This is a genomic window from Flavobacterium sp. 22659 (assembly GCF_052044235.1).
In the GTDB taxonomy this organism is placed as follows: Bacteria; Bacteroidota; Bacteroidia; order Flavobacteriales; family Flavobacteriaceae; genus Flavobacterium; species Flavobacterium johnsoniae.
Genome location: NZ_JBQEMU010000014.1, coordinates 115,344 through 157,658, shown reverse-complemented (window position 1 = coordinate 157,658; position 42,315 = coordinate 115,344). Strand labels below are relative to the sequence as shown.

General features: G+C 32.9%; 27 protein-coding genes and 1 tRNA gene (1 of these 28 cut by a window edge). 20 read left to right on the top strand and 8 right to left on the bottom strand.

The window, feature by feature from the left end; genetic code table 11:
- The 3 genes from ACTJIW_RS14990 to ACTJIW_RS14980 all read right to left on the bottom strand — a co-directional run.
- Positions 1-2,757: DUF6443 domain-containing protein (locus tag ACTJIW_RS14990; protein WP_440718443.1), on the bottom strand; the 2,757-nt coding region annotated here is incomplete at its 3' end.
- Between the two features lie 12 nt (positions 2,758-2,769).
- A complete protein-coding gene (locus ACTJIW_RS14985; protein ID WP_440718458.1) occupies positions 2,770-3,801 on the bottom strand; it encodes an RHS repeat domain-containing protein in 1,032 nt (343 codons plus the stop codon).
- A 21-nt stretch (positions 3,802-3,822) separates the two neighbouring features.
- A complete protein-coding gene (locus ACTJIW_RS14980; RefSeq protein ID WP_440714776.1) occupies positions 3,823-4,422 on the bottom strand; it encodes a hypothetical protein in 600 nt (199 codons plus the stop codon).
- A 218-nt stretch (positions 4,423-4,640) separates the two neighbouring features.
- On the opposite strand from ACTJIW_RS14980, the gene ACTJIW_RS14975 reads away from it, so the two are divergent.
- From ACTJIW_RS14975 to ACTJIW_RS14945, 7 genes are all read left to right on the top strand, one after another.
- Positions 4,641-5,051 (top strand): prepilin-type N-terminal cleavage/methylation domain-containing protein, encoded by a 411-nt coding sequence (locus ACTJIW_RS14975; RefSeq protein WP_274252658.1) that lies wholly within the window; start codon positions 4,641-4,643, stop codon positions 5,049-5,051.
- Positions 5,051-5,527 (top strand): hypothetical protein, encoded by a 477-nt coding sequence (locus ACTJIW_RS14970; RefSeq protein WP_440714777.1) that lies wholly within the window; start codon positions 5,051-5,053, stop codon positions 5,525-5,527. Before ACTJIW_RS14975 ends, ACTJIW_RS14970 begins: the two co-directional genes overlap by 1 nt.
- Positions 5,528-6,928 (top strand): GspE/PulE family protein, encoded by a 1,401-nt coding sequence (locus ACTJIW_RS14965; RefSeq protein WP_440714778.1) that lies wholly within the window; start codon positions 5,528-5,530, stop codon positions 6,926-6,928. It begins immediately after the preceding gene.
- Between the two features lie 32 nt (positions 6,929-6,960).
- Positions 6,961-9,162 (top strand): type II secretion system protein GspD, encoded by a 2,202-nt coding sequence (locus ACTJIW_RS14960; protein WP_440714779.1) that lies wholly within the window; start codon positions 6,961-6,963, stop codon positions 9,160-9,162.
- Positions 9,162-10,355, top strand: coding sequence for a hypothetical protein (locus tag ACTJIW_RS14955; protein ID WP_440714780.1), 1,194 nt, complete (start codon positions 9,162-9,164; stop codon positions 10,353-10,355). The genes ACTJIW_RS14960 and ACTJIW_RS14955 overlap by 1 nt, the downstream gene beginning before the upstream one ends.
- Positions 10,356-10,877 (top strand): hypothetical protein, encoded by a 522-nt coding sequence (locus tag ACTJIW_RS14950; RefSeq protein ID WP_440714781.1) that lies wholly within the window; start codon positions 10,356-10,358, stop codon positions 10,875-10,877.
- A gap of 263 nt (positions 10,878-11,140) precedes the next feature.
- Positions 11,141-12,193, top strand: coding sequence for a hypothetical protein (locus ACTJIW_RS14945; protein WP_440714782.1), 1,053 nt, complete (start codon positions 11,141-11,143; stop codon positions 12,191-12,193).
- A 40-nt stretch (positions 12,194-12,233) separates the two neighbouring features.
- Here ACTJIW_RS14945 and ACTJIW_RS14940 read toward each other — a convergent pair whose 3' ends face one another.
- From ACTJIW_RS14940 to ACTJIW_RS14930, 3 genes are all read right to left on the bottom strand, one after another.
- A complete protein-coding gene (locus ACTJIW_RS14940) occupies positions 12,234-12,473 on the bottom strand; it encodes a hypothetical protein (protein WP_440714783.1) in 240 nt (79 codons plus the stop codon).
- A gap of 71 nt (positions 12,474-12,544) precedes the next feature.
- Positions 12,545-14,896, bottom strand: coding sequence for a mechanosensitive ion channel family protein (locus tag ACTJIW_RS14935; protein ID WP_440714784.1), 2,352 nt, complete (start codon positions 14,894-14,896; stop codon positions 12,545-12,547).
- A 171-nt stretch (positions 14,897-15,067) separates the two neighbouring features.
- Positions 15,068-15,364, bottom strand: a complete 297-nt coding sequence (locus ACTJIW_RS14930; RefSeq protein WP_274252675.1) for a hypothetical protein — start codon at positions 15,362-15,364, stop codon at positions 15,068-15,070.
- A gap of 256 nt (positions 15,365-15,620) precedes the next feature.
- Here ACTJIW_RS14930 and ACTJIW_RS14925 point away from each other — a divergent pair, with 256 nt between their 5' ends.
- The 8 genes from ACTJIW_RS14925 (at position 15,621) to ACTJIW_RS14890 (ending at position 31,387) form a co-directional block, all read left to right on the top strand.
- The gene (locus ACTJIW_RS14925) at positions 15,621-16,304 is read left to right on the top strand and encodes a S24 family peptidase (RefSeq protein WP_262410513.1); all 684 of its coding nucleotides are present in this window, start codon (positions 15,621-15,623) and stop codon (positions 16,302-16,304) included.
- Between the two features lie 280 nt (positions 16,305-16,584).
- Positions 16,585-20,706, top strand: coding sequence for a hybrid sensor histidine kinase/response regulator transcription factor (locus ACTJIW_RS14920; RefSeq protein WP_440714785.1), 4,122 nt, complete (start codon positions 16,585-16,587; stop codon positions 20,704-20,706).
- A 313-nt stretch (positions 20,707-21,019) separates the two neighbouring features.
- Positions 21,020-24,046 carry a SusC/RagA family TonB-linked outer membrane protein gene (locus ACTJIW_RS14915; RefSeq protein WP_440714786.1) on the top strand — a complete coding sequence of 1,009 codons (3,027 nt, stop codon included), beginning with the start codon at positions 21,020-21,022 and terminating at the stop codon, positions 24,044-24,046.
- A gap of 43 nt (positions 24,047-24,089) precedes the next feature.
- Positions 24,090-25,682, top strand: coding sequence for a RagB/SusD family nutrient uptake outer membrane protein (locus ACTJIW_RS14910; RefSeq protein ID WP_440714787.1), 1,593 nt, complete (start codon positions 24,090-24,092; stop codon positions 25,680-25,682).
- Positions 25,683-25,756: 74 nt separating this feature from the next.
- Positions 25,757-26,851 (top strand): endo-1,4-beta-xylanase, encoded by a 1,095-nt coding sequence (locus tag ACTJIW_RS14905; RefSeq protein ID WP_440714788.1) that lies wholly within the window; start codon positions 25,757-25,759, stop codon positions 26,849-26,851.
- Positions 26,852-26,993: 142 nt separating this feature from the next.
- A complete protein-coding gene (locus ACTJIW_RS14900) occupies positions 26,994-27,893 on the top strand; it encodes a PKD domain-containing protein (protein ID WP_440714789.1) in 900 nt (299 codons plus the stop codon).
- Between the two features lie 74 nt (positions 27,894-27,967).
- Positions 27,968-29,383, top strand: a complete 1,416-nt coding sequence (locus ACTJIW_RS14895; protein WP_440714790.1) for a hypothetical protein — start codon at positions 27,968-27,970, stop codon at positions 29,381-29,383.
- Positions 29,384-29,584: 201 nt separating this feature from the next.
- Positions 29,585-31,387: a glycoside hydrolase family 2 protein gene (locus ACTJIW_RS14890; protein ID WP_440714791.1), complete on the top strand. Its 1,803-nt coding sequence runs from the start codon at positions 29,585-29,587 to the stop codon at positions 31,385-31,387.
- A 228-nt stretch (positions 31,388-31,615) separates the two neighbouring features.
- On the opposite strand, the gene ACTJIW_RS14885 is transcribed toward ACTJIW_RS14890, so the two are convergent.
- Both ACTJIW_RS14885 and ACTJIW_RS14880 read right to left on the bottom strand, forming a co-directional pair.
- Positions 31,616-31,700 (bottom strand) — tRNA-Ser (locus tag ACTJIW_RS14885).
- A 441-nt stretch (positions 31,701-32,141) separates the two neighbouring features.
- Positions 32,142-32,810 carry a response regulator gene (locus ACTJIW_RS14880; RefSeq protein WP_012024153.1) on the bottom strand — a complete coding sequence of 223 codons (669 nt, stop codon included), beginning with the start codon at positions 32,808-32,810 and terminating at the stop codon, positions 32,142-32,144.
- Between the two features lie 125 nt (positions 32,811-32,935).
- Between ACTJIW_RS14880 and ACTJIW_RS14875 the strand changes: the two genes are divergently transcribed.
- The 5 genes from ACTJIW_RS14875 to ACTJIW_RS14855 form a co-directional block, all read left to right on the top strand.
- Positions 32,936-33,172 (top strand): hypothetical protein, encoded by a 237-nt coding sequence (locus ACTJIW_RS14875; protein ID WP_149208216.1) that lies wholly within the window; start codon positions 32,936-32,938, stop codon positions 33,170-33,172.
- Between the two features lie 119 nt (positions 33,173-33,291).
- Positions 33,292-35,277 (top strand): tetratricopeptide repeat-containing sensor histidine kinase, encoded by a 1,986-nt coding sequence (locus ACTJIW_RS14870; RefSeq protein WP_123875692.1) that lies wholly within the window; start codon positions 33,292-33,294, stop codon positions 35,275-35,277.
- Between the two features lie 477 nt (positions 35,278-35,754).
- Complete coding sequence (locus ACTJIW_RS14865) at positions 35,755-36,387, top strand: 4'-phosphopantetheinyl transferase family protein (RefSeq protein WP_012024156.1); 633 nt, start codon at positions 35,755-35,757, stop codon at positions 36,385-36,387.
- A gap of 39 nt (positions 36,388-36,426) precedes the next feature.
- Entirely contained in the window at positions 36,427-37,395 is a 969-nt protein-coding gene (locus ACTJIW_RS14860; protein ID WP_149208214.1) for an NAD-dependent epimerase/dehydratase family protein, read from the top strand.
- A gap of 304 nt (positions 37,396-37,699) precedes the next feature.
- Positions 37,700-42,315: the 5' portion of an amino acid adenylation domain-containing protein gene (locus ACTJIW_RS14855; protein WP_440714792.1), read on the top strand. 4,069 nt of this gene lie beyond the right edge of the window; only the first 4,616 of its 8,685 coding nucleotides appear in the window; it begins with the start codon at positions 37,700-37,702; its stop codon lies off the right edge, out of view.

The window sequence follows — 42,315 nt, the reverse complement described above, 5'->3', positions numbered from 1 at the left end:
GTACTTATACTTTAAAGCAGTATTAGTTGAGTTAATCCCGCTGTTATATCCTATATGTTTTAAACCAAACGGATAATAATTGTTTTCTTCCTGAATGACAAGGTTTTTGTCATAACTTAAACGGATATTACCCAGATGATCCTTATACTGGTACACGTATTTATAAGAACCTGCAGAAGGCTCGATATAACCTTCGGCTGTTGGGAAAAACTTCAGTACGCCGTTTTCATACTGGTACCCTCCAAGATAATCAGTAGTGATAACCGTTTTTCCTGCCTCGCTTACAATCTTCTTTAATTTTTGTCCCTGCGCATTGTAAATATAAACAATATTTCCTGCAGAGGCAAAGGTTACTTTTGCGGGAAGATTAAGATGGTTGTAAGTAATAGAGGTGATGTTTTTATTGGCATCAGATACCATGTTTCCGTTAAGATCATAACTGTAATCATCTCCTGTATTGGCTCCATCAGTAAAACCAAGTGCCTTGTTACTGCTGTCTGTTACTTTAGCCAGCTGGTTGCTGTTATCAGCATTGGCATAAGTGTAGATTAAATTGTCGATCTGCTGGGCACTCTCACTGTTTCCGTTACGGATAAGACCGGTAATATTTCCGTTTTTATCGTACCATAAATTTTCATTGTAAGCATTGTTTACTGAGCCTGCTTTAGCAGAAATACTTTCTTTTAAACGGTTCAGGTTATCGTATTTATAGCCGTAAGATCTTACAATACCATTATCTGAGTTTGTGGCCCACTGGGTCTCAGATATGTTTCCGTTATAGAGTCCGTTTACCCCGCTGAAAGAAGAAGGGGCATTATAATTGATCTTAAAGGCAAACAAGTCTTTGGGTCCGTCCGTCTGTGCGAGAGAAGATACATTATTAATACCTGTGAGCCATCCGCGGATGTTGTAGGTATAATTGATATTCTGGGCGTTGTTTCCAACCTTTTTAGAGATAAGCTGTCCCAGCTCGTCATAGGTGTTATCGGCAATAAGCTCAACAGGTCCGTTGTTTATCTGATGGGTCTGGGTCATTAATCGGTCCTGTGCCGAGTAGGTAAAAGCATCCTTGACAGTGAATTCAGCATCTGCTGCTGTTCTTTTATGTCTGGTGATACTGTACTGTGTTTTTCCTGAAAAATCGAGTTTGGTATCGGTATAGGTATAACCTCCTAAATGATTCTGCAGATATGCCCTGACAGGTCTTGCCTTGTCGTCATAAAGAGTAACAGCAGTTTCACCTTGCGTTTCAGTGCTCAAATTCAGTGCCCTTGTCCATGAACCCGAGGCAAGTCCTTTGACCTGCGTGCTGTTTAATATATCCTGTCCTTCTATGGATGCCGGTACAGCAGGGGCGCCCGGGAAGACATAATTATCATAATAATTAACCGAGAGAAGCTTAAAATCAGAAGGAGACACCGTATTGCTGTAATAAGCCGGTATTCCGTCCAAGGTTCCAGAAGCCGCTCTGGTTTCGTTAATTACAGAGGCATTGTTCTGAGCATTCTGCATGGAGGCCCTCTGTGCAGAATTTACTATTGCAGAGGCCGTCCATCCGGTATAAACCGGGCGGTTAAAAACATCGTATTTGGTAATGATCCATCCTGCAGAGCTTAAATCAGAAAACGGGGAATAGGCAGGTCCTGAGGCCGTAACACGATCAAGTTTATCATAGACAATAAACTCCCATTGTTTTCCCGGCAGTTTTTTCTCAGCCAGACGATTGCGGTAATCATATTTATACTGATAGCATAAATTATTTAAAACAGCCTGAGCGCCGTTGTTAATCACAGCCGAAAAAGTACTTCCTGCCTGAGCATGAAAACCATCTGTTAATCTAATAGAGTTTGAAGCCGTTAAATGCAGGGAAGTTTCCCGAGTTACAGTAATATTTGAGGTTAGATCTGCCTGCAGGCCTGCTGAGCCTTCTATTAAATCAACCGCTTTAGGCGGAATAACATAGGTGAGATTTCCGTAAATATCATAAACATAATAAGTGTCGTGCTTTACCTGGACATCATAAGTCCTTTTTAATACCACCTGTCCTTCTTTGTTTTTAAATTCAACCGTTGAACCGTCTGTTTCAAGTGGAACAGAAGCTGTGTTTTCATCATAGGTAACGGTTTTATAAAGCTCCCCGGCAGTATAATGGCCGTTAAGAGAAAGGGTAATATCATATAATCCTGATGCCGCATTCCACTGTGTATTGGCAGAGAAGAGTTTTACCTCTGCAGAGGCATTAGTCTGATAGTCCATTTTTATTTCATGTCCTGATCCAGAGTACCATGCATTTCCTGGAGCGGCCTGTTTGAGCACCCTGTTCAAAGGAGAGGCTTCAAGCTCTTTTCTGCTGAAAGGATAAGAGGTGGCTTCAAGGGCTGGGTTTCCGTTAAGAGCCGGGTTAGGATTTCCGTAATAAGACATCACTTTTGCTCTGGCCGAAGGGTCAAAAGTCATATTGGAGGTTTCTGCTTTAAAAGGCAGGTATTCTTCAGCCTGTCTTCCAAAACCGTCGTATTCGATATGAGTGATGATATCCATGCCGGATTTGGACTGCTGTGAGGCAGTCTGCTGAACGGGTCTGCCCAGTCCGTCAAAATAGGTGATGTCCTGCGAAGCCTGAGAAATGGAAGGTGATGTTATAGGTGTGGTGCTGGGCACTTTGTATTTTACAGCTTTAATGTAATTCTCGCTTTGTGTCTGGCTTTTTACCAATAAAGGAAACAAAACCAAAAGAAGTTTTAAGAAGTTTTTCATGATGCTTTTGGTTTAGTGTTTGTAATTGTACTGGTTCTCAGAAAGGATATTCCCTTTGTTGTCTTTTACAAATTCAAGTCTTCCAAAACTGTCGTAGGTATAGGTTGTGGTCTGTCCTTTCGGATCAGTTATGGTGCTTACCCCTACAAGCGGAATGTAGGTATAGGTAGTAACCATGGCATTGGGCAGATTAGCGCGTAAAGTGTTTATCGCTGCCAAATTAGTTTCGTTCAGATTGTTTATACTTGAAATACTTAGATCAGATGCTATTTGAGCATTTGTTGCATTTTCGATCTTAGCAATTGGAAGTGTTTGGTTATAACCCCATATGATAGAAACAGGATTTCCATTTTCTATTGAATATTGAGTAAGATTACCAAAGGTATCATAGGTTTGATAACTTACTTTTTTCTCTAATTGATCAGGTACAATATTTCCTTTTTTAGTATAAATATATTGAGGTAATATATTTGGCTGATTAACAACTGGAGATTGAAAACTGCCGTATTGAGTTCTTTTTTCTGATAATTTATTTGCACCCTTAAATGATTCCTGTTTTAATGGGATTCCAATCATATTTTTTGCAAGTAACTCATTTCTGAAGGGTTCATTTGCCATTTCAGCATCTTGCACATAGTAATATTTAGTTTCTATTGTTTCTCCTTTTGAGTTAACATTTGTTTGCGATGATAACTGTATGCTTGTTGGAGTTGAATTATAAAAATAATTTTCTGTTTGAGAAATACTATTATCTCCAAAATAATCTATAGTAGTCTTGCTTTTTATTTTATCAAAACCTGTGTAAATTTTGAAATAAGGGATTTTAAAACTAGCTGGAGCGCCTGGAATGCCAAAAGTACTGCTATTTTCAATAGAGTATTTATTAGCAGCATATATATGGTCAAATATTGTAGGATAACCTTTTGAAAAAAGTGAAGGATGTACTACATTGCTTGGAAATATATGTTTAGAAACCCCTGATTGTGGTCTGCAAAATTCACTGTTGTCCAATAATTGATAATTTATCTCATCAACAAATCCCATATTTTGTTCAATCTGTTCACCCTAATAAGTATATTTCTCTTCTTTAACAATAGAATTATTGTTGTAAAATATCTTGTTTAATAATTTTCCTCGGTGCCAATCTTTTGGCTCATATTCTCTTGAATCTTCAAAAGGCCATATTTCTGAAAACAAGGGGTTTTGAAAGCTAAAATAATTGTCTTCTTTAATTTCAGTTTTCTTAATATTATCATAATCTATTTGAGTGACTTTGGAATATCCAACATTTGAGCTTGATGTTTTGTAAAGTGATAATGTTGAAGATGATGATAGTCTTACTCCTAGTTGTAGTTCAGGAGAGGGAGCTTGACCTTCCATAGGTACATCAGGTACAAAAATGGAAATATACTCTGCATAAGAAGGTATATTCATCATCTTTCCACTAGTAATATTATAATCATTTAAATATTTGAAATTTGTAGTGTATTTTGGACCAATTAGATTATCATTTGTATAAGTATTTATATTTTTTATCCTTAGCCCACCTACAAAAACCTCGTCTTTAGTTTTTTCTCTATATTTAACTCTAAAACTAGTATAATGATAGAAATTATAGTCATTAGGATTTGAAAAATAATAATTTTGCGTTACAATAAATTTCATTCGATAAGTTCCTTTTCCGCCTACATCAAAATAGCTGTTTATAAATGTATGATTATAAGTTTTTTAATTTAATAGTTGCTACATTTTAATTGGTTAACAATAATAACAAAATATTTTTTATAAAAACAATGTGTTTCTAACAATTTATTTCTCATTTTGTACCTCTTTATTTTCCCAATAAAAAAGATATATTTGTAAAAATTAATTTATATTTTGTTTTGAAGAAAAATCTACTTAAAAAACTGCCGTCTTTCAATCTTCAGGAAATGTTGATTGTTCTTGCCATCATCGGAATATTGCTTTTAATTGCTTTGCCAAACCTAATGCCGTTAATTACAAAAGCCAAAAGTGTAGAGGCTCAAGTACAGCTAAAGGCGATTTATAATGCTGAAAAACAGTATTATTTTATGTACTCTAAATACAGCCCTAATTTTACCGAAATAGATTTTGAAGCACCGAAAACGACAAAAGAAAACGGAAGCGCCAACTATGTGTATGAAATTGTACACTCAAGCAATAATGAGTTTAAAGTAAAGGCAACAGCCATTACTGATTTTAATGGAAATGGTGTTTTTAATGTTTGGGAAATAGATCAAAATGGCGTTCCAAAACAAATTACAAATGATTAATGTGGTATTTAAAATTAATATTAGTAATTGTATTTGCTTTTGTATTGTACCAAGACTTTAAAAGTCGTTTGGTTTATTGGTTTCTATACCCAATCATTGGTGTTTTAGCGTTTGCAATTCAATTACAAAATCTTCCAGTTTCAATTGCCCTGACTAACTTAGGATTTAATTTATTATTTGTAGTTTTAATTTTATTGGTCAGCACACTTTACATTAAATTCAGAAATTTAGATTTTAATAACACAATTGGAATAGGAGATATTCTATTTTTTCTTTTTATAGCCGGCACTTTTTCTATAGTTTCCTTTCTTGTTTTATTTGTTTTTTCGCTTGTATTTTCTTTGATTTTGCATATAGTTTTAAATAATAAAAAAGAGCAGGCAACAGTCCCTTTAGCAGGTTATATGTCACTTTTTTTTGGTGTTGTTTATGCAGTTTCTTTTTGCTTTAACAATGCTTTTTTATATGCTTATTAGATGGAGAATTTTGATATTCCAATAGAATTTCAGCAGCTTGTAAAGTCAGAACAAGCCTATTATTATAGGATAATTCCGGTTGGAAAAGATCAGAACACTGTGATCTTAAAAACTGACGCATCTGATGTTGTGAGCCTGCAGAATGAATTAAGCATTTTACTTAGTTTTCAGGTTCAACTAGAAACCGATTCTACGGAAAATATAAACCGTTTTTTAAGTACCAATTATAGAAAAACTTCTAATAACGTTTCGGAGATTCATTACACTTCAGATTTTTTAGAAAAGATCGTTTTGAATGCCAAAGAAATAGGAAGCAGTGATATTCATTTTGAACCTTATGAAAAAAATGCAAGAGTTCGTTTTCGTTTAGACGGTAAGTTAAAAGAACAGTTTCATATTTCGGTAGAAGAATATCCAATTATAGTAAATAAAATTAAGATTCGCGCACAACTTGATATTTCTGAAAAAAGATTACCTCAGGATGGACGTATTACGATGGTAACAGATTATCAGGATTTTGATGTTCGTGTTTCTGTTTTACCAACTTTGCATGGCGAAAAAGTCGTACTGCGTATTTTAAGTAAAGATACGAGTCATATTGATATTAACTCTCTTGGTTTTACAGATAAAGAATTAGCAGCATATCTTGAAAATATAAAGCGTCCAAATGGAATCGTGCTTATTTCTGGGCCAACTGGTTCTGGAAAAACGACCACTTTGTACGCTACTTTAAAAAGGTTAAATGTCCCTAATACTAATATTTTAACTGTAGAAGATCCAATAGAATATACACTAGAAGGAATTAATCAGGTTCAGTTAAAAGAAAATATCGGACTTGATTTTGCAGCTACTCTAAGAACCTTTTTAAGACAAGACCCTGATATTATAATGGTAGGGGAGATCCGTGATGTTAATACAGCAAATATGGCAATTCGTGCGGCCTTAACCGGGCATCTTGTTCTGTCTACAATACATACAAATTCGGCTTGGGCAACAGTTTCAAGATTAATTGATATGGGCATACCATCATTCTTAATTGCTAGTACGCTAAACATTAGTGTTGCGCAAAGACTGGTTCGTAAGCTTTGTAATTCTTGTAAGACAGAAGAAACAATTAATCCGGAAATTTTTCCAAGTGGATTCGAAATTCCAAATGACTTAACTTTGCATCATACGGCTGTAGGATGTGAGCATTGTTATCATACAGGCTATTCCGGAAGAAAAGCCATTTATGAGATTCTGCCTATAGGTTCAGAGTTGTCTAATTTGATAAAAAACAATCAATTAGATATTAATGATTACTTAGAAGAGAAAGACATTTTTACACTAAAACGTAACGCATTGTTATTAATAAAAGAAGGAATTACTTCGGTTGACGAAGTTTTTTCATTACTATTGTAAAACAAATAAAATCCTACAACTGATATAATTTCATGAGAAAAATAATTACGCTGTTTTTTATACTAATTTTTCAATTTTCATTTTCGCAAGAAAATCGGATTCAACAGCTAAAAAATAATATTGAGTCCATTTCTGCCGATGCTCCTGGATTAAATGAAAAAGTAAATGTTAATATAAAAGAAGCTTCTCTTTCAAGTTTTTTATTGGCCGTTTCGCAAATTCATAAATTAAATTTTAGCGTTGCGGGAAACTTAAGCCAAATCAACATTGTAAATAATTTTTCGGATGTAACGGTAGGCGATCTTCTTATATTTTTATGTAAAGAATATAATCTTACGATTGATTTTACAGGAAATATTCTGGCTATTAAATCGTATGTAAAACCAACAGAGATTCCTGCTTTAAAAGCTATTGATGTCTCATACGATCTGGCAAATAATTTACTTTCACTGAATTTGAAAGATGATAAATTGTATGACGTTTTCAGAAAAATTATGGACGAAAGCGGTAAGAATCTTGTTTTTGCTCCAGGTTTGGAAAATCAATTGCTTACCGCATACATTAAAAGCATGCCTTTTGATGCTGCTTTGAATAAACTAGCATTTGCAAATAATTTAAGTGTAACCAAATCACGAGATAACTTCTACATTTTTGATAAAGTAGAAGGGAATTTTGTCAGCGAAGGAACATCAGATCCTAATGGAGCAATACGTCAGAATAAACCTCAAAGACCACGAAAATCTAATTTTTTCTTTACGGTTGTTGATGCCGATAAAAAACTGCTAAATGTTGATTTTGAGAATACTCCAATTTCAAGTATCGTTTATGATATAGGAAATGAACTTGACATAGATATGTTTATATCAAGTCCGTTGGAAAGTGCTGGAAATGGAACTGTTAAAGCAAAAAATATCACTTTTGATGAACTTTTAGTAAAACTATTTGAAACTAAATCTGATGGTGGTGCTTCACAAGGAAATAATTCACAGCAGTTTAGTAATAATAATTCAGGTGCGCCAATGCAATCTTCTGGCGGAGGCGGCTATACATTCAAAAGAAGCGGCTCTGTTTATTATTTTGGAACAAAAGATCAATTAGTGGTACGAAATATTAAATCGATTCCGCTAATGCATCGTTCTATTGAACTTCTAAGTGATCCTTCAAAAGAGGGCAGAAGTGCCGGTAGATTAAATAACACGAATAGCTATTCTAATTATAATTCTTTCGATAACAATAGTAATAGATCTAACTCTAATTCTAATTACTCTAACCAAAACAGTAATTTTAATAGTGGAGGCAGCAGTAATTATTCATCTTCAAGCGGCAGCAGCAGCAGTAATCCATCAGAATCTATTCTGACAATTATTCCTGATGAAATAAAGAAAGATTTAGACATAAAAATTGATAAAGAACTCAATAGCTTTTTAGTAAATGGCCCTGCGGCTAACATTGAAAGATTTGAATCTTTTATACACTATATAGACAAAGCTGTTCCGGTAATTTTAATTGAAGTGATGCTTTTAGAAGTTAACCGCAGTGCTACTGTAGAAACCGGGATTCAAGCCGGAATTGGTGATAAACCTGTAACTACAAAAGGAACTGTTTTTCCTAATGCCGACATTAATTTAGGGGCCTCTACAATCAATAAAATTATAGACGGTTTCAGCGGATTTGGATCTTTAAACATTGGTCAGGTTGTTCCTAATTTTTATTTGAGTTTAAAAGCTATGGAAACAAACGGAAATCTAAAAATACGTTCTTCCCCTAGGTTATCAACTTTAAATGGACATAAAGCCTATTTATCTATTGGAGAAACTACGTATTATGTTGTGACCAATCAAAATTATTATGGATCGCAAATTCCGCAAGCTTCAGAAGTAAAAAATTACCAGCCTATTGATGCTGAATTATCAGTAACTATTATGCCTTTGGTTTCTGGTAACGGACAGATCACTATGGATATTAAAGTGATTCAGTCTAGTTTTAACGGCCAAAAAGTAGATAAAGATGCACCTCCTGGAATTAATTCCAGAGAGTTTACTTCAATTATTAGAGTTAAAGATCAGGACTTAATTGTACTGGGCGGACTAGAAGAATCTGTAAAAAATGATTCAGGAACGGGTGTACCATTGCTATCAAGAATCCCTATTATTAAATGGATTTTTAGTTCCAGAAAAAGAGAAGATTCAAAGAAAAAGTTGAGTGTGTTAATTAAACCTACAGTTATTTACTAATGCCCATATTATCCTTAAATACCTTTTTGCTTGGAAAACAATACATTGGTGTTGAGCACTTCACTATAAATAACGAAGATAAAGTTGCCTTACTTTTAGTTGAAAAGAAAAAAGAAGGATTAGTAATTACCAAAAAAGACAGGGTTAGTTATAACGGAAAAATAGCTGAAAAGTGGGATACTAAACTGCCTTTCTTTTTAGTTATAAATTCGAATCAGGTTATACAAAAAGAAGTTTTAGGTGTTGAACCATCTGATGAAAAACTGCTTCATAAATCTTTCCCTAATACCAACTGGGATGAGTTTTATTATGAAATTTGGAGGTTAAAAACAAAATCGGTAATTGCGATTGCAAGAAAATCGTATGTAAGTACCTTGCTGGAAGATTACGAAAATCAAAAAATATCGATTGCCGGAATCAGCCTTGGAGTATGCTCCATAGCTGATATTATTGGTTATACAGATGAAAGTGAACTGTATACAAATTATCAGAGTGTTTCGAAAGAAGAGACGCAGATAATTTCAGCAAGTGTTTTAGAATCGGCAATAACCTATACCATAAACGATCTTCAAATTGAGAATAGGCAATTGTTGGCTTTTTCCGGAATTTTAAGATTAATACTCAATAATACACTGAATACAGGTTCTATAATTTCGTTTAGTGACCAATTATGTAATGATTACAATCAGAAAACTTTTTTTAATAAAGGAATTAAAATAATGGTTGGAGTTATTTTGGGAATTTTACTTCTGAATTTCGTTTTTTTTACACACTATTATAAGCTAGCTCAGGAATCATCTGAAATTTTGCTGGTTAATAAATCTTCAATTGAAGATGTTAGTAAAATAAAACAAAGAATTATTGTAAAAGAAGAAAAAGTTAAAGGTATAGATGGAAGAATGACTTCAAGAAGTTCCTTAATTATTAATGAAATTACAAGCAAAGTCCCGTCTTCTATTTTGTTGACCGAACTTACTTTTAATCCCTTGGAAAAGAAAATCAAGGCCGAAGAACAAATACTAACAAAAGATAAAGTAATCGCAATTTCAGGAACTACAATTGCTAATGCTTCTTTTACTAAATGGGTAGAAGATATTGAAAAGCTAAATTGGGTTGATAAAGTTTTAATTACGCATTTTGGAAAAGATGAAAATAATGAAACAACATTTTCTATAAACTTAACTCTGAAGTAAATGAACCTAAATAAAAAAAACAAACTGCTTGTAATTGGTTTTTTTGTAGTGCTCTACGTTTGTTATTCTTTTGCGATATCAAATACCATAAATTATTATAAAGAATATCAGAATAAACAACGGGAGATAGCCGAGGATAGTGGTATGCCAAAACTTGTAGCGCAACTGGTTCAAAAAGAAAAACAACTGGACCAGATTTTATCTACTTATGATGTAATTATATCAGATTCATTTCAGAATGATTTATTAAAACAGTTAACTTCTTACAGCGATAGTTATCATTTAAAAATTGTTGATTTTAAAGAACCCCATATCATTTCTCAAAAAGGATTTACCACAACCAGTTATACCTTTTCTTTGGAGGGATCATTTAATGGATGTTTGGCCCTGCTTAATAAAGTAGAAAACAATCCGATGCTGGGGAATATTAAGCACTTAAATTTTGTAAAAAAAAGAAATTATAAAACCAATACAGACCAATTGTTTGTAGAGGTTATCATGCAAAAGAATAAAGGAGTTTAGCTAAGATTCATCATCAGAACCAAAACATAAAATAAATTATGAAAAAGACTTTTTTACTATTTGTGGCATTTGCCGCACAGGTTAGTCATGCTCTTCGGTAAAAGTATTCGAACAAAACAGAATTCATTTAGCCGAAATGAATATGGCACTTTTAAAGAAAGTTGAAGAAATTTACTTAGTATGTTATTGAGCAGAATAAAAAAATAGCTCATTTGGAACAGGAAAATAAAAAGATTTCAAAAACTTGAAAAAACATTAAAATAATGAATAAAAGAATTATTTACTCAGCAATATTATTTGGAATATTCACATTTGGATCCAAGGCTCAGAGCTTAAGTCCCATTTCTCATATTTCAGAGGCGGGTTCAGCAGATGCCTTCAAAGCAGGCTATACTTTTGCATATGCAACATCTGGAACTCCGTGGAACGGATCTTTAATTAGTTATGGGGGATTTCCAATAAATAATTATGACACACAGATAAGTTCAGATTATGGGCCTGGAGGAGGCACTCATATTAGTTTTAGAACTAAAAACGGAGATATCAATGCTTGGAATCCGTGGATTGAATTAGCCAGTAAAGGAGAAAATGATTTTATGGGAAAGCAAAGTATATCGGGTAATTTAGGTCTTGGTATAAGTAGTCCTTTGCATAAATTACATGTATATGGAAATCATTCGGATTCCAGAATTTTGCTTCATTCTGTAGGTGGAGGTGATGAAGTTCGTCAAGCCGATTTAATGCTTTGGGCAAGTGAACCGGGGCTAACTTACACAGGGGTAGGGATTGGTAATAATATTCATAACTATAAAACTACAAATGGCGGATTAAAACTGATTAGTACAGCTAGAGGAGGTTCCTATATAAGATTGTTAGATTGTGCGATGCAGTTTAATATTGTAAATTCGGGAGAAAATGATACACAGGCGATGACTATAAATACGTCAGGAAATATAGGAATTGGTGTTGTTTCTCCTTTATATAAATTGGATGTGAATGGAGCAATCCATTCAAGTGAAGTAAAAGTTGATTTAAACTTCCCTGCACCAGATTATGTTTTTGCTAACGATTACAAATTAAGAGATTTGAAAGAAGTTGAAAATTATATAAAAGAAAACAGCCATTTACCAGAAATTCCATCCGCAAAAGAATTTGAGAAAAACGGAGTCAATGTTTCTGAGATGAATATGGCACTTTTGAAAAAAGTTGAAGAGTTGACCTTGTATGCTATTGAACAGCAAAAGAAGACCGAGAAATTAGTGGAAATTATTGAAGAGCAGAATAGTAGGTTGAAAACACTGGAAAACAAAAAGTAATTAATTAAGCAAGATTTGGTTGAGTGATATGGATTAAGCATTATGTTGTAAAAATTACCAATATAAATATGATAGAACCCAAAATAATGACACCTATCATATGATTCAATTCACTATTACTGTTTTTTTTATTGGAATTTCCTCTTGGAGACCATATTTCTGAAAACAAAATAAAATCATTATCTTTAAATAAAATTGCAGCATTTAAGTAAATAAATCTTGTAAATGCGTCCAAAAGTTCAAGTAAATATCTCCCAGCTATTATTTCTAGAAAATCCATTTTTAATAAATTTACAATAAATAAAAAATGGTTTGAGAAGATAATTCTCAAACCATTTTCTTTTCTAATTTTTATGTTGAAAAAGTTAATCCTTTCGCTTTAAAATTGTTAAACAATACCTGTTTTGCTGTACTTATAGTTTCTTCGGTTCTATAGATACTGCACCAAAATTTGATTTGTATTTTAAATTTTCCATCAGAAATTGAATTGTAATAAATCTGAGATGGTTTAGTGTTATTTACCAAAGGAAGACTTTCAAGTGATGCTGAAATTGTTGCATTTATATCTTCTGGAGTTGCATCTCCGCTGATTTCAATAGAAATATCTACCAGTTTAAAATTATCTGTATACGTCCAGTTGGTAATGTTTTGAGATAATAAATTACCATTCGGGATGATGATTTCGGCACCATTTGGCGCGTTGATTTTTGTTGTTCTTAATCCCATCGATTTTACTCTTCCAGATTCAGAACTAATATCAATAACATCACCAATTTGAATTGGTTTATCAAAAATTAAAATAATTCCCGATACAAAGTTGTTTACAACATTTTGAAGCCCAAGTCCAACACCGACACCCAACGCTCCCAGAAGAATACTCAATTTGTCTAACGGCATTCCCGATGCAGCAACAGCCAAAAGATAACCCACAATCAAAACAACAAGTCTTGTAATAAGTAATTTAGAATGCTGTCTTTTATTGATGTTTTCTTCGTTTTCGTCTTCAATTTCTCCAAAAAAGTACGCAACATAGTTTTGCAATAAATGTGCGGCCCAGACAATTATAAAAAATAAAACAATATTTCCTAAAGTAAAAGTGATGCTTCCGATTGTGTTAGGGCGACTCAATAAAGTGCCAAGAGAAGAACGTAATGATTCCCAAATATTTAAATTAGAAGCAATTACAACCAGCCACATATAGCTGATTACGATTATGAATGGTTTTTTGAGTGTGTTTGATAAATTCTCATAATCAAAAATCTTTTCAATACCTCGTTTTACTCGGGTTGTATAAATCTGTAAAAGAATTATTTCCAGAATTATTTTTAAAAGTACACTCAATGCAACAATCTGAGTAAGAGAAATAAAGGCAGTTAAACTGAGCATGTTTGAAAGAGATACTCTTCCGAAAAGATTGTAAAGTATCGATAAAACATTTAATCCGATAAAAATGATGCTGGCCCATTTAAAGAATCCTTTAATGTATAACTGATCTTTTAAACTTTTAATTTGAACCAATCCATATCGAATTCCTAAAATATTAATAATGATAAAAGAGCATCGCTGAAATAAGCCTACTTCAATAAAAAGATCCAGAAAACAAAGTGCAAAAAACAATCCGAAAAGCAATAACCAGTTTCGCATTGATTTTCCAGACCAGTCATTTTTAAACAAGATAGTCAGAACACCCAATGAGCCAAGCTGAAGTAATTCTAAAAACAGGGCAGGGGCATACAAATTTGTTACCACGGCAATGTTTAGGGTAATGACAACTATTGGCAGAATTACGCCTCTGTTTAAATATTTAAAATTAAAAAGAGTAAGATTTTCGTCGTGACCATTTGATTTTAAATATTTCAAATTGCGTGAAATATACCAAGCCAAAAGTCCCATAAAGAAACACAGAGTAATTAATGCTCCGGCTTTATAACTTAAATAATAAGCGGCCACATTTTCTTCAATTATAATTTTTGCTTTGATGTTATGTGACACCACTTTTTTTGCTGTGGTATCAGTGCTCCATAACGAAGGATATTCTTTATTTAGAATACTTATTCCTGATTTCTCGAGTTTAGTTTCTACAGTTGCAAGAGCGTTAGAAACATCAATTTTATGCTCTACAGTCAGTCTTTTTTTATGGTTTAAAGTCTCCTGATTTTTAGTCATCAGACTGTCAGTTCTAAGATACCTTTTTTTAAGGTTCGCTAATTCAGTTTTGAATTGTTTTCTGCGAATAGTATCTTTTATGAGAGTAAATAAAATTTTGTCTTTACGAAGATCAATAATCCTGGTTTTAATTTTTTCAAGATTTTGATTACGAATGTTTATTGCATTATTTTGATCGTTTAATTCTTGTTCGATTTCTTTTAGAACAATACGATACATCTGCTGATTTCGGACATTTGGATTAGCTCCTTTTAAACTTGCTAATATTAAATCAAGTTTACTTTCGGTTCTTTTAATGTCTCCAAACAAGTGGAAAGTACTTCCTTCAAATTCGGCATCATTTGCTGCAGATTCTAGTACATCTCCGGCTTTTTCGATAGCCATCAAATAATCACTGTCGGTTGTGGTTTCTTCAAATAACTTAGACTTGTTTTCAGCTTTAGGAGCAGTACTTGAAGTCTGAGAATAAGAAAATGATGCAAAAAACAGCATCATTAATAAGGCTGGTAAATAGAACGAATTTCTTTTTGAATTCATAATTAATTTGATGATTTAAGGTCTCCAAATTTAATTGTTTTTTAGATAGAATTGTTTTGAGATTTAAAATTTCATAAGAAATAAATAAAAGCGAAAAAATGAAATGTCTCTGTGTTTTTATTAAAATAAACAGAGACATTATTTTCTTTTAATTTACTTCAAATAAAAAAATCAGGCAGTGTTATGATGTTTTTCTTTTAAAAGTTTAAGTTTATGTAATTCGTCAGTAAGCTGCTTATTAATGTGTGATAATTCATTGTTTTGAACTTCCATTTTTTTGATATTTTCAGTTGCAGCGGTAAGACGTGTGGTTATGTCATCTAGAAGATCACGATAATATTTTACAGCGCTGACTGCATTATCAAGTTCAGCAGCACGGTCTTGAGCCAATGTTTTTCTCCATGAGAAAAACCATGTTATAAAAGCACCAAAAAATGCTGTTAAAGTAGGGTATAAAAAATGTTCCATAAAGATATATTTATAAAGTATTTGAGTTAAAAATGTTTTAAGTAGCGTATTATTTTACATTTGTTTTTTTAATGTGTTTTATGTGTTAAATAGCTGTTTTTGTTTTGTTTTATTGGTTTTTTAATAGAAATGTGATTTTGTAAAACGTTTATTTTACGTGAAATTTATTGTTTTTCAGTTTGTTTTTTCTTTACTTTGCAAATATAGTGTAAAATAATACATCAAAACAAAACTTTAACACAAAATATATATTGATATGGGATCAACTGAAAGAATGCGAGAATATCTTGATTATAAAGGGATTACTAAATATAAGTTCTGTAATGATTTAGGCTTTTCTAATAAATTTTTAGACAATAGCAGTAATATGGGAACAGATAAGGCATGTAAAATTTTACACTATTATCCGGAAATTAATTCCGAGTGGCTTTTAACCGGAAATGGACCTATGATAAAAGAAGATAATACCAATATTGTAATTATGAATAACGACCGAAGAACGATCGATACACTGCATGTGAGCCAGGAAATACCATTATATGATCTAGAAGCTGTGGCGGGTTTACGAGAATTGTTCAACAGCGGAAAACCACAAAGAGTTTTGGATACAATAAAAATTCCCAATCTGCCAAAATGTGATGGAGCTATTTCTGTAACCGGAGACAGTATGTATCCGCTTTTAAAATCAGGAGATATCGTCCTGTATAAAGAAACTGAGTTTGAAAATATCTTTTTTGGTGAAATGTATCTTTTAAGCGTAAAACTAAATGACTGGGAAGAATACATTACTGTAAAATACGTTCAAAAATCAGATCAGGGATCAGAATTTGTAAAATTGGTAAGCCAGAATTCACATCATCAGCCAAAAGATATTCATATCTCAAAAATTTCGGCATTGGCACTTATAAAAGCTAGTATCCGTATCAATACCATGATGTAATTTATTTGAAAATCAGATTTTTCTGTTTTTTAGAAATAAAAATAGAAGCCTTTAATTTTTACATTTAAAGGCTTCTATTCTTTTTTTAATTATGGCCAACCCTAATGTTTTCTAAAATTAAAGTACAAATCCACCCCTTAAAAAGAAAAAACAACTCCCTCTTTTTTTTACATTAGATTTATTTTGCAGTGCCTTCAAAACGATTTTTTTCATAGGTTTATTGATTATGAAAACACAAATCGTTTTTACAAATTTTATCCGGCGTTTATAAATTCTGTTTATGAGGAATATTAAAATTTACATTTTAAGCTGTATTGCATTTCTTTCCATTTCTTTTGGTGTTTCTGCACAAGGATCTGATTTATATTTTGACCATATTGATTACGATGTGAGTTTTTCGCAAAGTATGATTTCGAGTATCCATCAAACCAAAAAAGGATTTATCTGGATAGGAACTGCAAACGGATTAATTAGTTACGACGGATATAATTTTCTGCGATATGTTTACAACAAAGACATTTTAAATACAATCAGCAATAATCATATTAACGTGATTCTGGAAGACAGACAAAAAGAACTTTGGGTTGGAACCAATAATGGATTGAATCTTTTTAATAAAAACGAAAGGAGTTTTTTAAGAGTTGACGTTCAGAAAATTAAAGGCGGACGAAATTATATTTCATCCATAATTCAGGATGATCAAAACCGAATATGGATTGGGACTTTTGGCGGTATAAAACGTCTTAACAGAGAGAAATATTTGTTAGAAGAAATCTCAAACGATCACAATTCTCCATTCAGAAAAAGCAGAGTTTTGTCTTTGTTTTATGATCGGAATTATGGTGTTTTGGTTGGAACTTCTAAAGGCTTAGAATGTTTTGATCCTAAAAATGGCTCAAAAAAAGTATTACCAAAAACATTGAAAGATAACGAAGCTTTAATCAAATCAAAAATCTGGAAAATCATCAAAGAAAAAAAAGGTGATTTATGGTTTGCGACTGAAGCAAATGGCGTTTTTCATTTTGATGCAGATAAAAATATCGTAAAAAATTACCTGCTTAATACAAATAACAAAAACAGTTTATCGTCAAATTGGGTCAATGATATTGTTTCTGTCGACAATAATACCATTTGGTTTGCCACTAAAAACGGTTTATGTGTTTACAAAAAAGATAAAAATGAGTTCACCAAATACGGACATAATCCACTGGAAAGTTACAGTCTTTCAGATGATGATGTCAAATGTTTTTTAAAAGACCGTCATAACGATATTTGGATTGGGACGAATGGAGGAGGAGTCAATTTTTTTCAGAAAACTAATACCAATTTTACCAATATAAGAGAAGTCATCAAACCTAGTTTCGGATTAAATACAGCCTTTGTAAATGCTGTTGCTAGAGAAAATGACGGTTCGGTATGGGTTGGAACAAATGGCGGAGGCTTGAATTACCTTGACTTTAGAAATAATAAAAATACATCTTATCAAATTGAAGGTTATGATTTTGATAAAAGCGTTAACATGATAACGGCTTTGGTAAATCAAAACGAACAGAACTTATTTTGCGGAACTTTCAATGGATTATTCAAATTCAATAAAAACAGTAAAACATTCCAGTTTATTTCGCTTTCGCGCAAAGATTCTAAAGAAAGAGAACGTCCCATTACTTCTCTATTAATGGATAATACAGATTTATGGGTAGCAACAAACGGCAACGGATTAAAAAAAGTAATGCCCGACGGAACGGTCGAAATTTACATGGCTGACGGAAGTTCAAATTCTCTCAGCGATAATTTTATCACTGATATTGTAAATAGAAAAGACGGACTTTGGATCGCTACACAATACGGCTTAAATTATTTCGATAAAAAGCTAAAACAAGTTACCAGAGTTTTTAAAGCCGGGCCAAAAAGCGGATTATCAAACAATAGTCTCACTGTAATGTTTACCGATTCTAAAAACCGTTTTTGGGTAGGAGCAGAAAGTGGCGGCGTAAATATTTTTGATGAAAAGAAGGGGCGTTTCTTCGAAATCAACCGCTCTATGGGATTCACTGATGAAACCATCAAAAGTATTTCGGAAGATTCAGAAGGAAATATCTGGATCAGCGACAATAATTTATTATACAAAATAAAAACTAAAACTATTAAGCCTGTTCCTAATATTGCTGATTTTGAAATCACGTCTTATTCTTCAAATGACGGTTTAAAAGTCAAGCAATTTTCCAATAACTGCAGTGTACAACTAAATGCAAAAGAACTCGTTTTTGGATGTTCAAATGGTTTAATCGTTTTTAACCCTTCAAAATTAATCAAGACAAAAGACAAATCGCCAATTGTTTTTACAAAGCTTATTGTTAATAATGAGGAAATTAGACCCGGAAACAAAGAAGTTGCTCTGGAAAAACGAATCAGCGAAACAACTGAAATTACTTTAAAACACGATCAGGGATACATTGGCTTGGAATTTAGTGCAATGAGTTTTATTTCGCCGGAAAAAAACGAATATGCCTATAAACTCGAAAGTTCTAATAAAGACGAATGGCATATTATAGGTTCGCAGCATTATATCAACTTAACCAATTTAAATTCCGGAACATATCTTCTAAAAATAAAAACTTCAAACGGGGGCGGAGAATGGAATCCGAATATTAAGACTTTAAAAATTACTATTCTGCCTCCGTGGTGGAAAACATGGTGGGCCTATTTGTTTTATATTGCTTTATTAACAGGAGCTTCAGTTTTATTATTCCGCTTTTTCAGGAACCGAGAATTGTTAAAACAAGCTTTTTATCTGGAACAAGTTGAAAAAGAAAGACAGGAAGAATTGTATAAAATGAAACTGGATTTCTTTACCAATGTTTCGCACGAAATTAGAACACCTCTAACATTAATCAGCGGACCAGTTGAAGAACTTTTGAGCAGTGCCGAGAAAAATTCGAATCTGGAACATAAGTTAAAAACCATCAAAAACAATTCTGATAGATTATTGAAATTAGTGAACGAATTAATGGATTTTAGAAAAGCCGAAAAGGGCAGTATGAAAATCTATTGCGAACAACAGGATATTGTTTCATTTTGTTTTGATATTTACGAATCGTTTCGAGGAATTGCCGTCGAGAAAAAAATTGATTATAAATTCGTTTTAAACATAAATACAGTACAGCTTTATTTCGATAAAAACCAAATGGAGAAAGTGATTTACAATCTGCTTTCGAATGCCTTTAAATTTACCGAAAAAAACGGACGAATCACTTTAGGCGTAGAACAAAAAGAAGATTCAGATTATGTCGAAATAAAAGTAAAAGACAACGGAATAGGTATTCCGGAAAACAGAAAAAAGAAGATTTTTAAGAATTTTTTCCAATTAGACGAACGCGGCAGTGCCAATTTAGGAAGCGGAATTGGTTTGGCTTTAAGCAAAAGTATTGTAGAGCTGCATCACGGAGAAATCAAGGTTCAGACAGAAGAAGATCCAAACTTTACTACCATATTTACAATCAAATTAAAGAAAGGAAAAGACCATTTCAAAAAGTCTCAGATAGTCGAAAATTCAGTTAAGATTGAAGAAAATGCAAACCCAATTTCGGATGTTAAAACAGAAATTGAAACTTACGAAAGAGAATATGAAGAACTGGAAAATAGCAATAAAAAGACTGTTCTGGTTATTGAAGACAACGAAGAAGTACTCTCTTTTGTGTACGATATTTTATATCATGATTACAGAGTTTTGAAATTTACAGATGGAATTCGAGCACTCGAGTATATGGAGAAAGAAATTCCGGATCTCATCGTAACCGATGTTATGATGCCGGAAATGGACGGCTTTGAATTGTGCACCATTTTAAAAACAAATCAAAATACAAACCACATTCCAGTTATTTTATTAACGGCAAAATCTTCTACTTTAAATAGAATTGAAGGACTTTCTACAGGAGCAGATGCTTATATTTCGAAGCCTTTTAGTATTGAAGAATTAAAACTGACAATCGCCAATTTATTATCAGCCAAAGAAATCATTCGTCAGAAATATGGAGAAAGATTTATTGCCGCTGTTGAAGAAGAAAACGTAAATACGCCGGAAGGAATCTTTTTGAAAAAACTCACTCAGATTATCGAAGCAAATCTGGATAATACTGATTTTGATGTAAATGATCTGGTAAATGAAATAGGAATGAGCAGAACCGTGCTTTATAAAAAAGTTCAAACCCTCACAGATCATTCGGTAGCTGGCTTTATAAAAAATATGCGATTAAAAAAAGCTGCTCATTTATTAACCAACACCAGTTATTCTGTTGCTGAGGTAACTTATATGGTTGGTTTTAATGACAGAAAGCATTTTAGTAAAGAATTTAAAAAGTTTTATAATTTATCACCTACTGAATATAAAGCTTCAAATAATTAACTATAAAAAAGGGTTTAATCGCTAACAGTCCTGAGGTTTACGCAAAGTCCGCAAAGTTTAATAAAAGCTTTGCGGACTTTGCGTTTTTTCCTTTTGCGTTCTTTGCGTTTAACTGCAAAATTAAGTACCTCGCAATTATTTAAGTTTTTTATTACGAATGCCGTTTTTTAAAGGCTTATCTGGTATAAATTTCTCAAATAAAGACGTTCGAACCCCTAAAAACGAATATCTTCCTCCCTTCGTAACCTTAATTATTAGTCACATTTGCAACATAATCACATGACTTTATAATTAACTAACCAAAAAAATTACAATGAAAAACAACAAACCCGAAAAGATTCTTTTTCTTGGTGGAAATTATCTAAAATTAATTTTAATGTTTTTTCTGTGCATTCTGGCTTCTAATGTGAAGGCACAGGAAAGCACGGTTTCAGGAAAAGTAGTTGACAATGCAGGTCTCCCATTACCAGGAGTAAATGTACATGTTAAAGGAAGTACAAAAGGAACTCAAACCGATTTCGACGGAAATTTCAGCATCAGCACAGCGCCAAAAAGCACACTTGTTTTTTCCTTCATCGGGATGGATGAAGTTGCTGTTGATACAGAAAACAAGAAAAACCTAAAAGTAGTTCTTAAACCAAGTTCTCAGGCACTAGACGAAATTATAGTGGTTGGTTACGGAACCAAAAAGAAAAGCGACGTAATTAGTTCTGTGGCTTCGGTTAAACCGGGCGATATGACAAAAGTGGCGACTTCTGATGTTGGTGAAATGTTGAGAGGTAAAGCTGCCGGAGTTCAGGTTTCGTTAGCTGATGGAGGTCCAGGAAGTTCTTCTTCAATTCAAATTAGAGGAAAAAAATCTATTAACGGCAGCAACGAACCTATCGTAATTGCCGATGGTGTTGTAATTGGTAACATCAATGACATTAATGCCAACGATATTGCTTCTTTAGAAATTTTGAAAGATGCTGCAGCACAATCTATTTATGGAGCAAGAGCATCAAATGGAGTTATTTTGATTACTACAAAAAGAGGAAAAACCGGAAAAGCAAAAATCGCTTACAATGGTTTTTCTGGAGTACAAACAATCAACAGGAATTTTGATATTTACAACGGAGAAGAATTTGCCCAGCTAAAAAGAGAAGCTTACAGAACAAGCAATGGCGGAGTTTACAGACCAGACGATCAGGTTTTTTCTCCGCTTGAATTAGAATCTGTGCAATCAGGAAAATATATCGATTGGGAAAAATATGCGCTGAGAACAGGTACAACCAATAACCACAGTTTAAGCATTTCGTCAGGAACAGATAAAACGAGTATTTTTTCAAGTATCAATTACATTAATACAACGGGAGTAATCCCAAATTCTGATTTCGAGAAAGTGGCTATGAGAGTCAATGTAGATCAGAGAGTGGCAGACTGGCTGAAAATAGGAATGAATGTTTCGCTTCAATTCTCAGAAACAAACAGACCAAACGTAGGGAATGTTTTAAATAATGCCATTACTACATCACCTTTAGGAAGAATTTATAATGATGATGGATCATTTCGTTATCTGCCTGGAGGAATTCAGGAAACACCAAATCCACTTATTGATATTTACGAGACGACAACAAATGAGTTAAATCGTAATGATATCATGAATATATTTTTAGACATTAATTTAGCAAAAGGTTTTACGTATAAATTAAACGCCAGCCGAAGATCATGGAATTATAAAGCAATGGCTTTTAATACATCAAGATCACTTTCCGGAATTGCCAATTCAGGACAAGGAAGCGGCAGTATACTTTATAAAGACAATGTAGAATACCAGTTAAGTAATATTTTGAATTACAACTTTAAACTGGCCGAAAAAAATCATTTTAACGCTACTGGAGTTTATGAAATTACTTCATCAGAATACAATGAATTTAAAAACTCGGCAAGCAGAATTCCAAGTGATATTTTGGGAATTTACGGCTTAGAAAGTGCTTTTTTAAATACACCTGAAATTGGCGGAAACGAAAGATCGCTCATTTCATTTGCCGGAAAATTAGAATATGATTTTGACAGCAAATACTATTTTACAGTTTCAGGCAGAGCCGATGGATCTTCAGTATTTGGAGCCAATAATAAATGGGGATTTTTTCCTGCTGTAAATGCTGCATGGAATGTTTCAAATGAAAACTTCATGAAAGAACACGTTCCGGTTATCAGCAGTTTAAAATTAAGAGCCAGTTATGGTAAAGTAGGAAACCAGCCAAAAGACCCGTATCAAAGTATGGCGGTTGCAGATCAGAGAGATTATATTATAAACGGAATAAAAGTATCTGGATACGTTCCGGGAACACAATTGTCTAATCCGGATTTGCGCTGGGAAACTTCAACGCAGTTAAACCTTGCAGCAGATTTTGGATTATTTAAAAACCGATTAACAGGAACTGTTGAGGTTTACGATACAGATACTTCTGATTTATTGATTTATGAAACCTTAAATGCAAATACAGGTTATACCAAAAAACTTTCAAATATTGGTAAAGTAAACAATAAAGGTTTAGAAATTACTTTAAATGGTGATTTAATCAAAAAGAAAGACTTCAGATTAAATGTTGGCGCTACTTTCACTAAAAACAAAAACAGCATTGTAAGTATTTATGGTAAAGATGCCAACGGAGACGGGAAAGAAGATGATGATGTTGGAAACTTATGGTTTATAGGAAAACCAATTGATGTGTATTACCGATACAAAGCTGTTGGGATTTATCAGGAAGGAGAAACTATTCCAATTGTTACAGGAACAACTTTATATCCGGGAGACATAAAATTATACGATGCTAATCCAGCAAATGGTGCCAATCCAAACCCGAATGAAGACCGTGTCATTACATCAAAACTGCCAGATTGGTTTGGAACTTTTTCACTGGCTTTAGAATACAAACAATTTGATTTCTCGGCAGATATTTATACTGTTCAGGGAGTTACAAGAGATAATTTATTCTTATACGATTATGTGAAAGGAGGTTCTTTGAGAGGAGTAAAAAACGGTATCAAACAAGATTACTGGACACCTGAAAATCCGGGAGGAAACTGGCCGAGACCAAGAGACGGAAACGATCCGCCGTACATCAATACTTTAGGATTACAAGATGCCTCATACATTCGTCTGCAAAACGTTTCTCTTGGATTTAAATTTCCAGAAAGCACACTTAAACCATTAGGATTAAGTAATATGAGATTGTATGTAACCGGAAGCAATTTGGTTACCCTTACAGATTATCAGTCTTACAGCCCAGAGAAGGAAATAAACGATTATCCGGAACCTGTTACTTGTGTTATAGGCTTACAAGTAGGTTTTTAATAACACAGTTTAAGACATTAAATAAAATAAAAATAACAAGATCATGAAAAATATAAATTTTCTATTTGTTTTGATATTCGGACTTTCTTTAGGACTTACTTCATGCGAAGATTTTCTGGAAGAAAACGTAAAAGATCAGGTTTCTGTAGATTATATCTACAATTCTCCTGCAGGATTAGAAGTAGGAGTAAATGCACTTTACAACCAAATGCGTTTTTATAATCTGCCGTCTGGCGATAACAGCGATTTGTGGGCGAATGTTTTCTTTATGGTCGCAACCGATTTAGGATTGCACAGAACCTGGAATACACCTTACGGAACAGGACATAATCCGCAGTCATATACAGGCTCAAAATGGATTCAGGGCTATAAAATTATTGATAGATGTTCGGCAATTATTACATCGGCAAGAACTATAAAAATGGATGAAAATGCCAAAAAAAGATTAGTAGCGCAGGCACGCGTTATTAGAGGAGAATTGTATCTGGATTTAAAACAAATGTATGGAGGTATTTTAATTGATACTATCCCAACAACTCCTGAAAACATCAATGATCCGGTAGAATATAAAGTAGCCAGCGATGCTGATGTATATCGATTAATCGATGCTGATTTAGACTATGCGATTGCCAATCTTCCTTTTAAAGTAGATCCGGGACGTTATGGTCAGGGAGTTGCGAGACACATTCGCGGAAAAAGCGCATTATGGCAGGAAGACTGGACAGAAGCTGCGGCACAATTTGACGCCATTATTAACGACGGAACACATGGTTTAGTAGCTCTTGCCGATGTTTGGGGACAAAATGCAAATCATAAAGAATCTCTTTTTACTTATCAAAAAGACTTTTTATTAGGCCCGGAAGATGGGTTAGCTGGAGGAGGCGGTTCGTGGTTGAGCAGCGTTTTTACACACAGAACTTACGAATTAAACGCAAACGAACTAATTCAGGATGTGGCTTATGGAGGTCAGGCTTTAGGATGGTTTTACCCAAATAATTACTTGAAATCACTTTACGATCAGGCAAACGATCTTCGATTCAAAACTTATTATTATTCAGATAATTATCAGGATTATAAAATCAATGTTCCGGGAAATCCAAAATTTGGACAGCCAATTACCAATCCGGCTATTGCTGCACCAAATGGAAATTACAGAGCATGGCATTGGAGTTTGAAAAAATACCACGATACCGAAAAACTGCCAATGACCTCAAACAGTTACAAAGATTATATGTATTACAGACTGGCAGAAACGTATCTGCTGGCATCAGAAGCACATCATAATTTAGGCAACGATACAAAAGCATTAGCATATTTAAACAAAGTAAGAAGAAGAGGTTATACAGGAAATCCTGAAAGCACCGTAACCACTTTTGATTTGACAGCCTGGACTTTAAACAACTATTTAGACGAATCGGCAAGAGAATTAGCTTTTGAAAACAACAGATGGTTCTTATTAAAAAGATTAGGGCTTTTAGTAGAAAGACAAAATTTATATTTCCGTTCAAGTCCGTCTGGAACTATTTCTGGAGAAGTACCTTTAAAAATGACCCCGGCAATGGTAAACATGCCAATTCCGCAGAGTCAGATCGATTTAATGGGAAAACCAGAAGGATTTAATGTTGGATACAATTAAGGTTAAAGTTAGTAATAACCCGTCCGGAAGTTAGAATATTCCTGATCTGACTTCCGGATTTAAAAAGAAAACACATGAAAAGTAAACAATATATTTTAGGAGCATTAACCGCTTTGCTGTTTGCCTCTTGCAGCAACGATGAAAAAGTAGTTTTGAAATATGCGGATGAAGGCGATTCAGGCAATCCGAATCCGATTACGCAGACTTTAAAAGAAAAAGCAAAATTTAAAATTGGAGCTGCTGTAAAAATGAAAGATCTCCAAAACGAAGCCAATTATAAAAATGCTGTTTTAAAACATTACAATCAGATTACAGCCGAATTTGAAATGAAAATGGCAAGCATCTGGACATCTTCAACAGCATATAATTATACTGCAGCGGATTATTTAGTAGGATTTGCCCAAGATAATAAGATGGAAGTTCACGGACATACTTTGGTTTGGTACGATTCATTTCCGGAATGGTTTAAAAAAGCCCAATACGATTCGATTGCATTTGAAGCCAAAGTAAAAGTCTACATTACTGATGTCGTAGGACGCTACAAAGGAAAAGTAAAAAGCTGGGATGTTGTTAATGAAGTTTTTGCAGACGGAGGCGCCATGAGAAACGAAACGGTTATCAATTCACTGTTTAAAGATCCAATTGGATTTTACGGAAGATGTTTTCGCTATGCAAAAGCTGCAGATCCTGATGCTAAATTATTTTACAACGATTACAGCGTAGTTCTGGATGCAGGAAAAAGAGCCTCAATCAAAAAAATGGTAGCAAGATTCAAGGCAAACGGAGTACCAATTGACGGTTTAGGAGATCAGTTTCATTATGCCACAGATACCAACAGGCAAACGATGAAAACCGGTTTTACAGATCTTGCTTCAACAGGATTGTTAATTCATATTTCAGAATTGGATATTAAAGTCAATACGGGAAAATCAGATTCGTATGTTTTTAATGATGTTGAAAATCAGAAACAGGCAGAAACCTATAAATACATTACAACTATGTATGAAGAGCTGCCTCAAACCCAAAAGTTTGCCATTTCAACCTGGGGAGTAACAGATAAATATACATGGCTTACAAGTTTCTGGCACTCAAAAGAATATCCATTGCTTTTAGATGCTGATTATAATAAAAAACCAGCTTATCAGGGATTCTTAGACGGATTGAAGTAAGAGAGATATTTTAGAAAAAAGAGACAAGAAGCAAGATTTTTGAGAGTATACCCTTTCTGAGTAACAGTTTAGAAAAGTCTTTACTCTTGTTTCTTTCCTCTTTCTCCTTCTCAAAAAAAATTAACCAAAAAACATTGAAATCATGACCATAAAACTAAATCATATATCTAAATTAAAATACTTGTTTTTAGTTCTTTTCGCAGGTTTATTTTCCTGCGAAGATGATGTACGCGAAGTATACCTTTATAAAAAAGGAGAATTAAGCGCAACTTCAACAAATACAGCTATTGAGGGAGGCGAAACAGTAACGTATACTGATGCATCAACAAAAGTGCGTGCCATTAAGTGGACTTTTCCAGGCGGGTCGCCGGGAGCTTCAATTGAACCGAATGTTGAAGTAAAATATACCAAAGCAGGAACTTTTACCACTACTTTAGAAATCACCTTTGTAGACAATACAACTCAAAAGAAAACTTTTACGGTTGAGGTTGAAGCACCTCCGACACCTCCAATTGTTATTCCGGCAGACGCTCTTAAAATTTACTCTGAAAATCCGGATTTTACCAAAACAGCTCCGGTTTTAAACTGGGTTTCAAGCAATCAGTTTGTAATTAAAGAAGTTGCTCAAGACGGTTACGAAGGTGCTTACAGAAATTTTTCTCTTCCTGCGACACCGCCGGCTGCAGAAGCAAAATGGGCAATGGCAATTTTACAGTTTGTAAATTTTACCGATATCTCATCTTACACTTATATCAATATGGCAGTAAGAACTACAAGTACAGGAAAAATCAGATTTAGAATGAAAGATGCCTCTAATACTGGTTATGTAGAATTTGATGCCACAAGTAATTTATACGGACTAAAAAGAGACGGAAGCTGGAACATGGTTAAAATTCCAATTGCCGATTACAAAAAACAGAATCCGCTGTTAGACTTAACAAAAATCAAAGATATTTTGGTTTTAAGAAGCGTTGATCCGGAAGATGTTAGAGCGCTGAACAATTACACTTTCGATTTCGATCATATCTATTTATCGAAATAAGATTTCTTTTTTATTATACAATTTCTTTATGGGGCAGTTTTTTGCTGTCCCATAATTCTTCAAAAACAATTAATATGAATTTAAAGAAACATTCCGTTTATGCCTTATTCGGTTTTTTAAGTCTCACATTGCATGCGCAGCATAAAAATACATATCAAAAAGTCGAAGCCAGACAAAATGCTTTAGATCCAAAATGGGTAGCGTATGATGCTAAAACTATTGATAAACTTCCTGGATTTAAAATAAAAAAGGAGTCACCAGCCTCCGTTTACGGCGGTTCTAAAATGTGGCAGAAAGAAGCAACCGGATTTTTTAGAACCGAAAAAATAGACAACAGATGGTGGATTATTGACCCGGAAGGTTATCCCTATATTTATAAAGGAATTGCGGTTTTTAATGCAGGACGTTCTGAAAATCAGCAAAAAGCATTTGATAAGAAATACGGAAGCAAAGAAAACTGGGTAAAACAAGAATCAAAATTACTTCGCGATAATGGATTTAACGGCGTAGGAGCATGGTCGAATGTTGATTTGGTTCGTAATGCTGAAAATCCTTTGGTTTACACGGTTATCATTTCGCCAATGGGAATGTATCATTCCGATCATATTAAAAAATTTGGAGGGAAATATAAAGAAGCAAGCTGGCAGAATTACCGTTTTGATTTGGTAATGGTTTTTGATAAAGAATTTGATTCTTACATTGAAAAATCGGTAAAAGAGATTGCTCAGTACAAAGATGATAAGTATTTGATGGGTTATTTTACTGATAATGAACTGCCTTGGTATAACGACGCATTAGATAAACATTTAACTTTATTGGCCAAAGATGAGCAGGGCTATATTGCTGCAAAAGAGTGGTTTGATAAAAGAAAAGGATTCAATGCTTCAGCCTCTGATATTACTCAGGAAGACCGAATGGCATTTACTGCTTTTTACTTTGAAACTTACATGAAAAAGGTAACCGAGGCATTAAGAAAAGCAGATCCAAACCATATGTATTTAGGATGCCGATTCAATCAGGATAAAGATCAGGAACTAACCAATCCGGAGATTTTTAAAGTGGCAGGAAAGTATATGGATATCATTTCGATAAATCATTACCGAAAATGGGAGCCAAGTCAGGATTTAATGAATAAATGGGGCGAATGGTCAGGAAAACCGTTTCTAATTACAGAATGGTACACTAAAGGAGAAGATTCTGGTTTGCCAAACAATACAGGAGCAGGATGGCTGGTTCGAACTCAGAAAGAAAGAGGGCTTTTTTATCAGAATTTCACTTTAGAACTTTTAAAAAATAAAAACTCAGTAGGCTGGCATTGGTTTAAATATATGGATAATGACCCGCAGGATTTAAGCACAGATTATTCAAACCGTGATTCAAACAAAGGAATCGTGAACAGTAATTTCGAACCGTATCAGCCATTATTAAAAGAGATGAAAGTTATTAATGATAACGCCTACGAACTGACACATTATTTTGATAAAATGTAAAAATCTTTAAACACATAGAAACATAGATTTTTTAGACTTAAAAAAAGGATACTAAAAGAAACTAGTTTCTAACACATAGCTAAACTTTGTTAGTAAAATCCAGCTATGTGTATTTATGCAAGTGAAACGCCTTTTATGCTCAAAGTAGTGCTATGTTTCTATGTGTTTAAAAATAATTGTAGATAATTAAAAATAAAAACTATGAAAAAAATTGTAATGCTGTGTTGTACTTTTCTACTGATGGGAAAAGCAATAGCACAGGAAATTCCATTAGTTTCCAATATTGCAGCCCGAAACAATATTACCTTAAACGGAAAATGGAGTTATATTGTAGATCCGTTAGAAAACGGGTATTACGATTACCGATTAATGCCTTTTAAAAACAATGGATTCTTCGAAAATAAAAAATTCAACACCACAGATTTAACCGAATATAATTTTGCGACTTCTGCCACAATGGATATTCCATCAGATTGGAACAGCAAAGACGAAAGATTGTTTTTTTATGAAGGAACTGTTTGGTTTCAGAAAGACTTTAATTATAAAAAAGATTCTAAAACCAAAGGGATTCTTCATTTTGGAGCAGTCAATTACGATGCTAAAGTCTATGTAAACGGAAAACTGGCAGGAACACACGTTGGAGGCTATACACCTTTCAATTTTGATGTAACTGATTTATTAGTCGACGGAAATAATTTTGTAGTTGTAAAAGTAGATAACAAGCGCCACAAAGATAATGTTCCAACTGTAAATATGGATTGGTGGAATTACGGCGGAATTACAAGAGATGTTACTTTGGCTGAGGTTCCGAATACGTATGTGGAAGATTATTTGGTTCAATTGGATAAAAAAGAAAAAGGCAAGATTTCCGGCTGGATAAAACTGAATAGTGAAACAGCAAATCAATCCATTTCAGTTTCTATTCCAGAATTAAAAATCAAAAAGAGCATCACAACAGATGCTAAAGGAATGGCGTATTTTGAAATTAAAGCCAATCCGGTTTTATGGACGCCGGAAAAACCAAAATTATACGATGTGACCATTTCCAAAGCAGATGAAAATATCACGGATCAAATTGGTTTTAGAACTATTGAAACCAAAGGAAAAGAGATTCTGTTAAACGGAAAAAAAGTCTTTTTGAGAGGAATCAGTATTCATGAAGAAGCACCTTTCAGATCGGGTAGAGCTTGGTCTGAAGATGATGCGATAACGTTATTGAATTGGGCCAAAGAGTTAGGCTGTAATTATGTTCGTCTGGCACATTATCCTCACAACGAAAATATGGTAAGACAAGCTGAGAAAATGGGAATTATGATTTGGTCTGAAGTTCCTGTTTATTGGACCATTTCATGGACAAATCCTGATACGTATGCTAATGCAGAGCGTCAATTACACGATATGATTTACAGAGATAAAAACCGCTGCGGAATCGTGATTTGGTCTATCGCCAATGAAACACCGCATAGTGATGAAAGAGATGTTTTTCTGAGTAAATTGGCTAAATATGCACGCACGCAGGATAATACTCGTTTAATTAGTATGGCGATGGAAGTTACCAAAAGTCCAAACAATGTCAATACACTTCATGATAACATGAATGAATTTGTAGATATTGTAAGTTTCAATCAATATCTGGGCTGGTACAGAGGAACGAATGAATCTTGTAAAGATATGCAATGGGTGATTCCATATAACAAACCAGTTATTATCAGCGAATTCGGAGGAGAAGCTTTACAAGGACTTCACGGAGATAAAAAAGAACGCTGGAACGAAGAATATCAGGAAGAATTATATATTCAAAATACTCAGATGTTTAATCGTATAGAAGGTTTAGCAGGAGTTTCACCCTGGATTTTAGTTGATTTCAGATCACCAAGAAGACAATTGCCAAACATTCAGGACTTCTTTAACCGTAAAGGCTTAATCTCAGATCAGGGAATTAAAAAGAAAGCTTTTTATGTAATGAAAGACTGGTATGCACAGAAAGAGCAGGAATATAAATAAGTGAGTTAGAGTTTTAGATAAAGAGGAAAACCTTTGGAGTCAGAAATGATTTTGAAGGTTTTTTAGTTTTTGGAAATGTTGTTCTTGAATAAATACAAATAGAGAATTTTTTCCGAAGGTTCGAATCCCTCTTTCTCCGTAATTATTTTTTTGGGAAAATAAACACATCAATTAAAAAGTCAATAAAACAAAAAACCTTCAACAAAAGTTGAAGGTTTTAAAAGTCTGCGGAGAAAGAGGGATTCGAACCCCCGGACCTGTTACAGTCAACAGTTTTCAAGACTGCCGCATTCGACCGCTCTGCCATTTCTCCAATATGTTCGCAATCGTTGTGTGATTGCGAGTGCAAATATAAGGCGTTTTTTCGATTGTGAAAATTTTTTTGAAACTATTTACAAAGAAAAATATATAATAAAAAAAGAAAACCCTTAACGTTAGTTAAGGGTTTCATTTCAAAACTATTTAATAGTTTTAATTACAACAATATATATGGATGAGTAATTAAAAAAAATGAGCCGGAAGGTATAGAAATAAAAATACTATCTCATAATAGAGCAGTATTATAATGCAAAATGCAAGATTTAACAAAATCACTTTTATTTTTTTGGGGAAGATTTAAAGGCAGCTTCAAAACAGGAATATAATAATTCTGCCATAAAGCTTAAAATGAGTGATGTAAAACTGCTTTACTCTGTGAAAATACAGTTGATTCAATAACTTGATTCTACTATATGCTTTATTTTAATTATGTTTTTTAAAGCAGTCCCAGCTTTTTTGCTTTTTCAATTAAATCTTTATCACTGCCTTTTTCTTTTAAAAGCTGGTCTTTTATACTGGCTTTTCTTTTTTCGATGGCACTCATAGAAAGCGGAATATAATCTGGAAGATTTACCGTTTTTACACCTTGAGAAATTAAAATTAAGATTTGGTTATCGTGATTATCCCAATTTATATTTTTTTTGAATAAGTCTCTCTGTGATTCTATTATGGCTGTGCTTTGCAGTATTTCTCCATTTAATATTCTTTTACAGAAAACAGGAAATAGTTCAAAATTAATATCACTTTTAGATATAAAGCCTTCTGGTCTTACACTTTTGATGATCTTATCGACTGTCAATGGCTCACTATGCATTGTAAGTAAAACTATCTTACAGTTTTTAAATTTCCCTCTAACGAGTAGTGCAAGATCAATACCATTACTAATATTAAGTTTTTTGTAAGGCGGAAGGTTAATATCTAATAAAGCAAAATCAATATTCTTGTCCTGCTTTGACATAAGCGTTATTTTATTGTAAGCGTCTTCACAATTGTAACTGGTAATAAAATTAGGCTTTGTTGTTTGAAATTCTTCATCAGATAATAGGTTTATATAACTATCCACTGTCATAGGATGGTCGTCTACCACTAGAACATTTAGACTCATAATTTATTTGTTTTGGTACATTTTCTACAAATCTAACGAAATATTACGGATTTACCGTACAATTCAGCTAAAGTATAGTTGTTTTTTTGCTACTCAAGATAGATAATAATTTAAAAAATAATTTTATGAAAAGAAAGTTGTATTTAGTTGGAGTAGTTTTTATTTCTTTATTAGCATTTTCATGTTCAACTGATGATTTAGAAGATTCTAATTCAGGTGGTAAAATTGTAAGAACTTCTGATAAGGGATTTATAAATGAATCAAATGAAAAAATTATTGATTCAAGCACAGTTGTAAAGCCATCAGATGCAGAAATAGAATCTGACGGTGAACCTAGCAATCCAAAACCTCCTAGAAAATAACAAAAGGAAAAATCTTATGTTTTTTTTGAATAATAGGTTTTTTAAATTTCAATATCATATATTTGAAATCCCTAAAAACCATTTGTACATTGAAAATTCTTGCCAGAAAAATATCCTTTTTGTCTTTACTAATTCTTTTTTTTTCATGTAAAAAAAGCGATGCTGTTTTATTCGATTCAACTCACATTAGTAGTCTCGAAGAATACCAAAAAGAGGAATATCTGGATTCTATAGTAGATTTGCTAAAATATAAAAAGAACGATTCGATTACCAGAGATTTGTACTTAAAGGCTGCTTCGGAATATTATGTTATTAATAATCTGAAAAAATCACTAGCCAGCAGCCAAAAAGCGCTAGATCTTTCAAAAAGAGTTAATGACACTGTAAGAATGGCAAAGGCATTTTATTATGCTGGGGATTGTTACGAAAACTCAAAAAAGGACAGTGCTTATTTTTTTTATTTAAAAGCAGAAAAAATCTATCATAAAATCCATGATTATAATAATGTGGGCAAAATGCTGTTCAACAAAGCATATGTCCTATTTTATGATGGTAATTATGTTGAATGCGAAATAGAGGTTTCTAAAGCGTTGCAATATTTAAAAAAATCTTCAAATCACGAATTAATATATTCTTGCAATACCTTAATGGGGAACTGTTTAGAAAAATTAGTAGATTATAATGAAGCATTGCGTTATCATAATTTAGCGCTTGCTGAATTGAAGAAAATGAAAATTGATGACGAAATTAATAGTTATAATGTTAGTTCTATCATTAATATTTGTAATCTATACGACCTAAAAGGAGAATATTCTAAATCTATTGAGCAGCTGCAAAAATTACTTTCGAAGGATTTAAAAAAGAAATGGCCAAGATTATATGCAAATGTTTTAAGCAACCTGGCTTATTCAAAAACGAAAAATGGAGATTATAAAAATGTTGAAGCTATGTTTTCAGAATCCTTAAGGATTGTTGACAGCATTGGTGTTGAATCTGATATATTATACAAAAAGATCTATATCGGGGAATATTTTTTAACTCAGAAGGACACTGCCAAATCAATTAGTAACATAAAAGAAGCTAATGATCTTGCAATTAAACTAAACAGCAGTAATGAAATTTTAACTTCGTCTAAGCTGCTTTCTAAAATTGATAAAAAAAATGGGCTGTATTATACAAATTATTATATAAAAGTAAGTGATAGTATAAACAGAGTGCAAAGAAAAGCCCATGATAAATATGCAAGAATTGAGTATGAAACCTCAAGGATTGAAGACGAAAATAAAGTTTTGACAAAAAAAAATCTATTCATATTAATTATCTCATTTGTACTGATACTTTTGTTTTTGACTATTCTGATTTTCAGATATTCTAAATATAAGAATAAAGAATTACAGTTTTTAATCAAACAGAAAAAAGCAAATGAAGAGATCTACAGATTGCTAATCGAGCAAAATGAAAAAATAAATATTGCGAGAGAGAACGAAAAAACCAGAATTGCCAGAGAACTGCATGATGGAATAATGAATAAAATTTATTCGATTCGAATGAATTTAGGCTTTTTTAATTCTAAAACCGATCCGGAGATAGTTGAGAAACGCAAAAGCTATATTTTAGAATTACAAAATGTTGAAAACGAAATAAGAATGATTTCGCATGAGTTAAATCAGAATCCTTTTTTTGAGGCAAATGATTTTAATACATTGCTGATGAATCTTATTCACAATCAAGTAGATATTACAAAAACACAATTTAAATATGTGGTCGATGATTCTATTGATTGGACTGCAGTGCAGAATATTTATAAAATAAATTTATACAGAATTGTTCAGGAATCAATCCTAAACGTCAATAAGTATGCAAATGCAAAAAATTGTCAGATAAAAATTCAGAAAGTAAAAAGCAATTCTCTAAAATTAAGTATTAGTGATGATGGTGAAGGTTTTGATATTAAAACATCCAAAACCGGAATTGGAATCAATAATATGAAAGACAGAACAATTTCCTTAAAAGGTAAATTTAAAATTAAATCAAAAACAGGTAAAGGAACCAAAATAGATATAACCTTTAACCTTGACACTATTGTAATTGAAGCTTTAGAATAGTTTTGAATTTTAAGAATCGAAAAAGGTAAAATCTCAAAACGTCTTTAGATTTTTATAAAAACAGATACTCAATGTTTTTTACGAATATCTGTTAATCAATTAATATATTTTTCCTTACTTATATCCATTTTACGTTTTTAAATGTTAAACACTTAAACCATCTTTTTATTTAAAAGATGGTTTTTTGCTTATATATTTCTTTACCCTTTAACTCAATATTGTAAAGTGATACAGCGCGCTTATTCAGATATATATTTATTATTTCAGGATAATCGAACACCGTAATTTTTAGTCAAAAAGTCCGTAATTTTTTTTTTGAAATCACTTGTATTTTCGTAATGTCTCTACTAAAGGTGCTTTAAATCACTATGATTTAGTAATGTGGTATTATGTTTTAACAAAACTTAATTGATATCACTATAGAGATTAGAATAACGAGAACTTAATTCCTGCCTTTAATTTAAAACCGATACAGTTTTGATTTACATATATTACTCTTATATCGCTGAGGATAATTGTGAAAGCCTTATTAAAAATGAGCTGCCAAAATTTTCATCAGATTTTCAGAATAGAATAAAAAGCTATCGCAGATGGCAGGATGCCCAATTATCCCTCTTGGGCAGGATAATTTTATTTAAGGCAGTTGACCATATCTATAATGGTAAATTTCAAAGTAGGGAAATAGAGCAGACGCAGTACAATAAGCCTTACTTTAAAAACGGTTCTATTCAATTTAATATTTCTCATTCTGGAGAGATCGTGGTTTGTGCTTTATGTGAAAAATCACAAGTAGGAATTGATATAGAATTTATAACAGATGTTTTAATTGATGACTGTAAATGGCAGATGACTGAAAATGAATGGCTGACCCTTACTTCATCAGATAAAATAAAAGAAGCATTTTTTGGATACTGGACACAAAAAGAAGCGGTTATAAAAGCAAATGGACTGGGATTATCAATACCATTAAAAACATTCGAGGTTTTAGAAGAGACGGCAATTATTAAAGGTCAAAAATTTTTCTTAAAAGAAATTGAAATTGATGAAAAGTATAAATGCTATATCGCTTTGGATAGAGAAATAGATCAGATCTGTGTCAGAAAAATATAGGATAAGTGTTTTTTAAGTATTAACCATTAAAAAAAAATTATGAATAAGAAAATTTTAGTTATAGGTGCATGCGGTCAGATTGGCACAGAACTTACCTTGAGATTGAGACAAATATACGGAGTTGAAAATGTTATTGCCTCAGATATTGTAAAACCTGATAATGATGTTGTTAATCAAGGATATTTTGAAATTATCGACGCTTTGAATTTTGATCAAGTCGAGTATTTTGTAGAAAAATATAGTATTGATGAAGTATATTTATTGTCGGCTTTATTGTCGGCTTCGGCAGAAAAAGCATACGCTTTTGCGTGGGATTTAAATATGAATTCGCTTTTTCATGTACTTAATTTAGCAAAAGAGAAAAAAATAAAAAAAATATTCTGGCCTTCAAGCATAGCCGTTTTTGGAAATAATACACCACGCGAAAAAACACCTCAATATACTGTTATGGAGCCTTCTACTGTGTATGGAATCAGTAAACAAACTGGAGAAAGATGGTGCGAATATTATCATAAAACTTTTGGTGTAGATGTTCGAAGTGTAAGATATCCCGGAATCATCAGCTGGTCTGCGCCGCCGGGTGGAGGAACAACAGATTATGCAGTCGATATTTTTCATTCGGCAATAAAAGAGCAAAAATATCATTGCTTTTTATCTCCGGAAACCAAACTGCCAATGATGTATATTGATGATGCAATAGATGCGGCAATCGATATTATGGATGCACCTGGTGATTTAATAAAAATTAGATCCTCTTATAACTTGTCGGCAATGAGTTTCAATCCTCACGAAATAGCCAATGAAATTAAAAAGCACATTCCTGAGTTTGAAATAACTTATAAAGAAAACGATTTTCGACAAACGATTGCTGACAGCTGGCCGGACAGCATTGACGACAATAATGCCAGAACAGACTGGAATTGGAAAAATAAGTTTGACCTGCAGGACATGACTTCAATAATGCTGGAAAAATTAGAAGAAACAATTCAAAGTCAAATACTTCTTTAAAAAAATCACAGGAAAAATTCATTTATAAAAAACGGACAATCTTAAAATCCTATACAGAAAATACTTTTTTTAAGCTTTGATAATCAGTAGTTTAATTCGGTATAAGGTTGTTTTGAAATTAGTTGAATCCGTAATTTTTATATCAAAAGTCCGTAATTTATAAATGAATCTTCCTATTATTTTAGCATATCGTCTAACGTGTCTTATATATTGAAAATTACACAGTTAGATACCCTTCCTTACAATCTGGAAACTACGATACATTCAAAACTAAAAAATTTTATTATTTATAAATAAAGATAAAATGAACCACATCAATGACAAAATAGCAAAAGATTACTGGTACAAAAAAAACAATAGAATTGTGTATACAAAAGAAGGTTTTTCTGAAAACACTTCTGTTGATTTTACCATTGTCGATGCCGGCAGACTCTCTTATTTCTATAAAGTAACAGGAGAAAATACAGATGCAGAATTTACAGTTTTAATTGCACTTTATAATTTACTGCTGCAAAGATATATTGTCGATGGGAATGTATCGTTTTTGAAGTCCTTTTTAGATTCTCAAATAGGATTGTTGAGTTATGAGTTTCAGCCAATTGGTAAAAAAACGGTAAAAGAATTTATACAAGAAACCAAGCAGGAAATTCAGGAAGTGTACAAACATGCTCCTTATTATAAAACTGAGAAAGAAAAAGCGAATGTCGAATATATTCCTTTTCAGTTTAATTACGGAACAGAAAATAAACTGAATGAATCGTTTAGTGAATTGTCATGTCGCATTGAAAAGCTGGAGAATAGAGATTTAAAAATCACTTTACATTATTCTTCAAAATTTGCTGAAAATAATCTAGCACTGCATCTTTTAAAGAATTTTGGAAGATTGCTGGAAGAATTAGAAGCAAATATCAATCTTTCGGCCGTTAAGATTTCTTTGGTATCTAATGAAGAAGAAAAAAACTTACTTTATAATCTAAACTCTCAAAAAACAGATTATAATCGTGCTTTAACTCTCGTAGAAATTGTAGAAAATCAGGTATATAAAACACCTAATGATATTGCAGTTATCTGTAAAGAGAAATCCCTTACTTATGGTGAATTAAATAAACTTGCCAACCAGCTTTCTAACTATCTGATACAACAAGGAGTATCTGAAGGTGATTTTGTTGGAGTTAAATTGGAAAGAAGCGAAAAATTGCTTGTGTCTATATTAGCAGTTTTAAAAGCCGGGGCGACTTATGTACCTCTGGATGTTAATTATCCTGCAGAAAGAATCGCATACATTGAAACAGACAGCAATTGCAAATTGGTTATTACGGGTGCTGTATACGATGATTTTTTGGAAAGCCAGGAAAAATATAATATAGAAAATATCTCATTGAACAGAAAATCAGATGATACGGCATATATTATTTATACTTCAGGAACTACAGGAAATCCAAAAGGTGTAATGATAACGCATCAAAATGCTGTTGCTTTAATTCATTGGGCACAAGAAGAATTTAATCCGGAAAAATTTGAAATTGTATACGCAGCTACATCACATTGTTTTGATCTTTCGATATACGAAATGTTTTACCCATTATCTGTTGGAAAAAGAATCAAAATATTAAATAACGCCCTGGAGATTGGACCAGAATTGACAAAAGATAAAAACATCTTATTGAATACAGTTCCGTCAAGTATCCGAAATATTTTATTTGAAGGATTTTCTCTTGAACATGTAAGCATTATTAATCTTGCCGGAGAACCGTTTCCGGTTGATATAGCCAAAAAGTTATTGCAGACCAATGCCGAAATTAGAAATCTGTATGGCCCGTCTGAAGATACAACTTACAGTACCTGCTATAAATTATCTTCAGCAAAAAACTATCAGACTATACCAATTGGTAAAGCCATTTCGAATACTCAGGCTTATATTTTAGATGAAGAACTGCAATTAGTGCCTATGGGTACAATTGGAAAATTATACCTTTCAGGAGATGGAATTGCAAATGGTTATCTCAATAAACCAGAATTGACTGCAGCAAAGTTTATAGAAAACCCTTTTGCTGAAGGGTACAAAATGTATGATACAGGCGATTTAGTAAAATGGATGCCTGATGGAAATCTGGCTTTTCTTGGCAGAAAAGACCATCAGATAAAACTTCGCGGTTATCGTATTGAACTTGAAGAAATAGAAAATGTAATCTCTTCCTTTTCTGAAAATATTGGACAGGCAGTTGTTGCAGTAAGAAAAAATAATGGTGAAGATTTTTTAGCCGCCTATTTTACAGAAATTGAAAATGTAAGTAAAACAGATTTAAGAGCTTATTTAGAAAAGCAGCTTCCGGCTTACATGATTCCATCTTATTTTACAGCGGTAGAAACAATTCCATTAACTCCAAACGGCAAGATAAACAAAGATGCCCTTTCTGAAATTACGGATGCTTTCATTGTTAAAAACGAGTATGAAGCTCCTTCAGATGCTGTTGAAAACGAATTAGTTGAGATTTGGGAGCAGACTCTCGGAATTTCTCCAATTGGTGTAAATGATCATTTTTTTGAATTGGGAGGTCATAGTTTAATGATTTCTCAGATTATAAATGCGATTTACAAGAACCTTAATAAAAGCGTTCCATACAAAGTTTTTTATACCAATCCTACAATCAAAGATTTAAGAAAGTCATTGAAGGATCAGGAATATTTACCAATTCCTTTAACACCTTATTCTGAATCGTACCCATTAACACATTCCCAAAACAGATTATGGATGTTAAGCCAATTAGAGGGTGGAAACGAAGCCTATCAAATATCCGGAGCTGTAGTTTTGAAAGGACAATTAAATGCTTATAATTTTTGTAATGCATTCGATCATGTAATTACGCATCACGAAGTTCTTAGAACGATTTTTAAGAAAAATGAAGAAGGAACTGTAAAACAATATATTATTCCTGATAATGAATTTCATTTTGCAATAGAAAATAAAGATTTTTCTACTTCTACATCTCCGTATGAAGAGATACAAAGTTATATAGGAGAAAAAAATAAAGAAAGTTATAATCTGGCAGAAGCACCTTTATTTAAAGCCTCTTTATTAAAGACTGCTGCTGATAATTTTGTGTTCTATTTGTCGATTCACCACCTTATAAGCGATGGATGGTCATTAAAAGTCTTAACTGCACAAGTTTTAGAATATTATACCATTTTAGAATCTGGAAATGTTATTCCATCTCCTGAACATAAAATTCAGTTTAAGGATTATGCTGCCTGGACGCAGGATGAACAAAATAAGAAAAACTACCAGCTGGCACAAGAATATTGGTTAAAGCAGTTTGAAGAAACTGTGCCTGTACTTCAGTTACCGGGTTATAACGGCCGTCCTGCTGTAAAAACCTATGCAGGAAACCAATACCGTCATACATTTTCGAAAGAATTGTTTACTGAATTAAAAAATCTTTCTAAAGGGTATCAGGTAACTTTATTTACAACATTAATGGCAGGTGTAAAAACTTTATTATCAAGATATGCCAGCCAGAATGATATTGTTATTGGAACTCCAATAGCCGGAAGAGAGCATCCGGATTTAGAACATCAAATAGGTTTATATATCAATACACTTGCTGTAAGAACTTTATTGAACCCAAAAGAAACATTTTCTGCATTACTTCAAAGAGAAGGTAGACAGCTTTTAGAAGCCTATGAACATCAGAATTATCCTTTTGATGCTTTGGTAGAACAATTAAAACTATCGAGAGATACCTCAAGATCTCCTTTGTTCGATATTATGGTCGTTTTGCAAAATCAGCATCAGGTATCTAATTTTATGGATAAAAAATCTTCAGAGATAACTATCGAAGATTTTGAAATTAGCAGTGAAGTTTCTGCTTTTGATATCGTCTTTACTTTTACAGAAAAAGAAACACTGGAACTTGAAATTCTCTATAATACAGATATTTATACTGCTGAATATATTGAGAGACTATCTGCGCATTTAGAAAATCTGCTGCAGCAAGTTGTTAAAAAACCTCAAGTGCTTTTAGAAGAAATAGAATTAGTATCTGAAGACGAAAAAGTAATCTTACTGAATGAATTTAACGATACAGATTTTGTTTTTGATACAGATAAAACTGTTATTGATCATTTCTTACAGCAAGTTCGAAAAACACCTCAAAAAACAGCTGTTATTGTTGATGATCAAACTTTGACCTATGCTGAATTGGATGAAATGTCTAATAAACTGGCCAATTATCTTATTGAAAATTATCAGCTTGGAAAAGGAAATTTTGCAGCAGTTAAGCTGGAAAGAGGTTTATATTTGATCATATCTTTATTAGGAATTTTAAAAACTGGTGCTGCTTATGTTCCTGTTGACATAAACTATCCGGAAAACAGGATAAAAGATATTCTTGACGACGTTTCCCCAAAAGCAATAATAGACGACGCATTTTGGAATGATTTTGATTCTAATGAAAGCTCTGCTTTACAGCCTAAAACACTGCCAAAAGGCACAGACCTGGCTTATGTAATTTACACTTCTGGATCTACAGGAAAACCAAAAGGAGTGATGATTGCACATCAGAGTTTGGTAAACTTATGTTTTTGGCATAAAAAGGCATATAATGTCGATGAAAACAGCAGAGGTACTTTATTTTCTGGAGTTGCATTCGATGCTTCTGTTTGGGAAATATATCCTTATCTAATATCAGGTGCGGTTTTATATCCAATTCAAAAAGACGAAATACGTCTTCAAATACCTGAATTAGTTTCGTTTTTGGTAAAAAACGAAATAACGCACAGTTACCTTCCTTCAAAAATCTGTCAGGATCTAATGGCTGAAACTAATTTGAAACTGCCAGCTTTAATTCTTACCGGAGGTGAACGTTTAAATTATGCAGTAGATACTTCTCTACAGGTATTTAATAATTATGGACCAACAGA

Coding starts and splice junctions, on each gene's coding strand:
- ACTJIW_RS14860 (WP_149208214.1), top strand. CDS start 36,427: ATGAATAAGAAAATTTTAGTTATAGGTGCATGCGGTCAGATTGGCACA.
- ACTJIW_RS14900 (WP_440714789.1), top strand. CDS start 26,994: ATGACCATAAAACTAAATCATATATCTAAATTAAAATACTTGTTTTTA.
- ACTJIW_RS14940 (WP_440714783.1), bottom strand. CDS start 12,473: ATGGATTTTCTAGAAATAATAGCTGGGAGATATTTACTTGAACTTTTG.
- ACTJIW_RS14970 (WP_440714777.1), top strand. CDS start 5,051: ATGTGGTATTTAAAATTAATATTAGTAATTGTATTTGCTTTTGTATTG.
- ACTJIW_RS14925 (WP_262410513.1), top strand. CDS start 15,621: ATGGGATCAACTGAAAGAATGCGAGAATATCTTGATTATAAAGGGATT.
- ACTJIW_RS14895 (WP_440714790.1), top strand. CDS start 27,968: ATGAATTTAAAGAAACATTCCGTTTATGCCTTATTCGGTTTTTTAAGT.
- ACTJIW_RS14880 (WP_012024153.1), bottom strand. CDS start 32,810: ATGAGTCTAAATGTTCTAGTGGTAGACGACCATCCTATGACAGTGGAT.
- ACTJIW_RS14915 (WP_440714786.1), top strand. CDS start 21,020: ATGAAAAACAACAAACCCGAAAAGATTCTTTTTCTTGGTGGAAATTAT.
- ACTJIW_RS14875 (WP_149208216.1), top strand. CDS start 32,936: ATGAAAAGAAAGTTGTATTTAGTTGGAGTAGTTTTTATTTCTTTATTA.
- ACTJIW_RS14985 (WP_440718458.1), bottom strand. CDS start 3,801: ATGGGATTTGTTGATGAGATAAATTATCAATTATTGGACAACAGTGAA.
- ACTJIW_RS14930 (WP_274252675.1), bottom strand. CDS start 15,364: ATGGAACATTTTTTATACCCTACTTTAACAGCATTTTTTGGTGCTTTT.
- ACTJIW_RS14980 (WP_440714776.1), bottom strand. CDS start 4,422: ATGAAATTTATTGTAACGCAAAATTATTATTTTTCAAATCCTAATGAC.
- ACTJIW_RS14955 (WP_440714780.1), top strand. CDS start 9,162: ATGCCCATATTATCCTTAAATACCTTTTTGCTTGGAAAACAATACATT.
- ACTJIW_RS14950 (WP_440714781.1), top strand. CDS start 10,356: ATGAACCTAAATAAAAAAAACAAACTGCTTGTAATTGGTTTTTTTGTA.
- ACTJIW_RS14965 (WP_440714778.1), top strand. CDS start 5,528: ATGGAGAATTTTGATATTCCAATAGAATTTCAGCAGCTTGTAAAGTCA.
- ACTJIW_RS14905 (WP_440714788.1), top strand. CDS start 25,757: ATGAAAAGTAAACAATATATTTTAGGAGCATTAACCGCTTTGCTGTTT.
- ACTJIW_RS14960 (WP_440714779.1), top strand. CDS start 6,961: ATGAGAAAAATAATTACGCTGTTTTTTATACTAATTTTTCAATTTTCA.
- ACTJIW_RS14920 (WP_440714785.1), top strand. CDS start 16,585: ATGAGGAATATTAAAATTTACATTTTAAGCTGTATTGCATTTCTTTCC.
- ACTJIW_RS14890 (WP_440714791.1), top strand. CDS start 29,585: ATGAAAAAAATTGTAATGCTGTGTTGTACTTTTCTACTGATGGGAAAA.
- ACTJIW_RS14945 (WP_440714782.1), top strand. CDS start 11,141: ATGAATAAAAGAATTATTTACTCAGCAATATTATTTGGAATATTCACA.
- ACTJIW_RS14910 (WP_440714787.1), top strand. CDS start 24,090: ATGAAAAATATAAATTTTCTATTTGTTTTGATATTCGGACTTTCTTTA.
- ACTJIW_RS14935 (WP_440714784.1), bottom strand. CDS start 14,896: ATGAATTCAAAAAGAAATTCGTTCTATTTACCAGCCTTATTAATGATG.